The organism is Clavibacter michiganensis (genome assembly GCF_016907085.1).
Classification (GTDB): domain Bacteria; phylum Actinomycetota; class Actinomycetes; order Actinomycetales; family Microbacteriaceae; genus Clavibacter; species Clavibacter michiganensis_O.
The window spans coordinates 284,777-341,350 of record NZ_JAFBBJ010000001.1 but is presented as its reverse complement, the minus strand read 5'-3'; the positions used below and the strand labels follow the sequence as shown (position 1 = coordinate 341,350).

The window sequence follows — 56,574 nt, the reverse complement described above, 5'->3', positions numbered from 1 at the left end:
GGTCCGTCACGTTCTCGACGCCCGCGAGCCCCGAGAGGCTGTCGCTGAGGATGTCCGACTTCGACGGGTCCTTGAGGTTCACCCAGAACGCCTCGTTGAGGAACTCCGGCTGCACGAGCTCGGTGACGGGATCGCCCTTGAACTGCTCCTGGAAGTTCTTGTACGCGGTGTCCTGGTCCTCGAAGTAGTACTTGTCGATGAACGGGGCGAGCGTGTCGCTGTCGAGCTGCTGCTTGACCGCGTCGATCTGCTCCTGGGTGGCCTTGCCGTTGACGCAGGTCTCGCTCGGCACCGACGTGTCGGTGCAGAAGTCGATCGCGACCTGCGCGCGGTCGTACCAGTAGTTCTTCATCTGGCCGATCTGCATCTGCAGCAGCACGGCGGCGCCCACGAACGTGAGCGAGATGAAGGTGACGAGCACGACCGAGACGACCATGCTGACGTTCCGACGGAGGCCGTGGCCGACCTCGGAGAGGACGAGTCCGAGTCTCATCGCGTGGGCCCCACATCCTGTGCGCCGGTGTCGTCCGGCGACTCACCGCGGGCGCGGAGGCCCAGCTTCTCGGCCAGGCCGAGCTCGGCGAGCTCGGCGTCGTCGCGTCCGTCGGCGGGCGCGGAGCCCTCGCCGTCGGACAGGTCGGGCAGGCGGATCACGCCCGTGCCCTCGGGGAGCCGCCGGATGGATCCGGTGCTCGGGGCCGCGGGGGCCGCTCCCCCGCCGTTGCGCCGGCTCGGCGGCGTGGACGCGGCGGGCGGGCCGTCGTCGACGGGTGGCGCCTGGTCGCGGCTGACGGGCACGGCGCGCGACGGCGTCGGCTCGACGGGCCGCTCGGGACGGACGGGCTCGGGAGCGGTCGGCTCGGGGCGCGTGGAGGCGGGCTCACGGAGCTCCTCCGCGCCAGCGGCCGGCCGCTGGCGCTCGACCTCGCGCTCGGGGACGGGATCCACGCGCGCCGCCTCGGCGAACGCCGACGGGGCGTAGGCCGGGGCGTCCGGGCCGGATCCGCGGTCGGACGCGCCGTCACGGGCAGGCGCGGCGTCACGGGCGGGCCCGGCATCGCGGACGGGCGCGGTGGCAGGCACGATGGGCGCGGCATCCGCTGAGGGAGCGCTCGCCGCGGCGGACGTCGCGGGGGCAGCAGGAGCCGGGGCCGGCACGGCGGCCGCAGCCGCAGCGTCCTTCGCGGGCTTCCGCGGCGCCTTCTTCGCGGCCTTGGCGGCGGCGGCCTCGCGGGTCGCCTCCTCCTTGGCGCGCGCCTTCTCATCGGCGCGACGCTGCTTGTCGCGCCTGGCCTGCTCGCGACGCTCGGCGCCAGTGGCGGGCTCCTCAGGAGCGGTGGGGCGCACGGGCGCGGGGAGCGGCGCGGCCGGCACGAAGACGGGGGTCGGTGCCGCCACGGGCGGGTGCTCGGGGTTCACGCCGACCGGGTTCTCGGCCGTGCGCGGCAGGTCGATGGCGGAGGTCTGGTACTGGCCGCCGACCTCGTCGCGGACGACCTCGCCGCCGATCAGCTCGATGACGCGCTTCTGCATCTGGTCGACGATGCCGGAGTCGTGGGTGGCCATGATCACGGTGGTGCCGTTGGCGTTGATGCGCTCGAGCACCTGCATGATGCCCGCGCTCGTCAGCGGGTCGAGGTTGCCCGTGGGCTCGTCGGCGAGGAGTACGGCGGGCTTGTTGACCACGGCGCGGGCGATGGCCACGCGCTGCTGCTCGCCGCCGGAGAGCTCGTGCGGCAGGCGCTGCTCCTTGCCCTGGAGGCCCACCATGGCGAGCACGTCCGGGACGGCCTCCTGGATGAAGCCGCGCGACTTGCCGATCACCTGGAGCGTGAACGCGACGTTGTCGAAGACCGACTTGTTCGGGAGCAGCCGGAAGTCCTGGAACACCACCCCCAGGCTGCGCCGGTAGTAGGGGACCTTGCGGCTCGACAGCTGGTTCAGCTGCTGGCCCAGGACGTGGATCGTGCCGTTGGTCGGCCGGTCCTCCTTGAGCACGAGACGCAGGAAGCTGGACTTGCCGGACCCGGATGCGCCGACGAGGAAGACGAACTCCCCGCGGAGGATCTCGAGGTCGACGGAGCTCAGCGCCGGTCGGGGGTTGCCGGGATACACCTTGGATACGTGGTCGAACCTGATCATGTCGGTACGACCCTAGGCACGGGAGGTGCCTTTCGCCGCATCGACTCACCGCGGCGATCGGTCCCCCGGACTCTCTCAGGCGCGGTCGGGCGACTTGCGCCAGCGGATCCCCGCGGAGATGAAGCCGTCGAGGTCGCCGTCGAACACGTTGGACGGGTTGTTGACCTCGTGCTCCGTGCGGAGGTCCTTGACCATCTGGTACGGCGCGAGCACGTAGCTGCGCATCTGGTCGCCCCAGCTCGCCGTGATGTTGCCGGCGAGCTCCTTCTTCGTGGCCGCCTCCTGCTCGCGCTGCACGAGGAGCAGGCGCGACTGCAGCACCCGCAGGGCGGCGGCGCGGTTCTGGATCTGGCTCTTCTCGTTCTGGCAGGTGACGACGATGCCGGTCGGCAGGTGGGTGATCCGCACCGCCGAGTCGGTCGTGTTGACCGACTGGCCGCCGGGGCCGGACGAGCGGAAGACGTCCACCCGCATGTCGTTCTCGGGGATCTCGATCGACTCGGTCTGCTCGATGAGCGGCACGACCTCGACGGCGGCGAACGACGTCTGGCGCTTGCCGGCGGAGTTGAAGGGGCTCATGCGCACGAGGCGGTGCGTGCCGGCCTCGACGGAGAGCGTGCCGAAGGCGTAGGGCGCGTCGATCTCGAAGGTCGCCGACTTGATGCCCGCCTCCTCCGCGTAGGAGGTGTCGAGCACGGTGGCGGAGTAGTCGTGCTGCTCGGCCCAGCGCAGGTACATGCGCATGAGCATCTCGGCGAAGTCGGCCGCGTCGACGCCGCCGGCACCCGCGCGGATCGTGACGACCGCGGGGCGCGGGTCGAACTCGCCGTTGAGGAGCGTCTGCACCTCGAGCTCGTCCATGATCTTCGTGATGCCGGCCAGCTCGACGACCGCCTCCTCGGCGGACTCCTCGTCGTCCTTGGCCATCTCCACGAGCACGTCGAGGTCGTCGAGGCGGCGCTGCAGCTCGTCGATGCGCTTGAGGTCGGCCTGGCGGTGGCTCAGGTCGCTCGTGACCTTCTGCGCCTTCTCGGTGTCATCCCAGAGGTCCGGCTCGCCCGCCTGGGCGCTCAGCTCCTCGACCTCCTGCTGCAGGCGCTCGACGCCGATCACCGAGCGGATGTTGGAGTAGGTGTCGCGCAATTCTGTGATCCGCGAAGAGAAGTCCTGGTCGATCATGGTGCCGCCCAGCCTACCGTCCGGCCCGCGGGCGACGTCCGGGGCGGGGTCCGCCCGCGCGTAGGCTCGGGGGCGATGTCGACCCCGGATGCCCCCTTCTCCCTCCGCGCGGTGGCGCTCCCGGCGCTGCTCCCCGCGCTCCTCTTCTCCATCGGCGAGGGGGCGATCATCCCCATCATCCCGATCGTCGCGGGCAGCCTCGGCGCCTCGCTCGCGATCGCCGCCTTCATCGGCGGCATGATCATGCTCGGCGAGCTCGTGGGTGACATCCCGAGCGGATCCGTGGTGAGCCGCATCGGCGAGCGGACCGCCATGATCGGCGCGGCCTTCGTCTCCATCGGCGGCCTGGTGCTGTGCCTCCTCGCGCCGAACCCGCTCGTGCTCGGCATCGGCGTCTTCCTCATCGGCGTCTCGACGGCCGTCTTCGCGCTCGCGCGGCACGCGTTCATGACGAGCTTCGTGCCGCAGGCGTACCGGGCCCGCGCGCTGTCGACGCTCGGCGGCACGTTCCGCGCCGGGTACTTCGTGGGGCCGTTCCTAGCCGCAGGCGTGATCCACCTGACCGGCGCGTCGCAGTCAGCGTTCGCGATCCACATCGTGGCGTGCCTCGCGGCTGCCGTGACGCTGCTAGTGCTGCCGGATCCCATGGACGTCGTGCGCCGCAACCGCGCGGACCTGCAGAGCGCCGCGGCCGCCACCGCGGGCGAGCCGCAGGACGACGAGTCCGTCGCGGCGGCTGCGGGCACCGCTCCCCCGGCGCGCGAGTCGGCGGGCCTCGGCCGGACCCTGTGGCGGTTCAAGGGCGTGCTCGTGAAGCTCGGATCCGGCGCGGCCCTCATCGGCGCGATGCGCGCGGGCCGCGGCGTGCTCCTCCCCCTGTGGGCCGTGAGCATCGGCATCTCGGACGCGAACACGGCGCTCATCATCGGCATAGCGGGCGGCGTGGACTTCGCCCTCTTCTACGCGAGCGGCCAGATCATGGACCGCTTCGGCCGGCTCTGGAGCGCCGTGCCGTCGATGGTCGGGCTCGGCCTCGGCTACCTCGTGCTCGCGCTCACGCCCGACCTGCCGACGAGCGTGCAGTGGTTCATCGGCGTGGCCATGTTCATGTCGGTCGCGAACGGCGTCGGCTCGGGGATCCTCATGACCCTCGGCGCCGACCTCGCCCCCCGCGAGGACCCGGCCCCCTTCCTCGGCGCCTGGCGCTTCACGGGCGACGCCGGCAGCGCCGCGTCCCCGCTCCTCATCGCGGCGCTCACCTCCGCCGCGTCGCTCGCCGTCGCCAGCGGCGTGATGGGCGTGCTCGGGCTCATCGGCGCGGGGATCCTCGTGCGGTACGTGCCGCGGTACGTGCCGCGACAACACGGGTAAGTGCCGAAGAATAGGTCCAGGTTTACGGGGTCCCGACGCCGACCCTTCTGCCTGACACTCAATCAGGTGCGCACGTCGGCAGGGCCAACGCGCGGACAGTCCAAGGCCGCTGCAATTATCCCAAACCCGTGTATATCACCGATTTATGCGTGACAGCGGCCGCATAAAGCACATTTTCGACCGGCTCCTCATCGAATGCATCCACTTCATGATAGTCGTGAAACTCTATTTCGAGATTAGCTCGCACTGGCATCTGCGAGAGTATATCCATCACGCTTGAATGCGTCACACTCGATGAAATCGAAATTCTAGCCAGTCGCGGTGCCCGCTCCACAAGCGCGTATATCTCGGCGGACGGATACTCATACACACTTAGCCTTGTCAAAGCATCACCGCCCGTAAACGTCGCCGCCCCGCGCTGAAGATGAAGCGACTCTAAATGTGGCGGTAGTTCGACTACGTCTGGCAGATTGAAACAATCTAGACGCAAAGACGTTATGTCCGGGGAAGACGCGAGCCCGTCAAGATCCATCGCCTGCTCCTCGGCCCTCCAAGCCCATCGAACGATATTAAGCGACTTGACCTTCATTCCCCCTACAGTCACGATCGCCGAGCGAGCTGAATATACCCAGACCTGCGAGATCGGCACTGCCATACGCGCGAGGAACTCTAGGTTGGCAGAACCGGCAACGCTTAGTACTAGCCTCTCTAGGCCCCGGAGACTTGCTAGCGCGCCTAGATCATCGAGCGAGCGTGCGCCGTGAATTTCGAATCGCCTTAATGCCGGAAAGTTCTCGATTCCGCTGACAGACACAAGATTATCAAAATTACTGAGAGTAAGGGAGCTTAATGCGGGCAGTACAGGCACCCCGACGAGGTTCACCGCCCAGCGCAAGTTACTCAAGGAAAGCGTCTCAACGCGCTCGTCCCCTTCTAGAGCACTTAAATCATTCCAATTTGACATGCGCTCGGAAATGTCAATGTTAATATTCTCGAGGCGCTCAAACTTGGCTAAGTACGGGATGTGCTCAGGCTCCGTAACAGTGAACGAACCTCGAATGAAACGTGAGCCAGCTAAAATTTCGGATGCGTATTCCTTGGTATCGAATGCTGTCCACGCTCGTAGGAGTTGCCGAATCACAGTGATTCGGGCTTCCCGCCTGTAGGTCCTCAACGCCTCGAATGCCTCAGGCCCACCAATCAATGACAGCGCGCGGACGCTCGCTACAGCCTCAAGCACCTTGAGATCAGCCCGACGTCGAAGTAACGGGGCAGCTGAAGAACCGGCGGAGGCGACAGCCGATGCTTCAGTCATGTTGGCCGGGGGTAGAACTGCGTTGAGAGCGACTTGCAGAGAATCTCGTAGATCAGGGTCCAAGGCGCGAACGGTTTGCAGAGTGGCTACGGCAATAAGGTAGAGCTGATGCATGTTACCCGGCTCCGCTGCCCCGCGTGCCAATAACCCTTCAATGAGGTGCCGGCGTTGCGCATTGTTCGCGTGACCCGCAGCCATGACTATAACTTCTCGCCACGGCTCCTCTGTCGCATGAAGGAGCAACTTCGAAATTGAATCGTCTTCAACTTCTGCCGCAGCAGCTAGGTATTCGAGGAACGACCGATGAATGAAATCAACACGACCGGGGGTCGGCTCACGTAAGATGCCGCAGCGCTCAAGCAGGAACGCTGCCGTTTCAGCCGCCTCTGCCGAGGGCCTATTCAGGGCTACAAGCGACCGCTCGATCGCCGCCTGGTACTCGCCATGAGACGCATCTGCAAGACCGTTTTCATGCATCCAAATAGCCAACCTTTGAAGTAATACAAGGCGGTCGGACAAGTTCAATTGCGTATCCGACCGCGCGAGGCGACGATCGTTATCGCGCTTCATCACCAGCATCTCGATAGCAGTCCTATACAGGCTCATTTTATCCGATGGCAGACTGGATGCATTTTCAAGATGCAAAGCGCACATCAAGGCACACAAAAGCGGCGTCTTACTAAGCGCCTGGATATTAGGTCGCGTTTTAATCACATTAAGCATGCCTACATGAGCGTCTGAAACCTGTTGACGTTCATCCGCAAGCGCACTCCGCCTCATGGCATCATGCCAGTGATTAACGAATGATTGGATATCAGACGGCGTCATGGGTTGAAGAGTTGCGCGCTCAAGAAGTTCGGACTGCTTCCATTCTTTAGTTAACGCAGCACCACGGGAGGTAACAAGGATTGAGTTCCCTGGAAAATCCGAGTCAAGCTCTACTATCCAGTCCAGGACTTCCTTTCGACGTGCCACAGGCACCTCGTCGAGCCCATCGACTAGTAGCGCACCTCGACCTTCCTCGAGAATCTGATGCGCCCATCCAGGCGGCGTCGCTTCTGCGAGGTTAGGCTTAATCAGGTTTACGAAAAGCCCAGGAGTCGGTAGCGCATCATCAGCAAATTGTCGAAGCGGAATAATAAATGGAACTCGCTGACGCCAGCTACCCGCTTTGTCCGCTATCGGCGAGTCTCTTGCTGAAAGACCTGCAAGCCATCTGAGCAGAGTCGTTTTTCCGGAACCAGCGTCTCCGGTAAGAAGCACACGTGAATGCTCGCTGAAGTACGCGTCGGCTCGGCTGACAGCACCCTCTTGCTCATCTGGCGCGTCGCCACTGCCGCTTGTCTTCTCGTCGCCCTGCACTGCAATACTTAATGAAATGTATGCAACAGAAAGATCATAGGGTCGTCGCGCCGTCACTGACGTCACTCCGAATAACTCAAGCTTTTCCGCATACGTGGCTACTGCGCGGACGTAGCGAGTCTCAAAGCGCTCGTGATCGTCCCCAGCCCCGAAAGAACGAGGTACACGAGAACGCGGTAGCGCTATAAAGGTCGCCTGAGCCATTTCCATCAAGGACGTTTCGCGGCGAAGTATCTCGCGCGCGGCCTCGGTCTCGAACTGTGGTAGCCGGGCAGCTATCTCAGTGATGTAGTCACAGCACTCAGCGAGGAGAAGTTCAAGTAAGTGCTCGGCCTCCTCTGAAAGACCAAGCGCAGATAGTTCAGCATCTTTTGGTTTTATGGCAGCTTCCAGGCGTAGTGAGTCGAAGTCATGCTCAATAACAGTTCGAGCAGTATCGGTCGATATGCTTACGGCTTTTTGCACCGCCTCCATTACTACAGACGCCTCGGCTTCTCCAAGGTTTTTATACTCGATAGAGATGACAGGTTCTAGCTGCTCAAAAATCCGCTCCGCCATGCTACTAATTTGTCGATCCGCCGCGCGTCGGTCTTTTTCTTTAAGCAATGATGCTTTGACAACCTCGCCCGCGCCAACTGCGATGTCTGGACTAACGGAGCCCGTGGCCCAAAGGCTAAAGACCGCCTTCGCTGCTGAAGCAGCAAGGCCATACAGTAACGCGTCCATTATCAATCCTAAATAATATGGGGTACAGCATGACACATGGTGCTGAATGTATAAGGCTTTCGGCTTAGTAACTCATCTCCGCCTTCGCCGCCGCGTACGCCTCACGCACCGCCGGCACGCCCGGCGCGTCGAACACCTCGTCGCCCGCGAGGGGCCACGCAGGCACCGAGCCCGTGAGGATCCACGCGGCCTGCTTCGCGGCGCCGTCGGCGACGAACTCGCCCGCGTCCGGCACGTGGATGGGGACGCCGAAGATCGTGGGCGCGATCTCCCGCACGGCGCGGCTCTTCGCCCCGCCGCCGATGAGGAGCACGCGCTCGACCTCGACACCCTGGCGCGTGATCGCGTCGAGGCCGTCGGCCAGGCCGCACAGCATGCCCTCGACGTGCGCGCGGGCCATGGTCGCCGGCGTGCTGTTGCGGAGGGTCATGCCGTGGAGGGACGCGGTGGCGTCGGGCAGGTTCGGGGTGCGCTCGCCCTCGAAGTAGGGCAGGAGCACGAGGCCGTCGGATCCCGCGGGGGCCTCGAGCGCGAGGTCAGACAGGCGCGCGTGGTCGACGCCGAGGAGGCGCGCGCCGCCGTCGAGCACGCGGGCGGCGTTGAGGGTCGCGATGAGCGGGAGGAAGTTGCCCGTGGCGTCCGCGAAGCCGGCGACCGTGCCGCTGGCGTCGGTGATGGGATCCGCCGTGACGGCGAACACCGTGCCCGACGTGCCGATGGAGACGACGACGTCGCCGGGCACCGCGCCGAGCCCGAGCGCGGCCGCGGCGTTGTCACCCGCGCCAGGGCCGACGGGGATGCCGGCCGGGACGCCGGGGATCCCGGCGCCCGTGACGCCGGCGGACTCGCCGGGCCCGAGGACCCGCGGCAGGCCGACCACGCGGCCGAGCGCGCGCTCCAGCAGGTCGAGGCGGTACTCCCCCGTGACGCTCGACCAGTACGCGGTGCCGCTCGCGTCGGAGCGGTCGGTGGCGAGGGCGGCGAGGTCCGGCGATCCGACGCCGTGGCCGAGCAGGCGCCAGGTCAGCCAGTCGTGCGGGAGGGCGACGGCGGCGACGCGGTCGGCGTTCTCGGGCTCGGCGTCGCGGAGCCAGCGGAGCTTGGTGGCGGTGAAGGACGCGACCGGGACCACGCCCGTGGCGCTCGCCCAGGCGTCGGCGCCGAGCTCGTCGCGGAGGTCGGCGGCGGCCTGCGCGGATCGGGTGTCGTTCCAGAGGAGCGCGTCGCGGACGACCGCGCCGGACTCGTCGAGGCAGACCATGCCGTGCTGCTGGCCGCCGACCGAGATGGCGGCCACGTCGTCGAGGCCGCCCGCGTCGGCGATGGCGGAGAGGAGCGCATCCCACCAGTGCGCGGGATCCACCTCCGAGCCGTCGGGGTGGGACGCGCGGCCGGAGCGCACGAGGGCGCCCGTGTCGAGGTCGCGGACGACCACCTTGCAGCTCTGCGTGGAGGAGTCGATGCCTGCTACGAGTGTCTTCGTTGTCACGATCAACATATTAGGGGGCGTCCTAAGCTGGGCGGGCACCCGCGGGAGTGGTGGAATCGGTAGACACGCAGGATTTAGGTTCCTGTGCTTTCGAGCGTGAGGGTTCAAGTCCCTTCTCCCGCACCAGCGACGGAGCCCGCGACGGGCCTCCTCGCCGCCACGCTCCGACCCGCAGCGAGGAGCACCCGTGGACGACCGCATCCGCCTCTGGACCGAGCCGACCCCCGTGCACCCGGTGCCCCGCCTCGCGGAGGCGCTCGGCCTGCACCCCGAGCGGCTCCTGATGAAGCGCGACGACCTCATCGGCTGTGGCGGCGGAGGGAACAAGGCCAGGAAGCTCGAGCACTCGCTCGGCCGCGCCGTCGCGCGCGGGGCCACCACGGTGGTCACCACGGGCGCTGCGCAGAGCAACCACGCGCGCATGACGGCGGCGGCCGGTGCGTCCCTCGGCCTCGACGTCGTGCTGGTGCTCGAAGGACACGAGGTCGCGGCACGCGGCAACGTGCTGCTCGACATGCTGTACGGCGCGCGCATCGTGTGGTCGGGCGACGAGCGGGCGGAGTCGCGCGCCACGTCCGTCGTCGCGGAGCTGGAGGGCGCGGGCACGCGCGTGCACCGCGTGGCGTTCGGCGGATCCGACGCGCACTCCGTGCAGGGCTTCGTCGACGCGGGACACGAGCTCGCGGGACAGGTCGGCGCCGTCGACCACGTGGTCGTCGCCCTCGGCTCCGGCGGCACGATGGCCGGGCTCGTCGAGGCGCTCGGGCCCGAGCGCGTCCTCGGCGTGCACTGCGGGGCGGTGGCCGAGCCGCGCGCCGTGGTCGCCGGGTTCCTCGCCGAGCGCGACACGGGGATCCGCGCGGACGCCCTGCGCATCGACGAGGGGCGCGTCGGCTCCGGCTACGCGCACCTCACGGACGAGGCGCGGGAGGCGCTCGTGCTCGTGGCGCGGACGACGGGGATCCTCCTCGACCCCACCTACACGGCCCGCGCGGCGGCGGGGTTGGCAGCCGCGGTGCGCGGCGGATCCATCGGGCCGGACGACCGGGTCGTCCTCTGGCACTCGGGCGGCGTCCCGGGGCTCTTCGGCCACGCCGACCTCGTCGCCTGACCCCCGCCACGGCCCTCGACCGGGGGTGGTCGGGACTCGGCGCGCGCGCGGCCTCGCCCGATATCCTGTGCTCTGCCGCAGGTCGCTCCGCTCACGTCGCGACCCACCACGACTGGAGCCACCACGTGCATCCCCTGCTCTTCGACTTCCTCGACTCGACGACGCTCATCGAGTCGTTCGGGGGATTCGCCCTCATCGGGATCTGCCTCATCATCTTCGCCGAGACCGGCCTGCTCTTCGGGTTCCTGTTCCCCGGCGACACGCTCCTCGTCATCGCGGGACTGACCCTCCCCGGGATCACCGGCATCGACATCTGGTGGGTCTGCCTCGCGATCGCGTTCTCCGCCTTCGCGGGCGGCGAGGTCGGCTACCTCATCGGCCACAAGGCGGGACCGCGCGTCTTCGAGCGCAAGGACTCCGGCATCTTCAGCCGCCAGAACGTCGTGCGCACCAACGCGTTCTTCGCGCGCTTCGGCGGGCTCGCCGTCATCGCGGCGCGCTTCGTGCCCATCGTCCGCACCTTCGCGCCCATCGCGGCCGGCGTCGGCCACATGGACTACCGCAAGTACTCCCTCTACAACGCGATCGGCGCCCTCATCTGGGGTGCGGGCCTCACCTTCCTGGGCCACCTGCTCAACGGCTTCCCTCCCATCCGCGACTTCGTCACGCACTACATCGACTACGTCCTCCTGGGGGCCGTGTTCGTCACGGTCGTGCCCGCGGCGATCCACTTCCTCCGCGCGCGCAAGCACGCGCGCGACGAGGAGGCGGCGGGCGTGTCCCACGACGGCGCGGACCTGGCGCTCACCCGCGAGGAGTTCGACCAGGACCCCTCGAACGACCCGCGGCGCTGAGGCGCACGCGGACGCCCCCGCTGATCCGCCGCGATCGGCGCCGCTGACTCGCGCCGAAGGCACGTGCGGCCGATCGCAGGCTCAGACGTGATGCCGGTGCTCGTGCCCGGCGTGCTCCTCGGGCTCCAGCTGGAAGGTGCTGTGCTCGACGTCGAAGTGGTCGTCGAGGCAGCCGGACAGCCGGTCGAGCAGCTCGCCGGTGCGGCCCTCGCGGAAGACCTCCTGCTCGACGACGACGTGGGCGGTGAAGACCGGCGACCCCGACGTGATGGCCCACACATGCACATCGTGCACCGCCGTGACACCGGGGGTCTCGAGCAGGTGGGCGCGGATCCGCTCGGGCTCGGTGCCCACGGGCGTGGACTCGTTCAGCACGCGCACGACGTCGCGCAGCAGCACGACCGCGCGCGGCACGATGAGCGCGGCGATGACGAGCGACGCGATGGCGTCAGCGCGCCCGAAGCCCGTGACCGCGATCACCACGCCCGCGATGATGGTGGCGACGGACCCGAAGGCGTCGCCGAGCACCTCGAGGTAGGCGCCGCGCATGTTGATCGAGCGACCCGCTCCCCCGCGGAGGACCAGCAGCGCCCCGATGTTGGCGACGAGCCCGATGCCGGCAGCGAGGAGCATGACTCCCGGGTCGACCTCGGGGCCCTCCGGCGCGAGCAGCCGCTGCACGCCCTGCACCGCGACGTAGACGGCGACGCCGGCGAGGATCAGCCCGTTGACGAGGGCGCCGAGGACCTCGCCGCGCTGGAAGCCGAAGGTGTGCCGGTCGGTCGCCGGGCGCGCGGCGACGATGGTGGCGACGAGGGCGATGCCGAGGCCGAGCAGGTCGCTCGTCATGTGGCCCGCGTCGGCGAGCAGCGCCAGCGACCCGGAGACGAGCGCGCCGACCACCTCGACCACGAGGACCGTCGCGGTGATCGCGATGGCGGCGACGAGGCGACGACGGTCGGTCGTGGCCGCGCCGTGGTCGTGCGATCCGGAGCCCATGCTTCCACCGTACGGGCCCGCCGTCATGCGGATCCAGCCGGGAGCGCAGTCGGGAACGAGTGTCGCTCTCAGGAGGGCGGGGAGGAGGCGTCAGCCCTCGCCGAGGAGCTCCCGTCGCACCACCGGCATGATCGCGTCGAAGGCGAGCGCGCGGTGGCTGACCCGGTTCTTCTCGTCGGCGCTGAGGGCCGCCGCGCTCGCGCCGCCGGTGGCCGGGCGGAAGATCGGGTCGTAGCCGAAGCCGCCCTCCCCCGCCACCTCGCGCAGCACGGATCCCTCCCACACGCCCACCGCCGTGCGCTCCACGAGGCCATCCGCGGTGGGGACCACGAGCGCCGCGGCGCACGTGAAGCGGGCGCCGCGGTGGGCGTCCGGCACGTCGCCCAGCTGCCAGAGCAGGAGCTCGAGGTTCTCCCGGCTGTCGCGGGCGGGCCCCGCCCAGCGCGCGGAGAAGATCCCCGGAGAACCGCCCAGGATGTCCACGCCGATGCCGGAGTCGTCCGCCAGCGCGGCCCGGCCCGTGTGCAGCGCAGCGGCCCGGGCCTTGACGAGCGCGTTCTCCTCGAAGGTCGTGCCGTCTTCCACGGGCTCGGGGCCGTCGTAGGCGACCAGGTCGATGCCGTCGAGGCGCGCGCCGAGGATCCGACGCAGCTCCTCGACCTTGTGGGCGTTGTGCGTGGCGAGGACGAGCGGGATCACGGCCGGTGCCTCAGCGACCGAGCGCCTGCGCCTGCAGCGCGGTGAGCGTGGTGCCGCCGCCGAGCGCGAGGTCGAGGAGGGCGTCGAGCTCGGCGCGGTCGAAGGGCGCGCCCTCGGCGGTCCCCTGGACCTCGACGAAGGACCCGCTGCCCGTCATCACGACGTTCATGTCGGTCTCCGCCCGCACGTCCTCGACGTAGGCCAGGTCGAGCAGCGGCTTCCCGTCGACGATGCCGACCGAGACCGCGGCGACGCTGTCCTTGAGCGGCGTGGCGCGCTGCGCGATGAACTTGCGCTCGCGGCCCCACTCGAGCGCGTCGGCGAGGGCGACGTAGGCCCCCGTGATGGCCGCGGTGCGCGTGCCGCCGTCGGCCTGCAGCACGTCGCAGTCGATGACGATCGTGTTCTCGCCGAGCGCCTTCATGTCGACGACCGCGCGGAGGCTGCGGCCGATGAGGCGGGAGATCTCGTGCGTGCGCCCGCCGACCTTGCCCTTGACGGCCTCACGGTCCATGCGCTCGTTCGTGGCGCGCGGCAGCATCGCGTACTCGGCCGTGACCCAGCCCTGTCCGCTGCCGGCCTTCCAGCGCGGCACGCGGTTCGTGAAGGACGCGGTGCAGAGGACGCGGGTGCGCCCGAAGGAGATGAGGGCGGATCCCTCGGCCTGCTCGCTCCAGTTCCGCTCGATCGTGATCTCGCGCAGCTGGTCGGCGGCGCGGCCGTCGTGGCGGGGGGTGTCGTCGGTCATGTGCGGCCTCAGCTCGGGTCGGGGGTGGATGGGGCGCCGTCCGCGGGCGACGCGTCGGACGCGCCGTCCCGCAGCCGGTGGGGAAGGGAGATCGCGCCCGTCTCGACGAGCTCGACGTGCGTGACGCCCGAGCCGAGCATGCGGCGCGCGAGCGTCTCGAAGTCCGATGCGCTGCCGCCGGTGGCCTCGTACCGGATCACGGGCGGCGCGTCGGAGCGCCGCTCGAGGCCGGCGGACACGAGCTCCCGGTAGACGTCCTTGGCCGTCTCGGTGTCGCTCGAGACGAGGGTGACGTCGGGTCCCATGAGCAGCGAGATCGCGCCCTCGAGGAACGGGTAGTGCGTGCAGCCGAGGACGAGCGTGTCGATGCCCGCCGCGCGCAGCGGCGCGAGGTACCCCTCGGCGGCCGCCATGAGCTCGGGGCCCGAGGTCTCGCCGCGCTCCACGAACTCCACGAAGCGGGGCGCCTCGGCGCTCGTCAGCACCAGGTGCGGCGCAGCGGCGAAGGCGTCGTCGTAGGCGCGGCTCGTCACGGTGGCGTGCGTCGCGATGACGCCGACGCGGTGGTTGCGGGTGACGCTCACTGCCGTGCGGACGGCTGGCTGGATCACCTCGACCACGGGGATGTCGTAGCGCTCGCGGGCGTCGCGGAGCATGGCCGCGGACGCCGTGTTGCAGGCGATGACGAGCATCTTCACGCCGCGCTCGACGAGGTCGTCGAGGACCGCCAGCGCGTAGCGGCGGACGTCCGCGATGGGCTTGTCGCCGTAGGGCGTGTGCGCCGTGTCGCCGATGTAGATGATCGACTCGCGCGGGAGGAGCGTGGCGACCGCGCGGGCCACGGTGAGGCCGCCGACGCCGGAGTCGAAGATCCCGATCGGCGCGTCGCTCATCCGGTCAGCCTACCGGCGGCTCCGGGCGCACCCGCAGCCGACGGCCGGCTCGCGCGCGTCACAGCGACCGCCGCGCGTCCTCCTGCGCCACGAGCTCCGGCAGGTCCTTCAGGCGGCGCAGCCCGGCGAGCGGCTGGGCCATGCGGGCGTTCCCGCGGAGCCGCTCCTGGTTGCGGTCGAGGAACCACCAGTAGCCCGCCGTGTACGGGCAGGCCGTGGGGCCGACGCGCACCTTGGGATCGAACGGGCAGCCGCCGCAGTGGTCCGACATGCGGTCGATGTAGGCGCCGCCGCCCGCGTACGGCTTCGTCGCCATGCGACCGCCGTCCGCGTGCAGCGCCATCCCGACGACGTTCGCGGGCATCACCCAGGGCGTGCCGTCGACGAAGGAGTCGATGAACCAGTCGTTCATGGCCGCCGGGTCGTAGCCGCGCTGGAGCGCCAGGTTGCCGAGGATCATGAGCCGCTCGATGTGGTGCGCCCAGCCGTGCGTGCGGACCTTGTCGACGACGTGGGAGAGGCACGCGGCCTCGATGCCGGAGGCGTCGAGCTCCTGCAGCGCCGTGGGCACGCCGCGATGCGCGTCGAGCCGGTTCTGCGACGTGTAGTCGTCCTCGAAGGCCCAGTACAGATGCCAGACGTAGTCGCGCCAGCCCATGATCTGCCGGACGATGCCCTCGACGCTCTGGATGGGTGCCCGGCCGGCCGCGTGCTCGGCGACGATGCGTTCGATGACGTCCGCGGGATCCAGCACGCCCATGTTCATGGTGGCGCTCAGCAGCGAGTGCGCCATGGTCCAGTCCCCCGCGAGCGACGCGTCCTCGAAGGGGCCGAAGTCGTTGAGGCGGCTCGCCACGAAGTCGTCGAGCGCGAGGCGGCCCTCCTCCGGCGTGACGGCGAAGCGCCGCGGACCGTCCTCGCCGACGAAGCGCACGAGGCCCTTCCTCTCCCACTCGTCGAGGTCGGCGCGGACCTCGGCGTCGATGTCGTCCTCCTCGGGCCACCACGGCTCGGGGAGGCCGAGGCTCGTCGCGCCCTTCGGCGGGCGCTCGCGGTTGTCGTGGTCGTAGTTCCAGCGGCCGCCGACCGGGTCGTCGCCGTCCATGAGGATGCCCGTGCGAGCCCGCGACCACCGGTAGAAGTCCTCCATGACGAGCCGGTTCGACGTGCGGCCCGCCATCCACTCGGCGAACTCCTGCTCGCTCGTGACGAAGCCGCGGCTCGGCAGCACGTGGGCACCGATCTCCGCCACGAGGCGCCGGAGCCCGCGGGAGGTGGGGTCGATGACCTCCAGGTCGTCCCGCCCCTCGACGACCTCGCGGTAGTGGTCCACCTGGTGGAACTCGACCCGGTCGCCGAGCGCCCGCGCGCGGTGCCGGATGCCCGACAGGATGAGGTGCGCCTTCGCCCGGTGGTACGGCCGCCGGGCCAGCAGCCCGCGCGACTCGACGAGCAGCATCGGCCCGCCGTCGTCGAAGTGGTCGCCCAGCTGGTCGGCGAGGATCCATCGCGTGCGCTCCATGGCACGAACCTAGGCCGGACCCCCGTCATCGTCGCGGTCCGTGCGCGATGCGGACGGCGACCCCGATGGGCGCCGCCCTAGGCTGGGCGCGTGACCCAGGCGACCTCCCTCCTCACCGACCGGTACGAGCTCACGATGCTCGACGCAGCGCTGAAGGCGGGCACCCACGATCGCGAGTGCGTCTTCGAGTGCTTCGCCCGGCGCCTCCCGAGCGGCCGCCGCTTCGGCGTCGTCGCGGGCACCGGACGCCTCCTCGACCTGATCCGCGACTTCCGCTTCGGCGACGCCGAGCTCGAGTACCTGCGCTCCGAGCGCGTCGTCGGCGAGGAGGCCCTGGCCTGGCTCGCCGACTACCGGTTCCGCGGCCGCATCACGGGCTACCGCGAGGGCGAGGTCTACTTCCCGGGATCCCCGCTCCTCACGGTCGAGGCGCCCTTCGCCGACGGCGTCATCCTCGAGACGCTCGTGCTCAGCGTCCTCAACTACGACTCCGCGGTCGCGAGCGCGGCCGCGCGCATGGTGCAGGTCGCCGGCGGGCGCCCGCTGGCCGAGATGGGATCCCGCCGCACGGGCGAGCGCTCGGCCGTCGCCGCCGCGCGCGCCGCGTTCATCGCGGGCTTCAGCGCCACCTCGAACCTCGAGGCGGGCCGCACCTGGGGCGTCCCGACCATGGGGACGGCCGCCCACTCCTTCACGCTGCTGCACGACACCGAGGAGCAGGCGTTCCGGGCGCAGGTCGACGCGCTCGGCGCCGGCACCACCCTGCTCGTGGACACCTACGACGTGCGCCAGGGGGTGGACACCGCGGTCCGCGTCGCCGGTCCCGGCCTCGGCGCCGTCCGGCTCGACTCGGGCGACCTGCCGGTGCTCGTCGGCGAGGTGCGCGCGCAGCTCGACGCGCTCGGCGCCACGGGCACGCGGATCACCGTCACCAACGACCTCGACGAGCACGGCATCGCGGGTCTCGCGGCCTCGCCCGTGGACTCCTACGGCGTCGGGACCTCGCTCGTCACCGGATCCGGCGCTCCCGCCGCCGGCATGGTCTTCAAGCTCGTCGCCCACCGCGACGCCGGCGGCGAGGGCGAGTGGGTGTCCGTCGCGAAGCGGTCCACGGGCAAGCAGAGCCGCGGCGGCCTCAAGGGAGCCCTGCGCCGCCACGACGCGCAGGGGGTCGCGACCAGCGAGCTCGTCACGGTCGGACCGCACCCGGCACCGCTCCCCGGCGACCGCGACCTCGTCGTCACGCTGGCGGAGGGCGGCGAGCCGGATCCGCGTTGGCTCGGCCGCGAGGGGACCGCCGCGGCCCGCGCGCATCACGCCGAGGTCGTGCGGGCCCTGCCGGCGCAGGCGTTCCGGCTGCGCGCGGGCGAACCGGCGATCCCCACCGAGGAGGCCGCCCCCGTCTGACCCGCGGGGTCCGCCGGACGACCCCTACTCGGGCTTCATGTTCTCGTAGATGCGCTTGCAGTCGGGGCAGACGGGGAACTTCTCCGGGTCGCGACCGGGCAGCCACTTCTTGCCGCAGAGCGCCTTCACGGGCTTGCCGCTGATCGCGGACTCGAGGATCTTGTCCTTCTTCACGTAGTGCGAGAACCGCTCGTGATCGCCGGGCTCGATCGTCTCCTGCTCGAGGAGCTCCTCGAGCTCGCGGTCGAGGGTGTCGGTCCCGCCGCCCTGGGCGGGGCTTCCGGGGGCCTGTTCGATGCTGAGGATGACCATGCGGCCAGTCTACTTTTCCGGCGCGCGGTGACCGGCGGCGGGGAGCGCCTAGTGGCGCTGGGCGAAGGCCAGGAGCTCGGGACCGCGCCGCTCGAACACGCGGCCTCCGCCGACCACGCCGACGACGAGCGTCGCGACGCCGATGCCCAGCCCCACGACGAGCGACCACATCGGGTACGCGCCGCCGTGGACGAGCCCCATCCAGCCGAGCCAGACGGACGGCAGCGCGAGCACCACGGTGGCGAGGAACGTGAGCGTGGGCACGGTGGATCCGCCGGCGCTCACGCTCTGCGGCGCGTGGAACGGACTGTCCCCGGGACGTGACGCCGGATACGGGAACCGCGCGGAGAAGAGCGACGACAGGCCGACGCCCACGAGCAGGACGCCGCCGCTGACCCCGATGACGGAGGGCAGGACGGACCCGTCGCCGAAGCCGAGCGCGCTGAGCGGCGCGCCGATCGCCACGAGCGGGACGCCGATCGCGAGGACGGGCACGAGGCGGCCGACGCGGTCCGCGACGCCGCGGATCCCCGACACGACGTGCAGCCACACGGCGGTGTGGTCGTGCGCGGTGTCGTTGTGCACGCTCCAGCCGAGGAAGAGAGCCATCACCGGCAGCGGCACGAGGGCGAGCACATGCGCGTCGACGTCCACGATCACCAGGGGGATGAGGAGCACGAGCGGCAGCACCGGGATCAGCACGAGCGTGGCGCGGTAGCGCGGGTCGCGGATCCAGTAGGTGACGCTCCGCGCGGCCACCGCGCCCGTGGGCGAGGCGCCGAAGCGGCCGAACCAGCCGAGGCCGGTCTGCGCGCGGCCGCCACCGGTGCGGTCCGGCGCGGTGAGGGCCCACGGCACGAGGCGGATCCAGAGGAGCGCGAGCAGCGCCGCCGAGGCGACGGCCACCAGGAGCATGCCGGCGGCTCCGCCGGCATCGCCCGAGACGGCCGCGGCGGGAGCCGCCCAGGCCGCGCCGAGCGGGGTCCAGGCGAGGACGCCGAGCGCGCCGCGCGCGGGACGCAGACCGTCGTCGAGGAGATCGGCCTGCGCGAGGGCGACGACCGCGGGGACGAGCAGCACCGCCACGAGCCCGGCCGCGAGCCCGGTCGCCTCGCGGGCCCGGCGCGTGCTGAGCAGGACGGAGGAGAGGACGGTGCTGATGCGGGCGACGAGCACGCACGTGACGACCGCGGCGCAGGCCGCGACGACGGCGACGAGGGCGGTGAGCGGATCGCGGGCCCACGTGACCACGGTCGTCAGCGCCACGACGACCAGCACGGCTCCCGGGACGCTGACGACGGCGGCGGCGGCCAGCGCGAGGGCCAGGCTCCGGGGCTCGATCCCGTAGGGCGCGAAGCGGCGCGGGTCCATGGCGTCCTGGGTCCCGAGCACGAGCGGCACGACGAGCGACCCGAGGACGACCAGGGCGCCACCGGCGACGACCACGTCCCGTGCGGCGGAGACGTCCGCGTCGCGGAGGCCGGCCAGCGCGCCGACGGCGAGCACCATGACGAGGATCCCGTAGACGCCGGCCGCGACGAGCCCCAGGACCTGCCAGGGGCTGCGGCGGAACGCGTTGGCGAGGAGCGCGAGCCTCAGTCGGAGAACGAGTGCAACCACGAGAACCCCTCCGCCGTGCGTCTGCCGCCGGCGAGGGCGACGAAGCGCTCCTCCAGCGAGCGTCCTGCGCGGACCTCGTCCATGGTGCCCGCGGCGAGCACCTTGCCGTTGACGATGATCGCGACGTGGTCGCAGATGCGCTGGATGAAGTCCATGCCGTGGCTCGACAGCACGACCGTGCCGCCGTGCGCCACGTAGTCCTGCAGGATCTCGACGACGTTCGCGGCCGACACCGGGTCGACCGACTCGAAGGGCTCGTCGAGGACGAGCATGCGCGGCGAGTGGATCATGGCGCAGGCGAGCGCGACCTTCTTGGTCATGCCCGCCGAGTAGTCGGTGACGAGCCGGCCCACGGCGTCCTCGAGCCCGAACGCGGCGACCAGGTCGGCCGAGCGGCTGCGGATCTCCGCGTCGTCGAGACCCCGGAGGGCGCCCGAGTAGTGCAGGAGCTGCGCGCCGGTGAGGCGGTCGAAGAGACGGAGGCGGTCCGGCAGCACGCCGATGCTCCGCTTCGCGGCGAGCGGGTCGCGCCAGACGTCGACGCCGTTGACGGTCACGGTGCCGGCGTCGGGCCGGAGGAGCCCCGTGACCATGGACATCGTCGTGGTCTTGCCCGCACCGTTGGGCCCGACGATGCCGTAGAAGGACCCGGCGCGGACCGTGAGCGCGATGTCGTCGACCGCGACCTTCTCGTCGAAGCGCTTGGTGAGCCCGTCGATGACGAGGACGTCGTCCCCCAGCTCCGGAGCGGCGGCGCGGTCGCCGCGGACGGACGGCGTGAGCGCGGTCTCCGCCATACCGGCGAGGCCGGGGCGCGACGAGCGCGGCGCGGTGAGGCTGTCGGTGCGGACGGTGACGGCGCGGGCGGCAGCCGGATCCACGTGGGGTGCGGGTGCGTCCTCGTCCCGGTCGTGCGAGACCTCCGGCACCGCGGGCGCGATCTCGGCGTCCGGCTCCGAGGAGACCGGGGTGCGGGTGCCGGCGTCGGCTTCGACTTCGACTTCGACGCCGGCAGCCGGCATCGGATCCTGAGCCATCTCCTCGGCCGTGTCGGCCGGAGCGGGTTCGACGGCATGGGTCGCGTCCTGCTCGGGTTCAGGGTCCGGATCCGCCTCGGCTTCCGCGACGGGTTCGGCGTCCGCGACGGCATCGGCATCGGCATCGGCATCGGCATCGGCATCGGCATCGGCATCGGCATCGGGCGCACGCTCGTCCGCGTCCGCGTCCGCGTCCGCGACCACGACCACGTCCGCGCCCACGCTGTCGTCCCGCCCGAACTCGATCTCGCCCTCGCCCTCGCCCGAGGAGGCACGGGACCCGTCCTCCGCGTCGGCCGCCTCTGCGCCGACGACCGGGGCGTCGTCCTGGCCATCCGCGTCGGCGTGCACGGGCTCGTCCGCGGGCTGCGGGTCGGCCTCCGTGAACAGGGCGCCGAGCTCCGACAGGCCGTCCCGGTCGGGCTCCGTCGCGGCGATGTCGTCCGGCATGGTCGATCCGGGAGCGGACGTCGTGGGCGAGTCCGCGACCGGCGTCTCATCCGCCCGGTCCTCATCCGGCTCCGAGGGAGCGGGGCTCTCCGTGGCCGCCGGCGCATCGGCACCCCCGGCCGCGCGCTGCACGCGCGTGCGCCGTCGGACCCTCGGGGGACGCGCCGTCGTGGACGCGGCCTCTCCGTCGCCATCGGCTGCTCCGCCGGACGTCCGCGACGCGGGCGACGCGACGGGGGTCGACTTCACCCGGGGCGGCGTGGGCGCGACGACCACGGCGGGGGCTGTGCGCGGAGACGGCGCGGTGGCACGCCGGGGCACGCGCTGACCGGGGCGCGGCGGCCGGGGCACGGCGTCCGTGACGGGGGTGGGGACGTGATCCTTGTCGTTCGCGGCCGGGCCCGCGGTCGGCTCCTGCGGCACGGCGGACGGAGCGCTGTCGGCGTGATCCCGGGGCTCCATGGCGGAGTCGGACGTGGCGTCGGGGGAGGTCGTCTCGTCGGGGGCGTCGGTCACGGCCCCACGTTAGCAAGGCCGTCCTCGGTGCCCGATCCGCCGTCCTCGACGCTCCGGTCGCGGGCCCCGTAGACACCGACTGAGGGGCCGGCTGACGAGCCGGCGGAGGGGCCGGCGGCACCTGCTCCGGGGCCCGTCCAGATCACGAAAGGGACACGACCCCTCCCCTCATCCCGCCCATTTCCCCACCCGCGGCCTACGATGGGGGAGGCATGACGGCGTGTCGAACAGGAAACCCGCGGGTGAAGTCCCGGCTAACCCTCGACGTCCGAGGGCTGCCGGTCGCACTCGGCACCCCGCATCGAACGGAGAACACATGACCACGCAGGTAGTCATCCTGGCGGCAGGCATGGGCAGCCGTCTCGGACGCAGCCTCCCCAAGCCCCTCACCGAGCTGAGCGACGGCCGCACCATCATGGGCCAGCAGTTCGACAACATCCGCTTCGGCCTCGGCGACGACGCCGAGGTCAGCATCGTCGTCGGCTACAAGCTCGACCACATCATCGACGCCTTCCCGGACGCCGACTACATCTACAACGAGCAGTACGACCAGACGAACACGTCGAAGAGCCTGCTCCGCGCACTCCGCGCCTCCGGCCCCGGCGGCGTCCTCTGGATGAACGGCGACGTGGTCTTCGACCCGATGATCCTGCGCCGCGCCGCCGCGATGATCGCGCGCGACCAGTCGTTCGTCACCGTCAACACCTCCCGCGTCTCCGACGAGGAGGTCAAGTACACGACCAGCCCCGAGGGATTCATCCGGGAGCTGTCGAAGACGGTGAAGGGCGGCCTCGGCGAGGCGGTCGGCATCAACTACGTCTCCAAGGCCGACAAGCCGGTCCTCATCCGCCAGCTCGCCCGGGTCGCCGACCAGGACTACTTCGAGCGTGGAATAGAGTTGGCGATCGAGCAGGACTCCCTGCTCGTCGAACCGGTAGACATCTCCGACCTGTACGCGGTCGAGGTCGACTTCGCGGAGGACCTCGAGAGGGCCAACCTCTTCGTCTAGACCGCCTCGGGGATGCTGACGCAGAGGATCCCCGCCGTGCCCGATGCCGCCATCCCCGGTCGCGCGTCCCGCAGCCCCGGCGCCCGGTACCGCCGCTCCCTCTGGCTCCTCACGACCCGAGACCTCAAGGTCCGCTACTCCACGAGCGCGCTCGGCTGGTTCTGGTCGATCCTCGACCCGCTGGTCATGTCGGGCATCTACTGGTTCGTCTTCACGGTCGTCTTCTCGCGCGACGTCGGCGAGGAGCCGTACATCGTCTTCCTCCTGGCCGCGCTCCTGCCGTGGATGTGGTTCACGGGCGCCACGAGCGACTTCACCAAGGCGTTCAGCTCGCAGGCCAAGCTCGTGCGCTCCACGCGGATCCCCCGGAGCATCTGGGTGCTGCGGCTCGTGCTCGCGAAGGGGTTCGAGTTCATCGCGAGCCTGCCCGTCCTCGCCGTCTTCGCGATCGTCGCGGGCGCCCGACTCGACGTCCACGTGCTGCTGTTCCCGCTCGCCGTGCTCATCCAGGCGGCGCTGCTCCTCGGCATCGGGTTGATCGTCTCGCCGCTCGTCGTCTTCTTCCGCGACCTCGAGCGCGCCGTGAAGCTCGTGCTGCGCTTCCTCTTCTACGCCTCCCCCATCGTCTACTCGTCGAGCGACCTGCCCGCCGACCTGCACCCCTGGGCCGCGCTCAATCCCCTCACGGGCGTCTTCGGCCTCTACCGCGCCGCGTTCTTCCCATCCGAGCTCGACTGGTACGCGGTCGGGGTGAGCGCGGCGATCTCGGCGGCGCTGGTCGGCGTCGGCGCGCTCGTCTTCCGGCGCTCCCTGCCCGCCGTGCTGAAGGAGATCTGATGGGCGCACCGCACTCGGAGCCGGACGCACCCACGGTCCTCGCGGTCGAGGACGCCGGCATCCGCTTCCGCCGCAACCGCAAGGCCAGGCGGAGCTTCAAGGACCTCTTCGGCGGATCGACGCGGCGGGCGCGTCCCGGCGAGTTCTGGGCGCTGCGCCACGTCTCCTTCGAAGTGCACCAGGGCGAGGCGATCGGCGTGGTCGGCCGCAACGGACAGGGCAAGTCGACGCTCCTCAAGCTCGTCGCCGAGGTCCTCATCGCCGACGAGGGGTCGATCGGCGTCCACGCGGGCGTCGCCCCGCTCATCGAGATCACGGGCGGGTTCGTCAACGACCTCACGGTGCGGGACAACATCTACCTCACGGCCGGTCTCCACGGCATGTCCAAGGCCGAGATCGACGCGCGCTTCGACGAGATCATCGCGTTCGCGGAGATCCCCGACTTCGTCGACACCCCCTACAAGCACCTCTCGAGCGGCATGAAGGTGCGCATCGCGTTCGCCGTGATCTCGCGGCTCGACGAGCCCGTGCTCCTCGTGGACGAGGTCCTCGCCGTGGGCGACCGGGCGTTCCGGGAGAAGTGCTACCGCCGGATCGAGGAGATGCTCGCGGAGGGGCGCACGCTCTTCTTCGTGTCGCACAACGAGCGCGACCTGCGCCGCTTCTGCACGCGCGGCCTGTACCTCGACAAGGGCGCGCTCGTCCTCGACGGCCCCATCGACCAGGTCATGGACGCCTACAACGCCGACCACAACCCGCCGGCTCCGACCGGCGCCTAGGCCGACGCGCTCCCCTCCTCCCCAACCCTGCGCTTCCACAGGCCCACGACCCCGCAGGTCGCACGCCGCACCTACCGTGCACGCATGCTGCGACCGGTCCCGCCCCTGCCCATCCATCCCGACCCCGAGCCCGCGTACCGCGTGCCCTGGCACTTCGACCGCACGCTCGAGCGGCCGCGATTCGCGCTGGTCAACGTCGGCGACGAGGTGCTGCACGCCATCTCGCTGCACCTGCTCGGATCGGGCACCATGCTGTCGCGCGCTCCCGTCACGGTGCGGCCCGGCGAGCGCCTGTCCACGACCATCCGCGGGGACGACCTGGCGCTCGACACGATCCTCGTGGTGCGCTGGTTCCGGCCGGACGGAGGCGAGTACCTGTGGCGGGTCAGCTTCTGACGGGCGTGGTGCCGCTTCGGTCCCGCTCGCGCTCCAGTCGGATCAGATCGGCGGGCGAGTCCCCGTCGTCCTGCGGGAGCATGTCGGCCGTGAGGCCCGTCACCAGGAGCCCCGCGTCCACATCGAGGCCGCTCGCGATCTTGATGATGTTGCGCAGGCTCGGGTTCCGCTGGCCGCGCTCGATCTTGCCGAGGGCGGTCCAGTGGATGCCGGAGAGCTCGGCGAGCGTCTCCTGGCTGATGCCGATGCGCTGCCGCTGCTCGCGCACGCGGGAGCCGAACTCGGCGGCGGCATCGGAGACCGTGGTGACCATGTCTCATGCTTATCCGCCACATGGAGGAATGACCAGAGCGGCAGCGCCCCATGCGCATGTGCCCGGTCTCCAGCGGATAGGGGTCGTGGCGCGCCGTGATCCCCTGGACGACGAAGGGACGAACGGCCCGGTCGCCGCGCGTAGGCTCGGAGCATGAAGGACGCCTCCGAGCTCGACCCGACCGTGGCCACCGGCATCGATCGTCTCCTGTCCGTGCAGCGCCCCGTCGTGCTCGCCCACATCCGGTCGATCCGGGCCCGACACCCGGAGGCCTCCCCCGACCGCATCATCGCGATCCTCGAGAAGCGCTTCCTGGCGGCGGTCACCGCAGGTGGGGCCGCCGTGGGCGCCAGCGCGGTCATCCCCGGCGTCGGCACCGGCGTCTCCCTCGCGCTCACGGGCGTGGAGACGGCCGGCTTCCTCGAGGCGAGCGCCCTGTTCGCGCAGTCCATCACCGAGGTGCACGGCATCACCGTCGAGGATCCGGCTCGCGCCCGAGCCCTCGTGATGACGATGATGCTCGGCGCTCCGGGCGCCCAGGTCATCCAGCAGTTCACGGGCCAGTTCTCCGGCCAGCCCGTCGACAGGAACGCCAACTGGGGTCGCGCCATCACCTCGGGCCTCCCCTCGTTCGCCATCGGCCCCATCGCCGACCGGATCAAGCGCGCCTTCATCAAGCGCTTCGTGGTGAACCAGAGCGCGAGCGCCATCGGCCGGGCCGTCCCGTTCGGCATCGGCGCCGTCATCGGCGGCGCCGGCAACCGGATGCTGGGCGGCAAGATCGTCGCGAGCTCCCGCCAGGCGTTCGGGCCCGCGCCCGCCGGCTTCCCTGACGAGCTGGCGGTGCCGGAGCGGAAGCCGCGCGTGATCCGCGTCGCCGAGAAGAAGGCCGCGAAGGGCTGATCGCCCTCCGGACGGCGGTCGCATCCCCGCGGTGCGCGGCTCAGGCCTCCTCGTCCTCGTCGTCGACCTGGTCGTCGGACACCGGATCGGCGGCGTCGTCCCGGGCGTGCAGCGCCGCGTGGCGGTCCCACTCCCCCATCAGGTGCTCGACGGCCGCGTGGAAGCGCGCGGTCGCCGCGCCGGGAGCCGTGTCGCCGAAGTAGTGACGGACCCACGCCGCGAGCCGGCGATCCGCGGCGGCGTCGTGCTGCAGCGCGTCCAGGCGGGTGACGATGTCGCGCGCGTCGTCGACGGTCAGCCACTCGCAGTCGGACAGGTAGCCGTCGGTGTCGATCTGCGCCTCAGGCCGCACGGGCCGCGTCACCAGGAGCGGCCGGCCCGCGGCGAGGCGGTCGTAGACCATCGCGGAGATGTCGACGATGGCGAGGTCCGCGGCGGACAGCTGCCAGGCCAGCTCGCGCGAGCGGTCGACGACGTGCTGCGCCGACGGATCCTGCGCGTTGGCTCGCTCGAGCATGGTGGCGATCTCGCGGTTCGCGCGCGCGTACTCGGGATCGACGACGCCCGACCGGGGGTGCGGGCGGTAGACGACGCGGTGCCGCCCGGTCGCGATGAGGTCGCGGACCAGCGGCACCCCGTGCGACGCGATGGATCCGTATGCGGCGGCGGCGCGGTCGCCCTCCCAGGTGGGCGCGTAGAGGACGACGGTGCGGTCGTCGGGCGCGTAGGGCAGCTCGCCGGAGTAGTGATCGGCCTGCGGACGGCCGATGGGGATCGCGCGACGGTCGAGGTCGTAGTCCCAGAGCACCTTGCCGAGGCGGGCGCGAGCCGCGTCGCCGGCGATGAGGCTGTAGTCGTATGCCTTGAACTGGTTGGTGGTCATGTACATCTTGTCCGACTCGCCGTGGTTGACGAAGACGTGCCAGCGGCGCCCGTACCGCATCATCTGGAAGTTCCGGGTGTTCTGGTTGACGTAGAGGACGATGCGGATGTCCTGCTCCGCGATGACCCGCTCGAGGTCGGCGACCCGACGCACGTACTCCACCGGGAGCGGGCTCTCGTCGAGGAGCGCGTTCGCCCCGCTCGGGTGGCGGCTCAGGATGACGACCGGGTGCGTGCGCGCCAGCTCCACGAGCGGCCGGTACCACTGCCGGATCTGATACATGTTCACGGCCGAGTCGGCGAAGTACACGGCGACGCGGTACTCGCCCCGCGGCGAGGGGGCGCGGAGCGCGAGCTTGCGCTGCAGGGTCCCGCGCGCGCGGCGCTGCTGGACCAGCGAGCGGACAGCGCGCACGGCGAGGCGAGCGTCGTTCAGGAGACCCATGCATCCACCGTAGCCAGCGCTCCGGGTGCCTCCGGACGAGCCCCGGCCGGGGGCGTGGAACGGTGTGCGATCGTGACCGAGCGCCGCGGGATCACGATCAGATGACGGGCGGCCTGCCGGCGCGCGCCATGCGGACGACGGTGCTCCACGACATCGGGCGACGCGGCCCGGGCGACGTCGTCCAGCCCTCGCGCCAGCCGCGCAGCCAGGTGCCGAGGCCATCCCGGTTCCGCGCGCTGCGGATCAGCTGCACCGCGGTCCACGACCCGACGTACACCGGGACGAGCGGCAGCGGCAGGTTCCGCCGCGCGAGCCAGACCCGGTTGCGCGCGGTGAGTCGGTGGTACTCGGCGTGCCGGGTGGGGGCGACGGCGGGGTGGTGCGCGATGAGGTCGCCCGCGTACCAGGCGCGCAGCCCCTGGTCCCAGACGCGCCAGGCCAGCTCGATCCCCTCGTGGGCGTAGAAGAACTCCCCCGCCCAGCCGCCGGCGGCCTCGAAGGCGTCGCGGCGGACCACGACGGCGCCCTCCAGCACGGACATGACCGAGCTCGAGCGGGCGGGGTCGCCCTTGCGGATGCGCGGGATCCAGCGGCGTGGCGCGGCCGCGCCGGTCGGGTCGACGATCCGCGGCTGGACGAGCGCGATGTCGCCCGCACCTCGCATCAGCGCGAGGCAGTCCACGAGGAAGGTCGCGCCTGGCACGGTCTCGTCGTCGTCGAGGAAGAACAGCGTCTCGCCGGTGACGAGCGGGACGCCCGCGTTGCGGCCCGCCGGGATGCCGAGGTTCTCGGGCAGGTGCAGGCCGCGCACGCCGTCGGGGAGGCCATAGGGGTCCCAGCCGTTGCCGACCACGACGACGTCGAGCGCGACGCCCTCCTGACGCAGCACCGACGCGAGCGACGCCGCCAGCCCCTCCGGCCGACGGCCCTGGCTCAGGATGACCACGCCCACGCGCGGCAGGCTCCCCCTCACGCGGAGGTCAGCCGACGCGAGGTGACGATCATCACGAAGTGCCCGACGAGCGCCAGCACCGCGAGCGGCACCAGCACGACGAGGAAGACGCGGTCGGTCTCCGGCTGACCCGCGACGAGGCCCACGAGCGCGACGACGAAGGTCACGATGGTCAGCTCGACCGAGTGGAACATGCGGTGGAAGGGCAGGAACCGCACGACGCGGCGGGCCGTGGCGATCAGGGAGTGCTGCGACGCGACCGTGCCCGCGCCGACGGGCGCCTTGGGCAGGTCGGCCGAGGCGCGGGCCACGCGCACCATGTCGTTCAGCGACTTGTTGAGCACGATGACGAGCGCCAGGGCGAACGCGAGGGTCGTCCACGGCAGGTCGCTCGGCGCCTCGAACGGGTAGGCGGCGGCACGGATCCCGAGAGCGAGGGCGATCAGCGTCTCGGTGGAGTAGTGCCCCACGGCGTCGAGGAAGTGCCCGACCGGCGACGAGGTGCGGCGCCAGCGCGCCACCTCGCCGTCGCAGCAGTCCACGAGCATCTGCAGCTGGCCGAGGACCAGCGCGAGAGCCGCTCCCGCGATGCCGGGGATGAGCAGCGCAGCGGCGGCGGCCCAGCCCGTGAGGATCATGACGACGGTGACGCCGTTCGCGCTGATCCGCGTCCGCAGCAGCAGCCACGTGAGGTACGGCGAGAGGTCGCGGAGGTAGAGGTGAGCCGTCCAGTGCTCGGCGTTCGCGCGCAGCCGGACCTCGGGCGGCTGCGTGACCCGCCGCAGCTCCGCGATGGACGAGGGCAGGCCGCGGTCGCCGGTGCCAGGGGCGGCGCTCATCGGCCCGTGTGCCCGTCGAGGTCGTCGGTGAGCTCGAGGAAGCCGAGGACGAACCCGGTGCCCCAGCTGAAGTGGATGGACGGCAGGACCGCTGCGAACCGCAGCATCGTCGCCGCGCCGTCCCGGGAGGCCACCGACACGGTGCTCACGAGCACGAAGCCGGCGTAGACGCCGGGCACGACGAACGCGCCCACGAGGCGGCGCAGTCCCGGCATCCCGAACGCGGCGCCCACGAGGCCCGCGGTCCCGAGGAGGAGACCCGCGGCCACGCCGGCGACGGCGACCGGCGGCACGAAGTACCGCACGGAGTTCTGTCGCGTGTAGCGCCGCGCGAGCTCGCCGCGCCAGAGGCCGGTGGCGAAGAACTGGCGGATCAGCGACCGGAACGTGGAGCGGGGACGGTAGGTGACCTTCATCCGCGGCGTGAACCACACGAGGCCGCCGCTCTGCCGCAGCCGCCTGTTGAGCTCCCAGTCCTGGCCGCGCCGCACGCCCTCGTCGAAGAGCCCGACCTCGACGAGCCGCTCGCGCCGGAACGCGCCCAGGTACGCGGTCTCCGCCGGTCCCTCCTTGCCGCCGACGTGGTGCGCGGTTCCGCCGAGCCCGACCCGGGCACCGTATGCGCGGGCGACGGCCTTCTCGAACGGCGTGCGCCCCTCGGCCGACATGAGCCCGCCGACGTTGTCCGCGCCGGTGGCCTGCAGGGTCTCCACGGCGATGCGCGTGTAGTCGCGCGGCAGGAGCGAGTGCGCGTCGACGCGGATCACGACGGGGTGGCGCGTGGCGCGAATGGCGGCGTTGAGACCGCCGGGCGTGGATCCCGTGGGGTTGTCGACGCTCGTGATGCGCGGATCGGCTCGGGCCATCTCGCGGACGACCTCGGTCGTGCCGTCGGTGCTGGGGCCGAGCGCCAGGACGACCTCGAAGTCGCCGGCGTAGTCCTGCTGCATCATGCTGTCGACGGCGGCGCGGACGTGGGCCGCCTCATTGAGGATCGGCATGACGTACGAGACGGCGGGCAGTTCGCCGGGGCTGCCGGCGACGGGGTCGCGTCGCGGGTGGTGCGCCATCTGAGCCGATCTCTTGGGGGAGGTGCGGCCGGGGCCTGTCGGGGGCCGAGCCTCGCAGGAGTTTACCAGCCTCCCCGTCAGCCGCCCGCCGGTCGCGGACGACGAAGGGCGGACCGGCATCCGCCGATCCGCCCCTCGTGACGCTCCGGACTACTGCTGCAGGGTGCCGAGCTTGACGTCGACCTGCTGCTTCTGCCCGCCGCGGATGACGGTGAGCTCGACGTCGCTGCCGCCCGCGAGGGCCCGCACCTGCGCCGTGAGGTCGCTCGCCTTGCTGATCGGGATGCTGCCGAACGCGGTGACGATGTCGCCCTGCTTCAGGCCCGCCGCGGCCGCGGCGCCGCCGCTCTGGACCTCCGCGATGAACGCGCCGCCGACCGGGGTCGAGGAGTCGCCGCTAGCGACGTCGCGGACGCTCGCGCCGAGGAGTCCGTGCGAGGCCTTGCCGTTCTGGATGATCTCCTGGCCCACGCGCTTCGCCAGGTTCGACGGGATGGCGAAGCCGACGCCGATGCTGCCCGCCGTGGAGCTGGTGCCGCCCGCGTTCGCGATGGCGACGTTGACGCCGATGAGCTTGCCGTCGCCGTCGAGGAGCGCGCCGCCCGAGTTGCCGGGGTTGATGGCCGCGTCGGTCTGGATGACCGCGAGGTTGATCGTCGCTGCCGCCTGGCCCTGGGCACCGGATCCGCCCTGGCCTCCGCCCTGCCCGCCGGATCCGCCCTGGCCCTCGTTGCCGAACGGCCAGAAGTTGAACGGCGTCTCGTCGCTCTGGCTGCCGTCGCCCGGGGTCGTCGGGGCTGCCGAGGACGCGACCTGGATGCTCCGGTCGAGCGCGCTGACGATGCCATCCGTGACGGTGCCGGAGAGACCGAGTGGAGCGCCGATGGCGATGGCCGTGTCTCCGACGTTGAGCTTGGATGAGTCGGCGAAGTCGATGGGCGTGAGGCCGCTCGCGTCGTCGAGCTTGATGACGGCGAGGTCGACCACCGGATCCGTGCCGATGAGCTTCGCCGAGTACAGGGCGCCGTCCGCCGTCTTGACCTGGATGGTGGCGTCTCCCGTCTGGCCGTCGAGCGTCACGACGTGCGTGTTGGTCAGGACGTAGCCGTCACTGGAGAGCACGACCCCGGAGCCCGTGCCGCCGGCCTGCGCTCCCGCCACGTCGATGGTGACGACCGAGCCGGACACCTTCGCGGCGACGGCCGTGATGGGCGTCGCGTTGTCCGGGTCGTTGACGGTGATGTTCGCGGGTGACTGGCTGACCGCTTCGGTGGAGGCATCGTCGTGCGCGATCGCCCAGGTGGTGAGCCCACCGGCTGCACCGCCGATGAGGGCCCCGACGGCCAGCATGGCGACGAGGGGCAGGGCCTTGTTCGGCTTCTTCTTGGGAGCGGCGGTCGCGATGCTGCCGACCGGCTCGGGTCCCGCGGCGGCAGCGCCAGCGAGGGGAGCGGTCGCCGCGTGGTCCGTCGGCGATGCCGTCCCGTAGGCGAGGGTGTCACGCTGATCCTGGCCTGTCGGCGCCGGGTGGGACGCAGCCGCGGGACCTGCTGGCGCTGGCCAGGCGGATCCTTCGTCGCGAGGCTGAGGGGCATCGGACGACGTCGCACCCGTCGAGGAGCCCTCGGCTCGGCCGTCGACCTCGCGGCCGCCCTCGTGCTCGTCGTCGCCGTGGCTTCTGTCGGTCATCGGTGGTGCTCCTCTCAGGTCGTGCCAGCATTCAGGGCGAGTCTGGGCGTTCCCTATGGCCGCCCTGACAGCGCACCGCCCGACAGGCTACGGAAGGCACCGGCGGCTCGGGGCCGGACACGCCTCGGCTCGCACGCTGGCTCGAGCGTACGCGGCGGCGGCGTGACCGCCGCGGACGGTCATGCCGTGTGATGCGTGGTCAGCTACCCGGCATCGGCGCAGAGGGCGGTCATGGGTATCCGGGTCATGGGCATCCGGGTCCCGCGTTCCGGGTGCCGCACGCGCCACCGACGAGGACCGTCGATCCCTGGAGGACATGGATCGTGACCGGGCCGATCTGCACCGGCAGAGTGCCCGCGATCTGCTGCCACGCTCCCCCGTCGAACCGGTAGCTCGGCGAGTACGCGATCGTCAACGTCACCTGCCGGTCGCCGATGCTCGGATACACGTGGCTCGTGTCGGTCGTCGTGAAGTCCTGCTGACCCAACCGCTTCCACAACGCACCAGGGCCCGCGACCGTCGAACTCGTGCCGTCGCCGTGATCCCAGGTGAACGACACCGGCACGAACCGCACCTGCGCCGGCCGACCCAACAACTGCCCGTCGACCACCTGCGCGGTCGCGTCCGTGAACAGGTTCACCGGCGCGCCCACGATCGCCCACCCGTTCGGCTGCGACCGGATCGACGCATCCCGCGGCACGAACTGCGCCACATCCGCCAACGACACCCCCGGAACCGCCGCCACGACCGGCACCGGATCCGCCGGCTTCACCGGCGCCTTCGCCGGCGGCAAGAACGCATGCCGCCCATCCCCGCACAGACCCCCACCCGACAGACGCGCACTCGGACTGCACGGCGCATCCGCATCCACCGCCCACCGCCCACGCGGCACCGGAGGCGGCGACGGAAGTTCCGAGGGAGCAGCTGTGCCTACGCTCGTGGCTAGAGGAGCCGGTCCCATGTCTATCTCGGGGCGATGCGGGACTGCCGTCGTCCCGCGGACCGTGACTCCATCCGCGCTGATCTCGCCACCAACGCAAGGAGCGTCTCCGAAGCCTCGCCGTCCGCATCCTTCGTCTCCGGCCTGCGCGGAGGGTGCGCCGATCACCGTGAACACGAACGTGACCGAGAGCAGGAGAACGAGCACGAGCCTCAGTCGCATGCGTGGACCTCGTCGTTCTGGACTAGATCGCTGATGCGCCATGACCCCTCGTCATCGATGGCTTTGAGCTGAAGGGACACGAGTGAACTCCGCGTCGGCGTCACGTCCGCTCCAGTCGCATCGAGGATCCTGGTGCCGCTGACATCCAGGCACGCCTGCGCCACCATGAAGCCCTCTCCCCGTGAGGTCACGCGGAATCCATAGTGGGTGTCCTTGCCGACCACGGTCTGCTGCGCAGCTTGGTATTGCTGGATCTCGCGGATTTCGTCCTGCAGGGCATCTCCGGTGAGGAAAGGACGCAGGTCACTCGCGGACTCACCCTGGAAGGGCAGGTCGAGGAAGCCCGACAGCAAGGTCTCGAACGCCTCGTCGTCCTGCTGCTCCTGCGTCAGCGACGGGGCCGGAGCCGGCGTGGGTGCTGGGGAGGATGACAGTGAGCATCCGGTGAGCAGCAGGGACGTGGTGAGGACGGCCAGCGATGCAGCTGCCGCTCCCCCTCGTCGCAGCAGCGGAATGCGCGGTCGCTCGTGCAAGGTCGTCTCCCCCGGGCCGTACGGATCCCGCGCGGACGCTCAGGCGCCAGAGCGCCGGGCATCGCGGGTCCCGGAAAGCTAGCGGGGGTCATCGAGCGCGGACGTCATCGCTCCACACCAGCCGTCGCCGGTCCGGCGCCAGCTCCTGTGCAGGAGGAGCGAGCACGAGATGATGGGCCCATGACGATTCCCGGCGCGTGGGCGCGCGCGGCCCGTGGGGCCATGCTGCTGACGCCGGACGGGATGCCGGGCACGACCGTGTTCGCCGAGATGAGCGCGCTGGCCGCGGCGACCGGCGCGATCAACCTCGGTCAGGGGTTCCCGGACGAGGACGGACCCGTCGAGGTGCTCGACGCGGCGCGGGCCGCGATCTCGGCCGGCATGAACCAGTACCCGCCGGGACGGGGAACGCCCGAGCTGCGGGCGGCGATCGCCGCGCATCAGGCGCGCTTCTACGGTCTCGTCGTGGATCCGGACGCGGAGGTCCTCGTCACCGCCGGCGCGACCGAGGCCATCGCCGCCACGCTGCTCGCGCTCATCGAGGACGGCGACGAGGTCGTGACGCTCGAGCCGTTCTACGACGCCTACGGGGCGCTCATCTCGCTCGCCCGCGGGATCCATCGGACCGTGCCGCTGCGGGCCCCCGACTTCCAGCCGCGGCTCGACGACCTCCGTCGCGTGATCACGGACCGCACCCGCGTGATCCTCCTCAACGACCCGCACAACCCGACCGGGACCGTGCTCGGCCGCGAGGTGCGGGAGCTCGTGGTCGAGCTCGCCATCGCGCACGATGCGGTGATCGTGACGGACGAGGTCTACGAGCACCTCGTCTTCGACGCGCCGCACGTGCCCGTCGCGACGCTGCCCGGGGCGCGCGAGCGGACGGTGACCGTCTCCTCCGGCGGCAAGACGTTCCGCACGACGGGGTGGAAGGTCGGCTGGCTCACGGCGCCCGCGCCGCTCGTGTCGGCGATCCTCGCGGTGAAGCAGTTCCTGACCTTCGTCAACGGGGCGCCGTTCCAGCCGGCCATCGCGACGGGGCTTGCGCTGCCCGACGCGGTGTACGACGGCATCGCCGACGACCTGCGGCACAAGCGCGACGTCCTCGCGGCGGGGCTGACGGCCGCGGGCTTCCGGATCCACCTCCCGGCGGCGGGGTACTTCATCGTCGCGGACGCCGCGCCTCTCGGCTTCCCCGACGCCCGCGAGCTGTGCCTGCGCCTCCCGGAGCTCGCCGGCGTCGTCGGCGTGCCGCTGTCCGCCTTCTGCCATGCGCCCCTCGCCGCGGAGCAGGCGTCCCTCGTCCGGTTCGCGTTCTGCAAGCGCATCGACGTGCTCGAGGAGGCCGCGAGGCGGCTCGGCGCGCTGGCGGTCGGGACCCCCTGAGGCGGCACCCTGGTACCAGCGTCTCCGCCGGACGGGGGCCGGAGGGGGGACGCCGCCGCGACGGGCCCACCCCTAACGTGGCTTCCGCGGGCGCTGGGCCCGCGAACCCACCCTGAGGAGGCAGCGCGCATGATCGTCGCTGAGAACCTGACCAAGCGCTACGGCGCGAAGACCGCCGTGGACGGCGTGAGCTTCACCGTCCAGCCGGGCATGGTGACCGGATTCCTCGGTCCGAACGGTGCCGGCAAGTCCACCACGATGCGCATGATCGTCGGGCTCGACAGCCCCACGTCCGGCTCCGTGACCGTCAACGGCCGCCGCTACCGCGACCTCCAGGCGCCGCTCCACGAGGTCGGCGCGCTCCTCGATGCCAAGGCCGTGCACACCGGCCGCTCGGCCTTCAACCACCTGCTCGCCATGGCGGCCACGCACGGGATCCCGCGCTCGCGGGTGGACGAGGTCATCGAGATGACGGGCCTCCAGCCCGTCGCCAAGAAGCGCGTCGGCGGCTTCTCCCTCGGCATGGGGCAGCGCCTCGGCATCGCCGTCGCGCTCCTCGGGGATCCCCGCACGCTGATCCTCGACGAGCCCGTCAACGGCCTCGACCCCGAGGGGGTCATGTGGGTGCGCAACATCACGCGCTACCTGGCCGGCCAGGGCCGCACCGTGCTCCTCTCCTCCCACCTCATGAGCGAGATGGCGCAGACCGCCGACCACCTCATCGTCCTCGGACGCGGTCGCGTGCTCGCCGACGCGCCCGTCGCGGCGGTGGTCGCCGGGGCCACGAGCGCCGTCGTCCGCGTCCGCTCGCCGCATGCCGACCAGCTCGGCCAGGCCGTGGCGAGGCCGGACGTCGTGGTCACCAGCGTCGAGCGCGACGTGATCGAGATCACCGGGCTCACGGCCGCGCAGGTCGGCGACGCGGCGATGTCCGCCGGGGTCGTGCTCCACGAGCTCACGCCCGTCACCGCGTCCCTCGAGGACGCCTACCTGTCGCTCACGCAGGGCGACGTCGAGTACCACAGCGCCGCAGTCGGCCAGACCGAGCAGGAGATCGCACGATGACCGCCACCAGCACGACCTACGCGCCCGCCCCGGTGACCACGGGCCGGCCCACGCTCCCCCGTCTCATGCGCTCCGAGTGGATCAAGCTGCGGACGCTGCGCTCCACCGTCTGGTGCTTCGCGCTCGAATTCCTCCTGCTGGCGGGCTTCGCGGCGCTCTTCACGCCGTTCGTGGTGGACCAGCTACGCGACCAGCTGGCCCTCCCCGGCGTTCCCGCCTCCGACCTGATGGTGTCCGTCGGCTTCAGCGGTCTCACCCTCTCGATGCTGGTCGCGGGCGTGCTCGGCGTGCTGGTCATCAGCGGCGAGTACTCCACCGGGATGATCCGCTCGTCCTTCAGCGCCGCGCCCCGCCGACTCGGGGTGATCGCCGCGAAGGCCATCGTCTACACGGGCGTCACGTTCCTCGTCACCGCCATCGCGGTGGCGACCGCCCTCCTGACCGCACACGGCTACTTCGCGGCGGCCGGCGCGGACGTCGACCTGCTCACGCGCGACGTCCTCCTCTCCGCGCTCGGCGGCGTGCTCTTCGTCGTGCTCATCGGAATGATGGGATTCGGCTTCGGTCTGCTGCTGCGCAACGGCGCCGCCGGGATCGGCGCCCTCGTGGGCCTCGTGCTCGTCGTGCCCATCGTCGGCTCGCTGCTCGGCGGCGTGCTCGACTGGGTGGCGGATCTCGAGCCCTACTTCCCCCTCAGCGCGGGCAACCGGCTCTACAGCTCCGGCACCGGCGCGCCCGGCGAGCTGGAGTTCTGGCAGGCGCTGCTCGTCATGCTCGGCTGGGTCGTCGTGATCCTCGTGCCCGCTCTGATCCTCGCCAAGAAGCGGGACGCCTGATCGACGCGGAACGGCGGACGCCGTCGGGCGCGGCGGACACCGCCGCGCCCGACGGCGTCCGCCTGCCCACCCCTCCCGGCGCGTTCCGGGGGTGGATGGCGCGGCACCCGCGCGTGGTCGACGCCACCATCGCCGTCTTGTACGCGCTGATCTCCATCAGCGCCACATCTCCGACAGCCGGCCCCGGCACCTCGGTCCCGGGGTACATCGCGCAGGCCGCGCTCATCGTCGTCGCGGCCGCGGCCCTGCTGTTCCGACGCTCCCGGCCGGTCGCGGTGCTGGCCGTGAGCGCGGCCGCCGCCGTGGCCGTCGCCGCGATCTCCGGCTCCTACGACGGCGGCGCCGTGCCGCTGGCCCTGTACGCCGTGGCCGTGCACGGGTCGTCGCGACGCGCCTGGTGCGGGCTGGCCGGCGTGTCCGTCCTCACGGCCGTGGTCGTGCCGCTCACCGTCGGGACGGGACCGCTGGACCTCACCACGGCGAGCTTGCTTCTGGTCAGCTTGATCCCCCCGCTCATCGCGACGCTCATCGGGACGAACGTGGGCGGACGCAAGCGCTACGTCGAGGCGCTGCAGGACCTGGCCGTGCAGCTCGCGCGCGAGCGCGACCAGCAGGCGCGGCTCGCCACGGCGGCGGAGCGGACGCGGATCGCGCGCGAGATCCACGACATCGTCGCGCACGGGATCACCGTCATGGTGACGCTCGCCGACGGGGCGGCCGCGAGCGCCGTCGCCCGGCCGGAGCTCGCCCGTGACGCGATGCGCGAGGTCGCCGAGACCGGTCGCACCTCGCTCTCCGAGATGCGCCGCATGCTGGGCGTCCTCGCCGAGGAGCCCGGCGCGGGCGACGCCGTCCCGCCGTCGCTCCGCGCGCCGCAGCCCGGGCACGCCGACCTCCCCGCCCTCGTCGACTCGTTCCGGTCCACGGGCCTCCCCGTGCGCTTCACGAGCACGGGCGGGCCCCCGGACGATCCCGGACGCCAGCTCGCCGTCTTCCGCGTCGTGCAGGAGTCGCTGACGAACGTGCTCCGCTACGCGCCGAACGCCGACCGGGTCGAGGTGCGGGTCGACCACCGGCCGGAGGAGATCATCGTCGAGGTCACCGACGACGACCTCACGGGACCCGTCGTGCCGCCCGTCCCCGGCAGCGGCCGCGGGCTCGTCGGCGTCGCCGAGCGCATGGCCGTCTACGGCGGCACCGCGACGGCCGGACGCCGCGAGAACGGCGGCTGGCGCGTGCTGGCCACCATGCCCAGCGGGCTCCATGACGTCCGTCCCGGCGACGCGTCACGGGCCGCGGACCCGACGACCAGCCCCCGCATCCAGGAGGACCGATGACCGACCCCCGCACACCCGTCCGCGTGCTCATCGTGGACGACCAGGCGCTCGTGCGCATGGGCTTCCGCATGGTGCTCGACGCCGAGCCCGGGATCGAGGTGGTGGGCGAGGCCGCCGACGGCCGCGCCGCCGTGGACCGCACCGGCGAGCTCGCCCCCGACATCGTGCTCATGGACGTGCGCATGCCCGGCATGGACGGGATCGAGGCCACCGCCGAGATCGTCGCCCGCCACCCGGCGACGCGCGTCATCGTGCTGACCACGTTCGACCTCGACGAGTACGCGTTCGCGGGGCTGCGCGCCGGCGCGAGCGGGTTCCTCGTGAAGGACACGCGGCCCGAGCACCTGATGGAGGCGATCCGCGCGGTCGCGGACGGCGACGCCGCCATCTCGCCCCGGGTGACGCGCCGCATGATCGAGCTGCTCGGGCCGGCGATGCCCCCGACCGGCGGGGCGGCCGGAACCGGGGAGGGCGCAGCCGACCCGCGGCTGCGGCCGCTGACCTCGCGCGAGCTGGAGGTGCTCACGGCGCTGGCCGAGGGGCTCACGAACCAGGAGATCGCGGGGCGGCTGTTCCTGTCGGAGTCGACGGTGAAGACCCACGTGGGCCGGGTGCTCGCGAAGCTCGAGGTGCGGGACCGGGTGCAGGCCGTGATCCTCGCGTACGACTGCGGGCTCGTGCGGCCCGGTGCATGACGCGGCGCGAACGAGGTCGCCGACGACCCGCGCGACGGGGGAGGATGGGAGCTCCGGCCGCCCGCCGGGACGACCCCACAGGAGCGCGATGACCACCACCGCTGCGGACGCGCGGGCCGCCCACGCCCTCCCGGTCGCTCGCCGCGCTGCCGACCCGCCCGCGGGCGACCCCGGCTCCGGCACGCGCACGGGATCCGACACGGGCCTCCTCGAGCGCGCGGCGACGCCGCCGGTGTGGAGCTGCGTGGTCTGGAACGACCCCGTCAACCTCATGACCTACGTCTCGTACGTGTTCCGCAGCTACTTCGGCTTCCCCCGCGAGCGCGCCGACGAGCTGATGCTCCGGGTGCACGAGGACGGCCGGGCCGTGGTCGCGACGGGGATCCGCGAGGAGATCGAGCGCCACGTGCTCGCGATGCACGGCTACGGCCTGTGGGCCACGCTCGAGCGGGTGGACGCGTGAGGGCCTTCCGCGCGCGCCCGGACGACACGGTCGCCGCCCACCTCGAGCCGCACGAGGTCGCCATGCTGCGCGGCCTCCTCGGCGAGCTCGGCGGGATCCTCGAGGAGGGCACCGCGCCCGGCGGCGCCACGGACGGCGCCGCCCCCTCCCCCGTCGTCGAGCGCCTGCTGCCCGACGCCTACCCGGACGACGCCGAGGCGTCCGCCGAGTTCCGGCGCTTCACGGCGTCGGACCTCAGCGAGGCCAAGGCCGCGAACGCCACCGCCGTCGAGGCCACGCTCGCGGAGGCGGACGCGCGCGGGGCCGGCCGGCGGGGGCTCCTCGTGGTGCTGGATCCGACGGGAGCGCAGGCCTGGCTCCGCACGCTCAACGACCTCCGGCTCGCGATCTCGGTGCCGCTGCGCATCGACGAGGCCGAGGGCTGGCGCGACCGCGCGCCGGAGGAGAGCGCGAGCCTCTACGACTGGCTGACGTTCGCGCAGGGATCGCTCATCGAGGCCGTCGACCGCTGAGCGTCGGCCTCCAGCGGCCGCGGAGCGGCCCGGCCACGGGCGTCGGCGAGCATGATGGAGGGGACCCGCGGATCAGCCGGCCCGACGGGTCCCGTCCGCAGGAGAGGAGCAGCATGCGCGTCGTCGTCATCGGAGCGACCGGGAACCTCGGCACCGGGGTGCTGCGCCGCCTCCACGCCGCGGGCGCCGAGATCGTGGGCGTCGCCCGGCGCATGCCCGACGCCTCCCTCGAGCCGTACTCCCAGGTCACCTGGCGCCTCGCCGACATCGGCGCCGCGGGCGCCGTCTCCGGGCTCGCGGCCACCATGCGCGGCGCCGACGCGGTGATCCACCTCGGCTGGGCGCTGCAGCCGAACCATCGCGAGCGCGTGATGCACCGCACGAACGTCATCGGCACGGCGAACGTGCTCGAGGCCGTCGCGCAGGCGGGCGTGCCCCAGGTGGTCGTCGCGTCGTCGGTGGGCGCGTACAGCGCGGCCCCGAAGGACCGGCCGCGCGACGAGTCCTGGCCGACCGGCGGGATCCACACCTCCCACTACTCCCGGCACAAGGCCGAGAACGAGCGCGCGATGGACGCGTTCGAGGAGGCGCACCCCGAGATCGTGGTGACGCGCATGCGGCCCGGGCTCGTGATGCACGACGAGGCCGCCGCGGAGATCGCCGGCCTCTTCCTGGGGCGGTGGATCCCCACGCGCTGGCTCTCGCTCGCCACCCGCACCCCGGTGCTGCCGCTCCCCCGCGAGCTCGTCTCGCAGGTGGTGCACAACGAGGACGTCGCGGACGCGTTCTGGCGTGCGGTCGAGCGGCGCGCTCCCGGGGCGTTCAACGTGGCGGCGGATCCCGTCGTCGACGCCGCGCTCGTCGGCCGCCTCCTCGACGCGCGCGTCGTGACGGTGCCGCTGCCGGCGCTGCGGGCGCTCGTGTCGGCGAGCTGGCGGCTGCGCGTGCAGCGGACGGATCCCGGCTGGATCGACATCGCCGCGAACGTGCCCGTGATGTCGACCGACCGCGCCCGCGAGGTGCTCGGCTGGACCCCGACCCACACGGCGGAGCAGGTGCTGTCCGAGTTCGGCCGCGCCTTCGTGCACCGCACCGGGCGCGAGGGCTCGGCGCCGCTCGCCGGATGACCGAGGACGCCGAGTTCGTCGCGGCGGCGCTCGAGCGGGAGGGCGCGTGGTACCGCGCCGAGGCGGAGCGGGAGCGGCTGCGCTCCGACCTCGAGTTCGTGGGCGCGTCCGTGGGCGCCGTGCGCGGGACGGTGCGCGACCTCGGGCGGCGGCGTCCGGGGATGACCCGCGACGAGGCGGTCGCGCTCGCCTCCGAGCTCTGGCGGTCGCGCGTCTACGAGCGACGGCTCGCGGCCGTCGTGCTGCTGCAGGCGCACGTCGACGGGCTCGACAACGGCGATCTCACGCGCATCGAGGGGTTCGTGCGGGATGCGCGGCTGCGGGCGCTCGTGGATCCGCTCGCCCTCGACGTCATCGGCCCGCTCGTCGAGCGGCTCTCCGGCACCGCGCGCGCCCGGGCCGACCAGGCCCTCGACCGGTGGGCGGGCGAGCAGGACGTGTGGCTCCGCCGGGCCGCCCTGCTGGCGCCGACGCGCCCGCTCCGCGCGGGCGGCGGCGACTGGGACGGATTCCTCTGCCGTGCTCGCACCGCGCAGGCGGCGCCGCGGGGCGGGCACGACGTGGTGCGCGAGGCGGTCGAGCGGGTGCGCGACCTCGTGCGCGAGACCCGGCCGGACCTCGCCTGACGCCGACCCCGCCCGCGGGTACGGTCGGGGCATGACCTTCGACGACGACGCCCGCATCGACAGCAGCAAGGTCACCCGGCGCCGCGGCGGCCGGGGACGCACGACCGGCATCGCGGCCGGCGGCGGCGGGCTCCTCGTGGTGGTCGCCGTGATCCTCGTGCAGCAGTTCACGGGCGTCGACCTCTCGCAGCTGGTCGGCGGCACAGGCGGCGCGGGCTCGGGCGGCTCCGCGCAGGAGCAGGACGAGGCCATCGAGGGCTGCACGACCGGCGCCGAGGCGAACGCGAGCGTGGAGTGCCGCATGGCCGGCGCGGCCGACTCGCTCGACACCTACTGGACCACCGCGGCATCCGAGGTCGGCATCGCCGACTACGCGAGCCCCGGCTTCTCGCTGTTCGACGCCGCGACGAGCACCGGCTGCGGCGAGGCCACGAGCGCCACGGGCCCGTTCTACTGCCCGCCGGATCGACGCCTCTTCGTCGACACGACGTTCTTCGACGAGCTGCGCACGCGCTTCGGCGCCTCGGGCGGGCCGCTCGCGCAGATGTACGTGGTGGGCCACGAGTGGGGCCACCACATCCAGCAGCTCTCGGGCGCCTTCGACCGCGCGGACCGCAGCGGCACGGGGCCGGACTCCGACTCGGTGCGGCTCGAGGTGCAGGCCGACTGCTACGCGGGCGCGTGGGTCGGCGCCGCCGCCGAGGTGCGGGACGACACCGGACGCGCGTTCCTCGAGCCCGTCACCACGACCGAGGTCGCCGACGCGCTCGACGCCGCGGCCGCCGTGGGCGACGACCGCATCCAGGCGCAGGCGGGCGGCGGGGTGGATCCGGACACCTGGACGCACGGATCCGCCGAGCAGCGCCAGCGCTGGTTCGAGGCCGGTCGCGCCGGCGGACCCACGGCGTGCGACACGTTCGCGGTGCCGGGCAGCGCCCTCTAGGGCACGCGGCCCCTAGTCGGCGGCGGGCGCAGGCGGATCCGTGCGGAAGCCGACCAGCCGGTGCGTGCCGTCGCAGTAGGGCTTGATCGACGAGACGCCGCAGCGGCAGAGCGCGACGGTGCTCCGTGACCGCGGGACCGGGCGGCCCTCGGGGTCGACGATCTCGAAGTCGCCGCGGACGAGGAGCGGCCCGTCCGGGTACGCGATGATCCGCGCCGGCTCCGGTGCCGTCGACCGGGCGGGCGCCTGGCCCGACGCGGGGGCGTCGTCCGCGGACGGCGCGCTCACGCGGCGACGACGGCGGCCGTCGAGCCCTCGCGGAGCGACGACCGGCCCGCCTGCCAGCTGGCGAGCACGTGCGCGCCGACCCACCCCTCGACCTCGAGGCACGCGGCCGCGCCGAACAGGACGTCGTCGAGCAGCTCGGGCTCCGACTCCACGAGCCCGCCCGCGAGGTCGTGCGCGGCGATCTGCTCGTGGACGGCGTCGGCCTCGACGTGCTCGTCGTAGTACCAGGCGACGTCGTCGCCGAACCCCAGTCGGCGGATCCCGCTGGCGTAGAGGCGGCTGGGCACGCTCGAGGTCATCTCGAACGCGGCGAGGTGGCCGACGATCGCGCCGCGGAGGCGGCGGTGCAGGCTGAACAGCGACATGGCGTTCGAGGACGCGAGCGTGATCGCGGGCACGTCGTCGAGGTACGCGCCGTAGCGGTCGTCGAGGCCGACGCCGCGGAGGGTCGCGCCGAAGATGGTCGCGTGCACGCGCTCGGGCCGGCCGCCGCCGTACTCGTCGGCCTGGATCTCCACGAGCGCCGCCTTCGCGCGACCGCGGAGGCGCGGGATCGCCCAGGAGTGCGGATCCGCCTCGCCGAGCGTGTAGATCGACCGCTGCACGAGGAACTCCCGGAGCTGCTCGACGCTCGCCTTCCGCGCGACGACGCGCGAGAGCGACGGGCCGGATTCGGCCGAGGTGAGCGCGAAGAGCCAGGCGGCGACGCCCGCCGACGTCGGCTCCGGGCGCTCGGGCACGTCGACGCGCTCGCGCAGGGCGGCCTCGAACGCGCGCTCGAGGATCCCCCGCACGGCGATGAGCCGCGGGTCCCACTCGCGGTCCTCGTCGACGCCCTCGAGGCCGGCGTGGTGCAGCTCGTAGAGGCAGAACAGGGCCAGCTGGACGTCGTCGTCCCGGACCACGTCGTCCGTCGCGGCGAGCGCCTCGGCGGCGAGCGCGGCGAGGTCGGGAGCTGGGGCGACGGCGCGCGCGTCGGCGGCGGTGCCGACGGCGGCGGCGGATCCGGGCGCGGACGGCGAGGCGGATCCCCCGGCGAGGTCGGCGAGGAGCGACGCGCTGAGCGGGCCGCGCGCGGCGGGGAGGGGCGACGGGAGGGTGCGAGCCGCTTCGTGGGCGGTCGCGAACAGATCGGTCATGCCCCCACCCTCCTCCGCCTCCCGTCGGCGCGGCCGGGCGTGTCGCGGTCTCCCCCGGGCGGCGGTAAGGCCTGCCGCAGGTGCCGGGCGCGGTGCGACCGCCGTGCGCGCATCCGGGATACTGCGGAGAGGCCCGCGCCCGGCGGGCCAGGTCCACGCGAGGAGGTGCCCATGCGACGCGGCACGAACCTCCCCGCCATCGGCGGCTACAACCGCACGGTGGTGCTCGACGCGGTGCGCCGTGCGGCCGAGGGGGCCAGCCGCTCCGAGATCGCCGAGCGCACGGGCCTCAGCGCGCAGACCGTCACCAACGTGACGCGCCGCCTCATCGACGAGGGTCTCGTGCGCGAGGGCGGCACCGTGATCCGCGGACCCGGCAAGCCGCGCACCCTCCTGCACCTCGTGCCCGACGGGCGCTTCGCGGTGGGCGTGCACGTGGATCCCGCGGTCATCACGTCCGTGCTGCTCGACCTCGAGGGCACGGTCATCCGCCACGTCAGCAGCCCCACACCCTCCGCATCCCGCCCCGACGAGGTGGTCGCGCTCGTGGCGCGGCTCGTCGACGGCCTCATCGCCGACGCGGGGGTCGACCGCCAGGCCGTGCTCGGCGTGGGCCTCGCCGCCCCGGGGCCCATCGACGTGGGCGCGGGCCTGGTGCTGGATCCGCCGATGCTGCCCCGCTGGCGCCACGTCCCGCTGCGCTCGGCCCTCAGCACCGCGACCGGGCTGCCGGTGCTCCTGGAGAAGGACGTGACCGCGGCCGCCGTCGCGGAGCTGTGGTTCGGGCCCGGGGATCGCCGCCACCTCGCGTTCGTCTACTACGGCACGGGGTTCGGCACCGGCCTGGTGCTCGGCGGCGAGCCGGTGCGCGGTGCGAGCTCGAACGCCGGGGACTCCGGCCACATCATGGTCGCCGCGCGCGGCCGGCGCTGCACGTGCGGGCGGGTCGGCTGCGTGGGCGAGCTCATCACCCCGCACGCGCTCGTGCGCCAGGCCGTCGAGGGAGGCGTGCTCCGGGCCGGCGACGTGTCCGACGCGGCCCTCGCGGAGTCCGCGGCGAGCGGCGACGCGGTCGACATGCGCCTGATCGGCGAGGCCTTCCATGCGCTCGCGGCCCGCGCGGACGCGGAGGACGGGCCCGCCCGCCGGATCGTGGAGGCCGCGGCCCGGCACCTCGCGCGCGCCATCGTCATCCAGGTGAACCTGCTCGACCTCGACGAGGTCGTCTGCGGCGGCCCGTTCTGGCACCCGATCGCGCGCCTCGTGCTCGCGACGCTGCCGGAGGAGGTGCGGCGCTCCCCCGCGCTCATCGCCAAGCACCCCGTGCGGGTGGTCGAGTCCGCCGTGGGCGAGGACGTGGCCGCCGTCGGCGCCGCGTGCCTCGTGCTCGACAACGCGTTCTCGCCGCGCCCGTCGGCGATGCTCATCCGCGGCTGACCGCCGGCCGGCCGGCCGCGCTCCGTCACCGGATCGACACCAGGATGTCTTGACATGGATTAGTCCATACGTTTGGCTAACCCTCGACGGACGGCGACGATGCCGACCGTCCTGGCCAGTGGAGCAAGGGAGCACCATGACGAACCATCCGCCCCGTCGCAGGACGCGAGCCCGCATCCTCCAGATCACGGCGGCGTCCGTCGCCGCCCTCCTCCTCGCCACCGGCTGCTCGGGCGGCGCGGGCGGCGGAGGCGACGGGAAGACCCTCAAGGTCGCCTACCAGAAGTTCGGGACCTTCACCCAGATGGACGACCACATGAAGGAGACCGCGAAGACCTTCGAGGCCGCGAACCCCGGCATGAAGGTCGAGTTCGTGCCCATCGCCGCGCAGAACGACGACTACTTCACCAAGCTCGCGCTGATGAACCGGTCGGCCTCGACGGCCCCCGACGTGATGTACGAGGACACCTTCAAGGTGAAGTCCGATGCCGCCGCCGGCTATCTCCTCCCCCTCGACGAGCAGGTGGCCGAGTGGGACGACTGGTCCAAGTTCTACGACTCCGCCAAGCAGGCGGGCGTCGGCGAGGACGGCAAGGTCTACGGGATCCCCATGGGCACCGACACGCGCGCCCTCTGGTACAACAAGGACCTCTTCGCCAAGGCCGGCCTGCCCGTGCCGTGGACGCCGAAGACCTGGGACGACGTGCTCGACGCCGCGAAGACGATCAAGCAGAAGCTGCCCGACGTGATCCCGCTCAACGTCTACTCGGGGAAGCCCCAGGGCGAGGGCGCGACCATGCAGGGCTTCGAGATGCTGCACTACGGCACCCCCACCGGCACCCTCTACGACGACGCGACGAGCAAGTGGATCACGGGCTCGCAGGGCTTCGAGGACTCGCTCGGCTTCATCCGCGACGTCTACCAGGGCGGCATCGGCCCGAAGCCCGAGGAGGCGCTCGACACCAACATCGGCACCATCGTCGCCGGCCAGTGGATCCCGCAGGGCAAGCTCGCCATCGACCTCGACGGCTCGTGGCTGAGCGGCACCTGGCTCGACACGGGCACGAACCCGTGGCCCGAGTGGAGCGACGTGATGGGCCAGGCGCCCATGCCCACGCAGGACGGCCAGGCCCCCGGCGCCGTCAGCATGTCGGGCGGCTGGACCCTCGCGGTCGGCGCGAAGACGAAGGCCCCCGACAAGGCGTTCGAGTTCATCGCCGACGCGCTCGACAAGGACGGCTCGCAGTCGTACGACATCGCGGCCAGCCAGATCGCGGTCCGCAGCGACGTGGCCGAGGACCCGGAGTACGTCGCCTCCAACCCGACGTTCGCGTTCTTCTCCTCCCTCGTCGACACGACGCACTTCCGCCCCGCGACGACCGACTACAGCCGCATCTCCAATGCGATCACGGTGGCGATGGAGTCGGTGATGACCGGCCAGCAGTCCCCGCAGGAGGCCGCGGCCGCGTACGACCAGGCCGTCGTCGGCATCGTCGGCGAGGACGGGACGCAGAAGGCCGAGGACTGACCCGTGGCCACCACCATCGCCCCCGTCCCGGTCGGCCGCGCGGCCGACGGGCGGGGCGCGGCGGGCTCGGGACCCGGGTCGGGCGGGCCTCCCCCGGTCCGCCCCGGCCGGGGCCGCGCCCGCGCGCTCCGCACCGGCGCGCGCACCATCCCGCTGCTGCCCTCGATCGTCCTGCTCGCCCTGTTCCTCCTCGGCCCCGTGATCTCGAGCCTCTACGGCTCCTTCACCGACGCGTCCCTCACCGGGTACGCCGCCGGCGGCGCGCGGTTCATCGGGTTCGACAACTACACGGCGCTGTTCGCGGATCCCGACTTCCCCAAGTCCGTGCTCCTCACGCTCGCGTTCGTGTTCTTCTCCGCGGTCGTCGGGCAGAACGTCGTCGGCCTCGGCCTGGCGCTGCTCATGCGGCAGGGCAACCGCGTGGTGCGCGCGGTCGTCGGCACCTTCGTCATCGCGGCGTGGGTGCTGCCGGAGATCGTGGCCGCCTTCGCCGCGTACGCGTTCTTCAACGACGAGGGCACGCTCAACACGATCCTCGGCTGGTTCGGCATCCAGGGCGCGAACTGGCTCTACGGCCTGCCGCTGCTCTCGGTGATCCTCGCGAACGTGTGGCGCGGATCCGCCTTCTCGATGCTCGTGTACTCCGCGGCCGTGCAGGAGGTGCCGCCGGAGATCACCGAGTCGGCCGAGGTCGACGGCGCGACCGGCTGGCAGCGGCTCGTCTTCATCACGCTGCCGGTGATCCGCCGCAGCATCTCGACGAACCTCATGCTCACCACGCTGCAGACGCTCTCGGTCTTCACCCTCATCTTCGTGATGACGGGCGGCGGCCCCGGCACCAGCAGCTCGACCCTGCCGATCCTCGCCTACCAGGAGGCGTTCCAGTTCTCGCAGCTGGGCTTCGGCACCGCGATCGCCACGATCATGCTCCTCGTCGGAGCGGTGTTCAGCGTGATCTACATCAGGGCCCTGCGCCCGGAGGTGGACTGACCATGGCCGTGACCACGACCGCGCCGGCACCCGCCCGCGCCCCACGCGCAGCCCGCCCGCCGGGATCGCGCATGACCTCGCCGAGCGGCCGCGTCATGCGCGCCGTGGCGAACGGCGTGCTGGTGCTCGTCGCCCTGTGCTTCGCCGTGCCGCTCGTGTGGCTCCTCCTCGCGGCCTTCGACCCGTCGGCCACGCTGTCCGCGAAGGTCCCGGCGGAGTTCACGCTGGAGAACTTCGAGGCCGTGCTCACGCCGGAGATCTCGTTCATCCCGCTCATGAACAGCCTCGTGCTCTCGGGCGGCTGCGCCGTCGTGACGGTGGTCGTCGCGATCCTCGCGGCGTACCCGCTGTCGCGCTACCGGATGCGCATCAACAAGCCGTTCCTCTACGGGATCCTGTTCGGCACGTGCCTGCCCATCACCGCGATGATGGTGCCCGTCTACAGCCTCTTCGTCACGCTCGACCTCATCGACTCGATCGGCGGCACGGTCTTCTTCCTCGCCGCCACGAGCCTGCCGATGGCGATCTGGATGGCGAAGAACTTCATGGACTCCGTGCCGATCTCGCTCGAGGAGGCCGCGTGGACCGACGGCGCGTCGATGATGCGCACGCTCACCCACATCGTCGTACCGCTCATGCGCCCGGGGATCGCGGTGGTGTTCATCTTCGTGTTCATCCAGGCGTGGGGGAACTTCTTCGTGCCCTTCATCCTGCTGCTGAGCCCGGACAAGCAGCCGGCGGCCGTGAGCATCTTCGCCTTCTTCGGGCAGTACGGATCCGTGGCCTACGGCCAGCTCGCGGCGTTCTCGCTCGTCTACTCGGTGCCCGTGATCGCGCTGTACGTGCTCGTCTCGCGCACGCTCGGCGGGTCGAACGCCCTCGCCGGCGCCGTGAAGGGCTGACCGGCCCGCGCATCCATCCGCACCACCACCGCACCACCCGCCGCCGGACGCCGACGCCCGCGCGGCGCACGCTGGAGACACCCGCCCGCGGTCCGCCGCGCCATCGACTGGAGACGACCATGCCCCCCACCACCGCGCTCGCCGAGGCCCGCGTCGAGCGGTTCGTCCGCGACCGCCTCGTGCCGAACGTCCACCGCCGCCGGATCCCGCTCGCGATCGAGGCGTGGGACGCGCCGGGCGAGCCCGTGCCGTTCGCCGAGGCGGTGCGGCAGGACTACCGGCCGTTCGCCGTCGGCACGCCGTGGAGCAGGGCGTGGGGCACGACGTGGTTCCACATCACCGGCACCGTGCCGGACGACGGGGCCGCGGACGGCACCGCGCTCGAGGTGCTCGTCGACCTCGGCTTCAGCGACCGGCAGCCGGGCTTCCAGGCCGAGGGCCTCGTCTACCGGCCGGACGGCAGCGTCGTGAAGGCCATCGAGCCGTACAACGGCTACGTGCCGCTCGTGGGCGTCGGTGCCGGCACCGCGCCGGGGACGCGCATCGACCTCTGGATCGAGGCGGCATCGAACCCCGACATCGGCGGCGACTCCTTCCACGGCGAGACGCCGCTCGGCGACCCCGCCACCGCGGGCGACGAGCCCATCTACCGGCTGCGGACGATGGACCTCGCGTGGCGCGACGAGGCCGTCTGGGAGCTCGACCGCGACGTCTGGACGCTGCGGGGGCTCATGGGCCAGCTGGATCCGGCGTCGCCGCGCCGCGCGGAGATCCTCGCGGCGCTCGAGCGCGTGTGCGACGCGGTGGATCCCGACGACGTCGCGGGAACCGCCGCCGCCGGCCGGCGGGAGCTGGAGCAGGTGCTCGCGGCGCCCGCCCACGCCAGCGCGCACCGGGTCACCGCGGTCGGCCACGCCCACATCGACTCCGCATGGCTCTGGCCCGTGCGCGAGACGCGCCGCAAGGTGGCGCGCACCTTCTCCAACGTGCTCGCGCTCATGGACGAGGATCCCGACTTCGTGTTCGCGGCCTCCAGCGCCCAGCAGTACGCGTGGCTGAAGGAGGACCACCCCGAGCTCTTCGAGCGGCTGCGGCAGCGCGTGGCCGAGGGCCGCTTCGTGCCCGTCGGCGGCATGTGGGTCGAGTCGGACACGAACATGCCGGGCGGCGAGGCGCTCGTCCGCCAGCTCGTGCAGGGCAAGCGGTTCTTCCTCGAGGAGTTCGGGATCGACTCCCGCGAGGTGTGGCTGCCCGACTCCTTCGGCTACACGGGCGCGCTGCCGCAGATCGTGCGCGGCGCCGGTGCCGAGTACTTCTTCACGCAGAAGCAGTCGTGGAACGAGACGAACACGATGCCGCACCACACCTTCCTCTGGGAGGGCATCGACGGCAGCCGCGTCTTCACGCACTTCCCGCCGGTGGACTCCTACAACTCCGACCTCTCCGGGGAGGACCTCGCGCGCGCCGAGCGGCAGCACGCGGAGAAGGCCGTGAGCAACGCGTCGATCGTCCCGTTCGGCTGGGGCGACGGCGGCGGCGGGCCGACCCGCGAGATGGTCGCGGCGGCGCGCCGCACGCGCGACCTCGAGGGGTCGCCGCGCGTGGAGCTCGGCACGCCGCTGTCCTTCTTCGACGCCGCGAGGGCCGAGATCCGGGACCCGCACGTGTGGTCGGGCGAGATGTACCTCGAGTTCCACCGCGGCACGTACACGTCGCAGGCGCGCACGAAGCAGGGCAACCGGCGCAGCGAGCACCTGCTGCGGGAGGCGGAGCTGTGGCTCGCGGCGGCCGCGGTGCGCGACCTCGTCGCCTACCCGCACGACGAGCTCGACGCGCTCTGGCGCACGGTGCTGCTGCTGCAGTTCCACGACATCCTGCCGGGCACGTCCATCGCCTGGGTGCACCAGGAGGCCGAGCGCGAGCACGCGCGCGTGCAGGGCCGGCTCCGCGAGCTCGTGGCCGAGGCGCAGGCGGCGCTGGCGGGATCCGGCGACCGGCGCATCGCGTTCAACGCGGCGCCCGTGGAGGCGGCGGGCGTGGGCGCGCTGTCGGCCGCTGTCGTGGATCCGGCCCCCGCCTCCCCTGCACCCGTCGCGGACGGCGACGGATGGATCCTCGACAACGGCCTCGTCCGCGCCAGGTTCGACGCCGACGGCACGGTCTCCTCGCTCGTCGACGCCGCATCCGGCCGCGACCTCGTCGCCCCCGGCCAGCGCCTCGGCCTCCTGCAGCTCTTCCGCGACACCCCGAACCAGTGGGACGCGTGGGACATCGACGACGCCTACCGCCGCACGCGAACCGACCTCGGTGACGTCGAGGCGGTGCGGATCGACGGCGATGCCCTCGTGGTCGAGCGCGCGTTCGGCGCCTCGCGCGTCACGCAGACGTGGACCCTGCCGGCCGGCGAGCCGGAGCTCCAGGTGGTCACCGACGTCGACTGGCACGAACGGCAGAAGCTCCTCAAGCTCGCGTTCCCGCTCGACGTCCACGCCGACCGGGCCGCGTCCGAGGTCCAGTTCGGCCACGTGCAGCGCGTCACGCACGCGAACACGTCGTGGGAGACCGCGCGCTTCGAGACGGTCGCGCATCGCTGGGTGCACGTGGGCGAGCCCGGCTTCGGGGTGGCGGTCGCGAACGACGCGACGTACGGGCACGACGTGACGCGGATCCCCCGCCCCGACGGCGGCAGCGCGACCCTCGTGCGCCAGTCGCTCCTGCGGGCGCCCGTGTTCCCCGACCCGCACGCCGACCAGGGCCGGCACGTGCTGCGCTCCGCGGTGCGCGTGGCGCCGGACGTGCTCGACGCCGCCCACGCGGGCTACCGGCTCAACCTGCCGGTGCGCGAGGTCGCGGGAGACCACGGCGTCGCGCCGCTCGTCACGTCGTCGAACGCGGCCGTCGTGATCGAGGCCGTCAAGCTCGCGGAGGACCGCTCCGGCGACCTCGTCGTGCGGCTCTACGAGGCGCGCGGCGGCCGGGAGTCGACCGTGGTGCGGGTGGATCCGTCGCTCGGCCTGGGCTCCGCCCGCCGCACGGACCTGCTCGAGCGGCCCCTCGACAGCGCCGGCGAGCACGCGGCGGGCGAGGCGATCGAGCTGACGCTGCTGCCGTTCGAGATCGCGACGCTGCGGATCGCGCGCCGCTAGCCCGGGTCCGACGCCCGGCGGGGCTGCCCGGTCAGCCGACCGGCGGCAGCCCCGCCGCCTCGCGCGCGACGCGCGCGGTCTCCGCGTGCTCGGCGCGCCAGAACGCGGCGTCGCCGTCCGGCAGATTGCCGCTGGCGGCCCGCAGCCCCACGGCGCCGTCGACCAGCTCCCGCAGGATGTCGGCGTGCCCCGCGTGCCGGTTGAGCTCCGCGACCAGGTGCACGGCGATCCGCTGCACGGTCACCCGCCCGACCTCTCCCGGCCACCACGGCACGCGGCCGACGGCGTCGAGCGGCAGCGCCCGCAGCGTCGCCTCGGAGTGCGCGCCGACGCGCTGGGAGAGCCCCACGATGTCGGCCCGCGACTCGTCCGCGGTCGCGCGCATGTCGGCGTTCGGCGGCGCGTCCTCCTCCATCCACGGCAGCTCCTCGGGGAACGGCCGCCCGAAGACGAAGCCGAGGTAGCCCGCCTCGACGCCCGCCGCGTGCTTCACGAGGCCGAGCAGGTTGGATCCCGTCGGCACGAGCGGCCGGCGCACGTCGTGCTCGCCGAGGCCCTCGAGCTTCCAGACGAGGGCCTCGCGCGCGAGACGGAGATGGCGGATCAGGTCGTCGCGGACGGCGGCGTCGCCGGGCGCGGGGGCGGATGCGGATGAGGGCTGCGCTGCGGTCATGCCGCGAGCTTCCCAGGCGCCCCCGACGCGCGTTCAGCCCGGAGGCCCCGCGTCGATCGCGCGCCCCGGACAGGGGGCGCGCGACGGTCCGCCCGGGCTCGTCCGCCCAGGAGGATGGACGGGGGCGAGTCGACCGGCCCCGGACCGGGAGCACCGCATGGCCGCTGACGACACGACCGCAGACGACGCCGCTGCCGCCGAGGCCGACAGGTCGGCCGACCCGGGGCACGGCAGGCGCGCGCTCGCTCGCATCGGCTCCCACGCCATCGCCGCCTGGATCGCCGAGGTCGTCACCCCGCGTCGCCGTCTCGTGGCGCTCGGCGTCGCGCTGGTCGCGGGCGTGGCCATGGCGCTGCTGATCGCGCCGGTCCTCGCGCGCGCGGACGGCGCCGAGACCGCGCTCCCGGGAGCCGTCGTGCTGGGTGCCGTGGTGGGCGCCGCCGTCGGCGTGATCCCGGTGTCGATCTGGCTCTCGCGCGCGATCCGCCGCCACCCGACGGTCTTCGGGACGCACCCGGCCTGGCGGGACGCGGCCCTGCTCGACGCCGCCGTGGACCCGCGCGGCCGGATCTCCCTCGCCCCCGGGACCGCCGGACGCGCGGCCACGGAGTCCCGCCGGGCCATCGCGGCCGCGGCCGCGCCCGTGCCCGGGGCGCTCGTCCTCAGCGTCCTGGCGCTCGTCGGGCTCCCCGCCTACGCCCTCGCCGGAGACCCGGGCACCCTGCTCTGGTTCGCGCCGATCTACCTGCTGATGTCGGCGTCGACGCTCTGGACCCAGTCCCTCGCGGCCGGCCGCATGGCCCTCCTCCGCGACGCCGCCGACGCGGAGCTCGCCCGCCCCGAGTCCGAGCGCACCGTCGCCCCGCCCGTCGACCCGCCGCACGGCAGCCGCCTGCCCTGACGACGCCCGCACACGGCGGGTTCCCCCGCGCGGGGAATACGGTGGGCCCATGAAGGCGCTCCAGTACACCCGCATCGGATCCCACCCCGAGGTCGTCGAGATCGACAAGCCCGTCCCCGGGCCCGGTCAGGTCCTCCTCCGCGTCACCGCCGCCGGCGTGTGCCACTCGGACGAGTACGTGATGGGCCTCTCGGAGGAGGAGTACCGCGCCGCCGGCTACCCGCTCCCCCTGACGCTCGGCCACGAGGGCGCGGGCGTCGTCGAGGAGCTGGGCGCGGGCGTCGAGCACCTCGCCGTCGGCGACGCGGTCGCGGTCTACGGCCCCTGGGGCTGCGGCCGCTGCCACGCGTGCGCCGAGGGCCGCGAGAACTACTGCGAGAACGCCGCCGCCGAGGGGATCCAGCCTCCCGGGCTCGGCGCGCCCGGCGCCATGGCCGAGTACATGATCGTCGACGACCCGCGCCACCTCGTGCCGCTCGGCGACCTCGACCCCGTGGCCAACGTCTCGCTCACCGACGCCGGCCTCACGCCTTACCACGCGATCAAGACCTCGCTGCCGAAGCTCGGCGCGGGCACCTACGCCGTCGTCATCGGCACGGGCGGGCTGGGGCACGTCGGGATCCAGATCCTCCGCGCCCTCAGCGGCGCCACCGTCATCGCCCTCGACGTGAACGACGAGAAGCTCGAGCTCGCCCGCCACGTCGGCGCGCACCACACGGTGATCAGCGACCGGGACGCCGCCGACGGCATCCGGGCGATCACCGGGGGCCGCGGGGTGCAGGCCGTCTTCGACTTCGTCGGCGCGACGCCCACCATGGCGACGGCCCTCCAGGTGGTCGAGCCGGCCGGCGACGTGACGATCGTCGGCATCGGCGGCGGCACGGTGGAGGTCGGGTTCGGGACCGTCGCCTTCGACGCCGCCGTGCGGATCCCCTACTGGGGCAGCCGCTCTGAGCTGATCGAGGTGCTCGACCTCGCGCGCTCGGGCCAGGTGACCGTCGAGACGCAGCGGTACGCGCTGGAGGACGGCCCGGATGCCTACGCCGCGCTCGCCGCGGGCACCGTCCGGGGGCGCGCGGTGATCGTGCCGTAGCGACGCGGATCGTCGGCGGATGCGGCCCGGCGGACGAGCGTGCATGCCGCGGCGGGAATGCGTCCGTGGAGCTCCTCCAGCGGCTGGGGACCGAACCGCGGGAGCGACGGCGACGAACATTACGCGCGACCGACGAGCCGCGACGCACCGACGGTTTCTCAGCCCACGGCGCCTCGCGACATGGCAGGGTAAGGACTCGGTCGCCCCTGATCCACGGCAGCCGGAGCGTCATGCGGATCACGGCGCTGCATCCCCTTCGGTCCCGTGAGACGGGCCGCTCCCCCTGGCCGCGAGGCCCCGACCTTCGAGTGAGCAGGCACATGACAGACACCGACACCTCCGCCCCTCCCCGCATCGTGCTGACCAAGCCCAAGCGCGGCGGTGGGTCCAATCCGACCACCGCGTACTCGGGTCTCCTCAACACCGTCCGCGAAGCCGGGCTGCTGGAGCGCCGCGTCGGGTTCTACGTGCTCATGTTCGCCGGCATCACCGCGGCGCTCGTCGGCCTCGGCGTCGGCTTCTTCGCGCTGGGTGACAGCTGGTTCCAGCTCCTCATCGCCGCCGGCCTCGGCATCATCTTCACCCAGTTCGCCTTCCTCGCCCACGAGGCCTCGCACCGCCAGGTGTTCGAGTCCGGCAAGGCCAACGACATCGCGGGCCGCACGCTCGCCAACCTCTTCGTCGGCATCAGCTACTCCTGGTGGATGACGAAGCACTCGCGCCACCACGCCAACCCGAACGTCATGGGCAAGGACCCGGACATCGAGCGCGACGTCATCTCCTTCACGCAGGAGGACGCCGCCCGCGCCACGGGCGTCTACGGCTGGTTCACGCGCCACCAGGGCTACGCGTTCTTCCCGATCCTCATGTTCGAGGGCCTGAACCTGCACGTGCACGGCTTCCGCACGGTCTTCGGCCGCGGCAAGGTCGACAAGCGCTGGCTCGAGATCTCGATGCTGTCCACGCGCATCATCGCCTACCTCGCCGTCGTCTTCTTCTTCCTGCCCGTCGGCATGGCGTTCGCGTTCGTCGGCGTGCAGCTCGCCGTCTTCGGCGTCTACATGGGCGCCTCGTTCGCCCCGAACCACAAGGGCATGCCCGTGCTGCCGAAGGATTCGAAGGTCGACTTCCTCCGCCGACAGGTCCTCACCAGCCGCAACATCAAGAGCACCTGGCTCACCGACATCTACATGGGCGGCCTCAACTACCAGATCGAGCACCACCTCTTCCCGAACATGCCGCGGCCCGCGCTCAAGAAGGCCCAGCTCATCGCGAAGGAGTACTGCGCGACGCACAACATCCCGTACACCGAGACCACCCTGCTGGCCTCCTACGGCATCGTCATCGCGTACCTCAACCGCGTGGGCCTCTCGGCCGGCGGCGACCCGTTCGACTGCCCCGCATCGGCGGCCTTCGGACGCTGATCGCAGCGCGCCGCACCACCCGACGCCTCCCGCTCGCGCCGCCCACCCGGGCCGCGACCGGGAGGCGTCGTCGTGCGGGCCGCGTCCGACGCGCAGCCGGCTAGCGCTTCCCCCAGTCCCAGGACGGCGTGCTGAGCAGCCCCTGCCCGCGGAGCACGGTCTGGCCCTGCACCTTCTCGAGCACCAGCTCGCCCACCTCCGCATGATCCGCGATCGCCGAGGCGAGCCCGGCCGCATGCGTCACCACCACGATCTGGATGCGGGAGGACGCGCGGGCGATGAGCTCCCCGAGCGCCGGGAGCAGGTCCGCGTGGAGGCTCGTCTCCGGCTCGTTGAGCACCATGAGCTCGGGCGTCTCCGTCGTGAGCAGCGCCGTCGCGAGCATGAGCAGCCGCAGGGTGCCGTCGGAGAGCTCCGCGGCGTCGAGCACGCGCAGCACCCCCGGCTGCTCGAGCCCCAGGGAGAACACGCCGTCCCGGGACGTGATGACGATGCGGGAGCC

General features: G+C 72.1%; 52 protein-coding genes and 1 tRNA gene (2 of these 53 only partly in view). 28 read left to right on the top strand and 25 right to left on the bottom strand.

Annotated elements, in window-relative coordinates; translation table 11 throughout:
• The 3 genes from ftsX to prfB all read right to left on the bottom strand — a co-directional run.
• Positions 1-493, bottom strand: the 5' portion of a protein-coding gene (ftsX, locus tag JOE38_RS01545) for a permease-like cell division protein FtsX (protein WP_012037996.1). It extends 425 nt beyond the left edge of the window; 493 of the gene's 918 nt are visible here — the first part of the coding sequence; the start codon lies at positions 491-493; the stop codon falls past the left edge of the window.
• Positions 490-2,142: a cell division ATP-binding protein FtsE gene (gene ftsE, locus JOE38_RS01540; protein ID WP_204574564.1), complete on the bottom strand. Its 1,653-nt coding sequence runs from the start codon at positions 2,140-2,142 to the stop codon at positions 490-492. Before ftsE ends, ftsX begins: the two co-directional genes overlap by 4 nt.
• A 75-nt stretch (positions 2,143-2,217) precedes the next feature.
• Positions 2,218-3,321, bottom strand: coding sequence for a peptide chain release factor 2 (gene prfB, locus JOE38_RS01535; RefSeq protein WP_086520513.1), 1,104 nt, complete (start codon positions 3,319-3,321; stop codon positions 2,218-2,220).
• Positions 3,322-3,396: 75 nt separating this feature from the next.
• Here prfB and JOE38_RS01530 point away from each other — a divergent pair, with 75 nt between their 5' ends.
• Positions 3,397-4,692, top strand: a complete 1,296-nt coding sequence (locus JOE38_RS01530) for an MFS transporter (protein ID WP_204574563.1) — start codon at positions 3,397-3,399, stop codon at positions 4,690-4,692.
• 115 nt (positions 4,693-4,807) lie between these two features.
• Here the strand turns inward: JOE38_RS01530 and JOE38_RS01525 are convergent, their stop codons facing one another.
• Entirely contained in the window at positions 4,808-8,095 is a 3,288-nt protein-coding gene (locus tag JOE38_RS01525) for an NACHT domain-containing protein (protein ID WP_204574562.1), read from the bottom strand.
• Positions 8,096-8,159: 64 nt separating this feature from the next.
• A complete protein-coding gene (gene xylB / locus JOE38_RS01520) occupies positions 8,160-9,593 on the bottom strand; it encodes a xylulokinase (protein WP_204574561.1) in 1,434 nt (477 codons plus the stop codon).
• Between the two features lie 32 nt (positions 9,594-9,625).
• Between xylB and JOE38_RS01515 the strand changes: the two genes are divergently transcribed.
• From JOE38_RS01515 to JOE38_RS01505, 3 genes are all read left to right on the top strand, one after another.
• Positions 9,626-9,710 (top strand) — tRNA-Leu (locus JOE38_RS01515).
• A gap of 61 nt (positions 9,711-9,771) precedes the next feature.
• Positions 9,772-10,695, top strand: coding sequence for a pyridoxal-phosphate dependent enzyme (locus JOE38_RS01510; protein WP_204574560.1), 924 nt, complete (start codon positions 9,772-9,774; stop codon positions 10,693-10,695).
• 125 nt (positions 10,696-10,820) lie between these two features.
• Positions 10,821-11,549 carry a DedA family protein gene (locus JOE38_RS01505; protein ID WP_204574559.1) on the top strand — a complete coding sequence of 243 codons (729 nt, stop codon included), beginning with the start codon at positions 10,821-10,823 and terminating at the stop codon, positions 11,547-11,549.
• An 81-nt stretch (positions 11,550-11,630) separates the two neighbouring features.
• On the opposite strand, the gene JOE38_RS01500 is transcribed toward JOE38_RS01505, so the two are convergent.
• From JOE38_RS01500 to JOE38_RS01480, 5 genes are all read right to left on the bottom strand, one after another.
• Entirely contained in the window at positions 11,631-12,548 is a 918-nt protein-coding gene (locus tag JOE38_RS01500; protein ID WP_204574558.1) for a cation diffusion facilitator family transporter, read from the bottom strand.
• Positions 12,549-12,638: 90 nt separating this feature from the next.
• Positions 12,639-13,247 carry an RdgB/HAM1 family non-canonical purine NTP pyrophosphatase gene (gene rdgB, locus JOE38_RS01495; protein WP_204574557.1) on the bottom strand — a complete coding sequence of 203 codons (609 nt, stop codon included), beginning with the start codon at positions 13,245-13,247 and terminating at the stop codon, positions 12,639-12,641.
• Positions 13,248-13,257: 10 nt separating this feature from the next.
• Positions 13,258-13,995 (bottom strand): ribonuclease PH, encoded by a 738-nt coding sequence (rph, locus tag JOE38_RS01490; protein ID WP_094130802.1) that lies wholly within the window; start codon positions 13,993-13,995, stop codon positions 13,258-13,260.
• Between the two features lie 8 nt (positions 13,996-14,003).
• Positions 14,004-14,888, bottom strand: a complete 885-nt coding sequence (murI, locus tag JOE38_RS01485; RefSeq protein WP_204574556.1) for a glutamate racemase — start codon at positions 14,886-14,888, stop codon at positions 14,004-14,006.
• 58 nt (positions 14,889-14,946) lie between these two features.
• Positions 14,947-16,410 carry a cryptochrome/photolyase family protein gene (locus JOE38_RS01480; RefSeq protein ID WP_204574555.1) on the bottom strand — a complete coding sequence of 488 codons (1,464 nt, stop codon included), beginning with the start codon at positions 16,408-16,410 and terminating at the stop codon, positions 14,947-14,949.
• Positions 16,411-16,500: 90 nt separating this feature from the next.
• Between JOE38_RS01480 and JOE38_RS01475 the strand changes: the two genes are divergently transcribed.
• Complete coding sequence (locus tag JOE38_RS01475; RefSeq protein ID WP_204574554.1) at positions 16,501-17,817, top strand: nicotinate phosphoribosyltransferase; 1,317 nt, start codon at positions 16,501-16,503, stop codon at positions 17,815-17,817.
• Between the two features lie 24 nt (positions 17,818-17,841).
• Here the strand turns inward: JOE38_RS01475 and JOE38_RS01470 are convergent, their stop codons facing one another.
• The 3 genes from JOE38_RS01470 to JOE38_RS16090 are packed head-to-tail and all read right to left on the bottom strand — an operon-like array spanning position 17,842 to position 21,236.
• Positions 17,842-18,129 carry a DUF3039 domain-containing protein gene (locus JOE38_RS01470; RefSeq protein ID WP_012037977.1) on the bottom strand — a complete coding sequence of 96 codons (288 nt, stop codon included), beginning with the start codon at positions 18,127-18,129 and terminating at the stop codon, positions 17,842-17,844.
• Positions 18,130-18,177: 48 nt separating this feature from the next.
• On the bottom strand, positions 18,178-19,749 hold the full coding sequence (locus JOE38_RS01465) for an ABC transporter permease (RefSeq protein WP_204574553.1): 1,572 nt from the start codon (positions 19,747-19,749) through the stop codon (positions 18,178-18,180).
• Positions 19,725-21,236, bottom strand: coding sequence for an ABC transporter ATP-binding protein (locus JOE38_RS16090; RefSeq protein ID WP_374191149.1), 1,512 nt, complete (start codon positions 21,234-21,236; stop codon positions 19,725-19,727). The genes JOE38_RS01465 and JOE38_RS16090 overlap by 25 nt, the downstream gene beginning before the upstream one ends.
• 832 nt (positions 21,237-22,068) lie before the next feature.
• Between JOE38_RS16090 and JOE38_RS01455 the strand changes: the two genes are divergently transcribed.
• The 4 genes from JOE38_RS01455 (at position 22,069) to JOE38_RS01440 (ending at position 24,773) form a co-directional block, all read left to right on the top strand.
• Complete coding sequence (locus JOE38_RS01455) at positions 22,069-22,761, top strand: phosphocholine cytidylyltransferase family protein (RefSeq protein WP_204574552.1); 693 nt, start codon at positions 22,069-22,071, stop codon at positions 22,759-22,761.
• 12 nt (positions 22,762-22,773) lie between these two features.
• A complete protein-coding gene (locus tag JOE38_RS01450) occupies positions 22,774-23,598 on the top strand; it encodes an ABC transporter permease (RefSeq protein ID WP_239544724.1) in 825 nt (274 codons plus the stop codon).
• A complete protein-coding gene (locus JOE38_RS01445) occupies positions 23,598-24,377 on the top strand; it encodes an ABC transporter ATP-binding protein (RefSeq protein WP_204574550.1) in 780 nt (259 codons plus the stop codon). The genes JOE38_RS01450 and JOE38_RS01445 overlap by 1 nt, the downstream gene beginning before the upstream one ends.
• Before the next feature lie 84 nt (positions 24,378-24,461).
• Entirely contained in the window at positions 24,462-24,773 is a 312-nt protein-coding gene (locus JOE38_RS01440) for a hypothetical protein (RefSeq protein ID WP_194633259.1), read from the top strand.
• On the opposite strand, the gene JOE38_RS01435 is transcribed toward JOE38_RS01440, so the two are convergent.
• Complete coding sequence (locus JOE38_RS01435; protein WP_204574549.1) at positions 24,763-25,086, bottom strand: helix-turn-helix domain-containing protein; 324 nt, start codon at positions 25,084-25,086, stop codon at positions 24,763-24,765. The two genes, JOE38_RS01440 and JOE38_RS01435, sit on opposite strands and share 11 nt — an antisense overlap.
• A 153-nt stretch (positions 25,087-25,239) precedes the next feature.
• On the opposite strand from JOE38_RS01435, the gene JOE38_RS01430 reads away from it, so the two are divergent.
• Positions 25,240-25,989 carry a hypothetical protein gene (locus JOE38_RS01430; protein WP_204574548.1) on the top strand — a complete coding sequence of 250 codons (750 nt, stop codon included), beginning with the start codon at positions 25,240-25,242 and terminating at the stop codon, positions 25,987-25,989.
• Between the two features lie 40 nt (positions 25,990-26,029).
• Here the strand turns inward: JOE38_RS01430 and JOE38_RS01425 are convergent, their stop codons facing one another.
• From JOE38_RS01425 to JOE38_RS01395, 7 genes are all read right to left on the bottom strand, one after another.
• Positions 26,030-27,316 (bottom strand): hypothetical protein, encoded by a 1,287-nt coding sequence (locus JOE38_RS01425; RefSeq protein WP_204574547.1) that lies wholly within the window; start codon positions 27,314-27,316, stop codon positions 26,030-26,032.
• Between the two features lie 97 nt (positions 27,317-27,413).
• The gene (locus tag JOE38_RS01420) at positions 27,414-28,289 is read right to left on the bottom strand and encodes a glycosyltransferase family 2 protein (protein ID WP_204574546.1); all 876 of its coding nucleotides are present in this window, start codon (positions 28,287-28,289) and stop codon (positions 27,414-27,416) included.
• Complete coding sequence (locus JOE38_RS01415; protein ID WP_204574545.1) at positions 28,286-29,107, bottom strand: CDP-alcohol phosphatidyltransferase family protein; 822 nt, start codon at positions 29,105-29,107, stop codon at positions 28,286-28,288. Before JOE38_RS01415 ends, JOE38_RS01420 begins: the two co-directional genes overlap by 4 nt.
• Positions 29,104-30,177, bottom strand: coding sequence for a glycosyltransferase family 2 protein (locus JOE38_RS01410; protein WP_204574544.1), 1,074 nt, complete (start codon positions 30,175-30,177; stop codon positions 29,104-29,106). The genes JOE38_RS01415 and JOE38_RS01410 overlap by 4 nt, the downstream gene beginning before the upstream one ends.
• A gap of 150 nt (positions 30,178-30,327) precedes the next feature.
• Complete coding sequence (locus JOE38_RS01405; RefSeq protein WP_204574543.1) at positions 30,328-31,866, bottom strand: S1C family serine protease; 1,539 nt, start codon at positions 31,864-31,866, stop codon at positions 30,328-30,330.
• Between the two features lie 244 nt (positions 31,867-32,110).
• On the bottom strand, positions 32,111-32,638 hold the full coding sequence (locus JOE38_RS15675) for a hypothetical protein (protein ID WP_239545823.1): 528 nt from the start codon (positions 32,636-32,638) through the stop codon (positions 32,111-32,113).
• 380 nt (positions 32,639-33,018) lie between these two features.
• Complete coding sequence (locus JOE38_RS01395) at positions 33,019-33,561, bottom strand: hypothetical protein (protein WP_204574541.1); 543 nt, start codon at positions 33,559-33,561, stop codon at positions 33,019-33,021.
• Between the two features lie 180 nt (positions 33,562-33,741).
• On the opposite strand from JOE38_RS01395, the gene JOE38_RS01390 reads away from it, so the two are divergent.
• The 10 genes from JOE38_RS01390 to ypfJ all read left to right on the top strand — a co-directional run bounded on the left by JOE38_RS01390 (position 33,742) and on the right by ypfJ (position 42,551).
• Positions 33,742-34,947 (top strand): aminotransferase class I/II-fold pyridoxal phosphate-dependent enzyme, encoded by a 1,206-nt coding sequence (locus tag JOE38_RS01390; protein WP_204574540.1) that lies wholly within the window; start codon positions 33,742-33,744, stop codon positions 34,945-34,947.
• Between the two features lie 129 nt (positions 34,948-35,076).
• Positions 35,077-36,012 (top strand): ATP-binding cassette domain-containing protein, encoded by a 936-nt coding sequence (locus tag JOE38_RS01385; protein ID WP_204574539.1) that lies wholly within the window; start codon positions 35,077-35,079, stop codon positions 36,010-36,012.
• Positions 36,009-36,848 (top strand): ABC transporter permease subunit, encoded by an 840-nt coding sequence (locus JOE38_RS01380; protein ID WP_204574538.1) that lies wholly within the window; start codon positions 36,009-36,011, stop codon positions 36,846-36,848. Before JOE38_RS01385 ends, JOE38_RS01380 begins: the two co-directional genes overlap by 4 nt.
• 95 nt (positions 36,849-36,943) lie before the next feature.
• Entirely contained in the window at positions 36,944-38,185 is a 1,242-nt protein-coding gene (locus tag JOE38_RS01375; RefSeq protein ID WP_204574537.1) for a sensor histidine kinase, read from the top strand.
• Positions 38,182-38,880: a response regulator transcription factor gene (locus JOE38_RS01370; RefSeq protein ID WP_204574536.1), complete on the top strand. Its 699-nt coding sequence runs from the start codon at positions 38,182-38,184 to the stop codon at positions 38,878-38,880. Before JOE38_RS01375 ends, JOE38_RS01370 begins: the two co-directional genes overlap by 4 nt.
• 88 nt (positions 38,881-38,968) lie before the next feature.
• Positions 38,969-39,343 (top strand): ATP-dependent Clp protease adapter ClpS, encoded by a 375-nt coding sequence (gene clpS, locus JOE38_RS01365; RefSeq protein ID WP_204574535.1) that lies wholly within the window; start codon positions 38,969-38,971, stop codon positions 39,341-39,343.
• On the top strand, positions 39,340-39,855 hold the full coding sequence (locus JOE38_RS01360; RefSeq protein WP_204574534.1) for a DUF2017 family protein: 516 nt from the start codon (positions 39,340-39,342) through the stop codon (positions 39,853-39,855). The genes clpS and JOE38_RS01360 overlap by 4 nt, the downstream gene beginning before the upstream one ends.
• A gap of 113 nt (positions 39,856-39,968) precedes the next feature.
• On the top strand, positions 39,969-40,982 hold the full coding sequence (locus JOE38_RS01355; RefSeq protein WP_204574533.1) for an NAD-dependent epimerase/dehydratase family protein: 1,014 nt from the start codon (positions 39,969-39,971) through the stop codon (positions 40,980-40,982).
• Positions 40,979-41,608 carry a DNA alkylation repair protein gene (locus JOE38_RS01350; protein ID WP_204574532.1) on the top strand — a complete coding sequence of 210 codons (630 nt, stop codon included), beginning with the start codon at positions 40,979-40,981 and terminating at the stop codon, positions 41,606-41,608. The genes JOE38_RS01355 and JOE38_RS01350 overlap by 4 nt, the downstream gene beginning before the upstream one ends.
• Before the next feature lie 31 nt (positions 41,609-41,639).
• The gene (ypfJ, locus tag JOE38_RS01345; RefSeq protein WP_204574531.1) at positions 41,640-42,551 is read left to right on the top strand and encodes a KPN_02809 family neutral zinc metallopeptidase; all 912 of its coding nucleotides are present in this window, start codon (positions 41,640-41,642) and stop codon (positions 42,549-42,551) included.
• A 12-nt stretch (positions 42,552-42,563) separates the two neighbouring features.
• Here ypfJ and JOE38_RS01340 read toward each other — a convergent pair whose 3' ends face one another.
• The gene (locus tag JOE38_RS01340) at positions 42,564-42,839 is read right to left on the bottom strand and encodes a CDGSH iron-sulfur domain-containing protein (RefSeq protein WP_204574530.1); all 276 of its coding nucleotides are present in this window, start codon (positions 42,837-42,839) and stop codon (positions 42,564-42,566) included.
• Complete coding sequence (locus JOE38_RS01335) at positions 42,836-43,978, bottom strand: iron-containing redox enzyme family protein (RefSeq protein ID WP_204574529.1); 1,143 nt, start codon at positions 43,976-43,978, stop codon at positions 42,836-42,838. Before JOE38_RS01335 ends, JOE38_RS01340 begins: the two co-directional genes overlap by 4 nt.
• A 171-nt stretch (positions 43,979-44,149) precedes the next feature.
• Between JOE38_RS01335 and JOE38_RS01330 the strand changes: the two genes are divergently transcribed.
• From JOE38_RS01330 to JOE38_RS01310, 5 genes are all read left to right on the top strand, one after another.
• Positions 44,150-45,415, top strand: a complete 1,266-nt coding sequence (locus JOE38_RS01330) for an ROK family transcriptional regulator (RefSeq protein ID WP_204574528.1) — start codon at positions 44,150-44,152, stop codon at positions 45,413-45,415.
• Between the two features lie 136 nt (positions 45,416-45,551).
• Positions 45,552-46,943: an extracellular solute-binding protein gene (locus tag JOE38_RS01325; RefSeq protein WP_204574527.1), complete on the top strand. Its 1,392-nt coding sequence runs from the start codon at positions 45,552-45,554 to the stop codon at positions 46,941-46,943.
• Between the two features lie 3 nt (positions 46,944-46,946).
• A complete protein-coding gene (locus JOE38_RS01320; RefSeq protein ID WP_204574526.1) occupies positions 46,947-47,933 on the top strand; it encodes a carbohydrate ABC transporter permease in 987 nt (328 codons plus the stop codon).
• Between the two features lie 2 nt (positions 47,934-47,935).
• On the top strand, positions 47,936-48,835 hold the full coding sequence (locus JOE38_RS01315; protein WP_204574525.1) for a carbohydrate ABC transporter permease: 900 nt from the start codon (positions 47,936-47,938) through the stop codon (positions 48,833-48,835).
• A 119-nt stretch (positions 48,836-48,954) separates the two neighbouring features.
• Positions 48,955-51,981 carry an alpha-mannosidase gene (locus JOE38_RS01310; protein ID WP_204574524.1) on the top strand — a complete coding sequence of 1,009 codons (3,027 nt, stop codon included), beginning with the start codon at positions 48,955-48,957 and terminating at the stop codon, positions 51,979-51,981.
• A 31-nt stretch (positions 51,982-52,012) separates the two neighbouring features.
• Here JOE38_RS01310 and JOE38_RS01305 read toward each other — a convergent pair whose 3' ends face one another.
• Positions 52,013-52,654 carry a DinB family protein gene (locus tag JOE38_RS01305; RefSeq protein ID WP_204574523.1) on the bottom strand — a complete coding sequence of 214 codons (642 nt, stop codon included), beginning with the start codon at positions 52,652-52,654 and terminating at the stop codon, positions 52,013-52,015.
• Positions 52,655-52,811: 157 nt separating this feature from the next.
• On the opposite strand from JOE38_RS01305, the gene JOE38_RS01300 reads away from it, so the two are divergent.
• The 3 genes from JOE38_RS01300 to JOE38_RS01290 all read left to right on the top strand — a co-directional run bounded on the left by JOE38_RS01300 (position 52,812) and on the right by JOE38_RS01290 (position 56,072).
• Entirely contained in the window at positions 52,812-53,555 is a 744-nt protein-coding gene (locus JOE38_RS01300) for a hypothetical protein (protein WP_204574522.1), read from the top strand.
• A 49-nt stretch (positions 53,556-53,604) separates the two neighbouring features.
• Positions 53,605-54,648 (top strand): NAD(P)-dependent alcohol dehydrogenase, encoded by a 1,044-nt coding sequence (locus tag JOE38_RS01295; protein ID WP_204574521.1) that lies wholly within the window; start codon positions 53,605-53,607, stop codon positions 54,646-54,648.
• 320 nt (positions 54,649-54,968) lie between these two features.
• Complete coding sequence (locus JOE38_RS01290) at positions 54,969-56,072, top strand: fatty acid desaturase family protein (protein ID WP_204574520.1); 1,104 nt, start codon at positions 54,969-54,971, stop codon at positions 56,070-56,072.
• Positions 56,073-56,172: 100 nt separating this feature from the next.
• On the opposite strand, the gene JOE38_RS01285 is transcribed toward JOE38_RS01290, so the two are convergent.
• Positions 56,173-56,574, bottom strand: the 3' portion of a protein-coding gene (locus tag JOE38_RS01285; protein WP_204574519.1) for an AAA family ATPase. It continues 777 nt past the right edge of the window; the window shows 402 of its 1,179 coding nt (coding positions 778-1,179); its start codon lies beyond the right edge, outside the window — the gene reads right to left on this strand; its stop codon occupies positions 56,173-56,175.

Coding starts and splice junctions, on each gene's coding strand:
- JOE38_RS01455 (WP_204574552.1), top strand. CDS start 22,069: ATGACCACGCAGGTAGTCATCCTGGCGGCAGGCATGGGCAGCCGTCTC.
- ypfJ (WP_204574531.1), top strand. CDS start 41,640: ATGACCTTCGACGACGACGCCCGCATCGACAGCAGCAAGGTCACCCGG.
- JOE38_RS01295 (WP_204574521.1), top strand. CDS start 53,605: ATGAAGGCGCTCCAGTACACCCGCATCGGATCCCACCCCGAGGTCGTC.
- JOE38_RS01350 (WP_204574532.1), top strand. CDS start 40,979: ATGACCGAGGACGCCGAGTTCGTCGCGGCGGCGCTCGAGCGGGAGGGC.
- JOE38_RS01425 (WP_204574547.1), bottom strand. CDS start 27,316: ATGGGTCTCCTGAACGACGCTCGCCTCGCCGTGCGCGCTGTCCGCTCG.
- JOE38_RS01315 (WP_204574525.1), top strand. CDS start 47,936: ATGGCCGTGACCACGACCGCGCCGGCACCCGCCCGCGCCCCACGCGCA.
- JOE38_RS01525 (WP_204574562.1), bottom strand. CDS start 8,095: ATGGACGCGTTACTGTATGGCCTTGCTGCTTCAGCAGCGAAGGCGGTC.
- JOE38_RS01375 (WP_204574537.1), top strand. CDS start 36,944: ATGGCGCGGCACCCGCGCGTGGTCGACGCCACCATCGCCGTCTTGTAC.
- JOE38_RS01450 (WP_239544724.1), top strand. CDS start 22,774: ATGCTGACGCAGAGGATCCCCGCCGTGCCCGATGCCGCCATCCCCGGT.
- JOE38_RS01470 (WP_012037977.1), bottom strand. CDS start 18,129: ATGGTCATCCTCAGCATCGAACAGGCCCCCGGAAGCCCCGCCCAGGGC.
- JOE38_RS01370 (WP_204574536.1), top strand. CDS start 38,182: ATGACCGACCCCCGCACACCCGTCCGCGTGCTCATCGTGGACGACCAG.
- JOE38_RS01405 (WP_204574543.1), bottom strand. CDS start 31,866: ATGACCGACAGAAGCCACGGCGACGACGAGCACGAGGGCGGCCGCGAG.
- clpS (WP_204574535.1), top strand. CDS start 38,969: ATGACCACCACCGCTGCGGACGCGCGGGCCGCCCACGCCCTCCCGGTC.
- JOE38_RS01435 (WP_204574549.1), bottom strand. CDS start 25,086: ATGGTCACCACGGTCTCCGATGCCGCCGCCGAGTTCGGCTCCCGCGTG.
- JOE38_RS01410 (WP_204574544.1), bottom strand. CDS start 30,177: ATGGCGCACCACCCGCGACGCGACCCCGTCGCCGGCAGCCCCGGCGAA.
- JOE38_RS01355 (WP_204574533.1), top strand. CDS start 39,969: ATGCGCGTCGTCGTCATCGGAGCGACCGGGAACCTCGGCACCGGGGTG.
- prfB (WP_086520513.1), bottom strand. CDS start 3,321: ATGATCGACCAGGACTTCTCTTCGCGGATCACAGAATTGCGCGACACC.
- JOE38_RS01500 (WP_204574558.1), bottom strand. CDS start 12,548: ATGGGCTCCGGATCGCACGACCACGGCGCGGCCACGACCGACCGTCGT.
- ftsE (WP_204574564.1), bottom strand. CDS start 2,142: ATGATCAGGTTCGACCACGTATCCAAGGTGTATCCCGGCAACCCCCGA.
- JOE38_RS01480 (WP_204574555.1), bottom strand. CDS start 16,410: ATGGAGCGCACGCGATGGATCCTCGCCGACCAGCTGGGCGACCACTTC.
- JOE38_RS01330 (WP_204574528.1), top strand. CDS start 44,150: ATGCGACGCGGCACGAACCTCCCCGCCATCGGCGGCTACAACCGCACG.
- JOE38_RS01415 (WP_204574545.1), bottom strand. CDS start 29,107: ATGAGCGCCGCCCCTGGCACCGGCGACCGCGGCCTGCCCTCGTCCATC.
- JOE38_RS01530 (WP_204574563.1), top strand. CDS start 3,397: ATGTCGACCCCGGATGCCCCCTTCTCCCTCCGCGCGGTGGCGCTCCCG.
- JOE38_RS01290 (WP_204574520.1), top strand. CDS start 54,969: ATGACAGACACCGACACCTCCGCCCCTCCCCGCATCGTGCTGACCAAG.
- JOE38_RS01440 (WP_194633259.1), top strand. CDS start 24,462: ATGCTGCGACCGGTCCCGCCCCTGCCCATCCATCCCGACCCCGAGCCC.
- JOE38_RS01430 (WP_204574548.1), top strand. CDS start 25,240: ATGAAGGACGCCTCCGAGCTCGACCCGACCGTGGCCACCGGCATCGAT.
- JOE38_RS01385 (WP_204574539.1), top strand. CDS start 35,077: ATGATCGTCGCTGAGAACCTGACCAAGCGCTACGGCGCGAAGACCGCC.
- rph (WP_094130802.1), bottom strand. CDS start 13,995: ATGACCGACGACACCCCCCGCCACGACGGCCGCGCCGCCGACCAGCTG.
- JOE38_RS01390 (WP_204574540.1), top strand. CDS start 33,742: ATGACGATTCCCGGCGCGTGGGCGCGCGCGGCCCGTGGGGCCATGCTG.
- JOE38_RS01445 (WP_204574550.1), top strand. CDS start 23,598: ATGGGCGCACCGCACTCGGAGCCGGACGCACCCACGGTCCTCGCGGTC.
- xylB (WP_204574561.1), bottom strand. CDS start 9,593: ATGTTGATCGTGACAACGAAGACACTCGTAGCAGGCATCGACTCCTCC.
- JOE38_RS01335 (WP_204574529.1), bottom strand. CDS start 43,978: ATGACCGATCTGTTCGCGACCGCCCACGAAGCGGCTCGCACCCTCCCG.
- JOE38_RS16090 (WP_374191149.1), bottom strand. CDS start 21,236: ATGCCGGACGACATCGCCGCGACGGAGCCCGACCGGGACGGCCTGTCG.
- JOE38_RS01325 (WP_204574527.1), top strand. CDS start 45,552: ATGACGAACCATCCGCCCCGTCGCAGGACGCGAGCCCGCATCCTCCAG.
- JOE38_RS01380 (WP_204574538.1), top strand. CDS start 36,009: ATGACCGCCACCAGCACGACCTACGCGCCCGCCCCGGTGACCACGGGC.
- JOE38_RS01310 (WP_204574524.1), top strand. CDS start 48,955: ATGCCCCCCACCACCGCGCTCGCCGAGGCCCGCGTCGAGCGGTTCGTC.
- murI (WP_204574556.1), bottom strand. CDS start 14,888: ATGAGCGACGCGCCGATCGGGATCTTCGACTCCGGCGTCGGCGGCCTC.
- JOE38_RS01305 (WP_204574523.1), bottom strand. CDS start 52,654: ATGACCGCAGCGCAGCCCTCATCCGCATCCGCCCCCGCGCCCGGCGAC.
- JOE38_RS01300 (WP_204574522.1), top strand. CDS start 52,812: ATGGCCGCTGACGACACGACCGCAGACGACGCCGCTGCCGCCGAGGCC.